Raw genomic sequence first — 57,671 nt, forward strand, 5'->3', positions numbered from 1 at the left:
CTTTACTAAAAAATTTTTATATTGTGTGCTATACTTCTTAACCCTCTTCACCTTCTTTTTTAATTTGCTGTTCACTTAATTCAAGATGGCTTTGAAGTTTATTGCTAAGTTCTCTTAAACTCTTTGTGTCTGGATTATAATAATATACTCGTTCACCATTCGGACCATTTGGTAAATATAGATCATCTCCGGTTAATTGTATTTTCTCAATTGAAGCATTTAAACCATATTTGTAAAACGACAGCATATCAGCCAAAGCTAAGTTTGTCTTAAAATCACCGTCTACAGCATCAATCATTTTTCCTATTTTTGTAACAGACCCTACGCTTTTTAATTTTTTTAAGATTGCTTCAATGACGAGCTGCTGACGCAGTCCTCTCATTGCATCACTATCAATATGCCGCGTTCTTGCAAGAGCGAGTGCTTGTTCACCAGTTAATGTTTGTATTCCTTTTTTCAAATGGATAGCATCAGGCTCATCTTTACTATTTTGTTCAGAAAACTCAATCGGAACATCTATTTCAATGCCACCCAAATCATCAACAATTTTTATAAACGAATTGAAATTGAATTTCACAAAATAATCAACCGGTACATGTAATAATTTTTCTACTGCTTCAACAGAAGCTTGTGGTCCTCCATCCTTTCCATTCTTTACAAAACCTCTTCCATATGCATGAGTTATTTTATCCTTTTTCTTTTCAATTGGAACATATGTATATGTATCACGTGGTATACTAATTAATTTGACTGTTTTATCATCTTTATTAAAAGTCGCTAGTAATAATGCATCTGTATGAAACGAACCATTGTATTCTTTTTGACGCTCCTTATTTTCATCAATACCCATAATTAAGAGAGAAACATTATTGGTTATTGGCTTTACAACTTCCTCACGTAAGTCAGATTTCTCACCACGCGCTAGGCTGAGAGATGCTTTTTGCACTGCATTTGAAGCTTTATTGTATAGGTACGCACCGTATCCAACGCCACTAGCTAACAAGATCCCTAAAAATATGCCTATCACTCTTCTTTTTTTAGATTTTTTCTTATTCTTTTTTTCACGTGAAAGTACACTCTTCTCCACATTATTTCCCCCGATTCTTATTATTCTATACAAATTAAAAACTGACAAAATGACAAATTCCTTATTTACTCAATACATTTTTCAACTTTTCGTATGAAGATACATCTTTTTGATATACGTTTTCATTTATTCTTTTATTTATTTGTATCTTTTCTGTAGTAATAGAATACTGAATCATCCCTTTATCGAAACTAAGAAAATTTAGCATGATTCCCGTATTTTTTTCAACAATCATTTCAAATTCCCCCTGTAAATCTTCTGATGTACTAACAGGCATCTCTATATTTATAACGCCCTCTATTTTGTAACAATCTAATCCAAGATACTTTATTTCTTTGAAATTCCAATCTTTATATCTAATTAACAAATCTGCAAACTCAGATTGAATACTGTATGTAGCGAATCCGACATATTCACCGTCATATCGTTTCTTCTCTCCTACTTTATTAAAGACCCTTTCGGTAGGAGTTAATTTTAGTAATTCTTTGTTTTTTGGTTCAGGCTTCCAATCCACTTCTTTATAAGTAGCATCTTTATCATTAAATTCCTGTCTTTTTCCATTGTTATATAAAATCGTCATTTTCTTTGATTGCCGATCCTCTTTAGAAGAAATTCCCCTCTTATTCTCTGTATCAATTGCATATTTGTAAGTAGTAATAAGATGAGATGAACTCGTATATTCTTCAAATTGGCCTGTTACATTTTTAAAATAATCAATTGAATCTAGCATTTTTTGATGAATCTTTTCTTTTTCAGGATAATTCACGTTAGATTTTGTTTCTTCTTCATTTTCATAATCTGAAAATGCTTTTTTCGTTACATATTCAAATACCCCACCTTTTTGTGCGAAACTTTGCACAGAAAATTCAAGCATAGAAACGAGTGATAATACCATTATTGCCGCACTAACAGCCATAATTTGAACTCTATAAGATTTATTTTGAACAGGAATATTATGTAACGTATCACTAATTTTCTGATTCAAATGCTCTGGTAACAATGTCTTTTCTTTTTCTATTCGCTTTTTCAGCTTTTCATCAAACAGTTTGTCTCTATCCATCGTATTAGCACCCCCTATTCCATTTTTAATTGCTCCTGTAGTTGTTCCCTCGCTCTCGACAATCTTGATTTAACTGTACCTTTTGGGATTTCTAATAATGTTGCAATATTTTCTTGATTCATATCCTCGTAATAATACAACACTGTTACAGCTCTTAATTCTTCATTTAAGGACTGAATTGCATTATGCAAGTCTAGATCTTCGTAATCGTCAAACGATATCATCTGATAATCACTCTCTTCCATTACGATTACTTTTTTATGCGACCGAATTATTTCATTACAATGATTAATTAAAATTCGTATTAACCATGTTTGAAAAAACTCCTCATTTTTAAGTTTTTTTATATTTTCATACGCTTTCAAAATTGTTGTTTGCATCGCATCTTCTATATCAACTTCATCATGTAGCATTGCTTTTGCAATACGATAAAGCTTAACTTTATGTGTATGTATTAAGGAAACAAATGCTTCATGATTACCTTTTTTAGCTAAAGAAACATCCGTCTCTTCTTTCACCATAGTTTTATATAACGGTAGTACTTTCACTGTTTGTCCTCCTGTTTTATTTCTCTCAATAAAACTTTACACTTATTAGACGGTTTAGTGCGATAAAAGGTTCATTTTTTTCTTAATTTTCTAGAAATAAAAAAGATAGTTAATTCCTTTATGAACTAACTATCTTTTCAACCATATTCATCTACAGCGGCAAGTCTCTCTTCTTGAACAACACAATCGCTACTGCAAAGATACAAATAGCACCGCAAGTTAACCCAATACTCACCGGCCATATGTTATATGTTCCTGCCACAATTTCTTCTGGACGGAACAGTGAGAATAATGATATATTTCTCATCCATTCTAGCTTATCACTTAATTTCCCCACCATATTTAATACATAAAATAAAATGGTTAGACTTGCTGAATAGCTAAGAGCTTTTCTTTCATCATTACATAGACAAGAAAATAAAAATGAATAGGCACTGACTACCAAAAATACAAGTCCCCCTACTAAATTCATCTTGAAAAATAATTCTTGATTTAGATTATTGTCTTTTAAGAACCACTCTGCTCCTAATACACCAGCTCCGTACGTAGCAAGTGTAATAATCAGTAATCCAAGAATAAGAACTACTGCTTGTGTTATTGCAATCTTCACTCTAGATACAGGTGTTGCTAGTAAATACGCCATCGCTCCTTTATCTACATAATGAGCTATTAAGTGCGTCGCAACTGTTACACTAAAAACCGTCAAAATGATAATAAACAACATGCCATAGTATTCACCCGCTAAGAACTCACTTACATTTTGAATCGGAGTTTCCATACCAACTATTTTTTTCACACTCTCTGGCATAGCACCTATCAGTTCATTTAACCCTTTTGCTGATACGAGTGATGGGAATATCCAAATTAACAACCATAAATAAAGAGCCGCACCAATCGAATAACTCCATATACTTTTTGAATTTTCTTTAAAGCTAGCTAAAAACAGCTGTTTATTCATGGTTTGCACCCTCTTTCGCATCATAATAATGCATAAATAAATGTTCCAAATCCATAGCTCTCGTTTGAAGTGCTTTTACATTATACTGTGCAAGTATTTGTAATACTTCCTGATAATTCCCCTGCACAATAACGGATGCTGTATTCCCCTTCACTGCTTCAAATTGCAAATTTTTCTTTTGTAAAGACCGCATTTCCTCTTGAGAGGACACTGTTACATCCATTACCTGTCTTCTCATCCCCTGTAAATCATGAATATTTTCCACTGTTACAAGACGTCCTTCTTTAATAATCGCTACTCGGTCACATGTCCGCTCGATTTCTGTGAAAATATGTGACGACATAAGGATTGTCTTTCCTTTTTGTTTTTCTTCTAGTATTAAATCAATAAAAGTTTGTTGCATAAGTGGGTCTAATCCTGATGTTGGTTCATCTAGAATTAACACCTCTGGATCATGCATAAATGCAGCAACAATGCCTACCTTTTGTTTCATCCCTTTAGACATTTTTCGAATCGGTGTTTTCACATCAAATTGTAATTTTTCAATAAGCTCATCACGTCGTTTTGTTTCTTTCAATCCTCGCATACCTTGCATTAGTTTTAAAAATTCTAATCCATTCATTCCTTCTGTAAAAGAAATTTCTCCTGGCAAATAACCAACTTCTCTTTGGATTTTCGCAGCCTCATTCCAGCAATCTAATCCAAAAATTTCTGCATGACCAGCTGTTGGTTTGATAAATCCCATTAAATTACGAATCGTCGTTGATTTCCCTGCACCATTCGGTCCTAGGTAACCGAAAACTTCACCTTCTTTTACTTGAAAAGTAATATCAAATAACCCTTTTCCATTTGAAAATTGCTTTGTGATATTTTGGACTGAAATCATTATCCCACCTCATTTTTTGAAATATTTAACTATTTATATTTCAAAATCATTGTACTCCTCTCCAATTATATTAGCAATAATTTTTTGAAATTTTTATAAGCCTATATTTCAAAATTATTGTCTTCATCTTTATTTTCTTGTATATTTTAGGTGAGGTGATTGTATTGAACGGGTTTGAAAAAGTGAAAGAAAAGAAAAAACGCGCCATTAAAGACGCGGCATTGTTATTATTTTCAGAACGTGGATTTAACGAGGTAAAAATAGAGGATATTGCAAAAAAAGCGAAAGTATCCCAAGTGACGATTTATAACCATTTTGGGAGTAAAGACGCTCTTTTTAGAGAACTTATTCAAGAATTTGCGACTACTGAATTCCAATACTATAAAGAGCTAGCATCCGAAAACAGGCCTTTCCATGAAATACTGCATAAAATGATTGTTAGAAAAATGGAAAGCGGCGGATTATTTCATCCTGACATGTTGTTGCAAGTGATCCAAAGAGATTCAGAGCTTCGCGAATTTATATATCGTTATCAAAATGAAACCGTCCTGCCTTGGTTTTTAGAGATATTAGAACATGCACAACGTAACAATGAAATTAATCCCAATCTTTCAAAAGAAATGATGTTACTATACATTCAAATGTTCAGTAAATTAGGTGATGACTACGGGCCTCAATTATTGGAAGGAGATCGCGAAAAACATATTCAAGATATTGTTACGATGTTTTTTTATGGGCTTTCTAATCCTGAAAATAATATTTAGAAAAATTAGGCATACAATTCAAAGACTCGGTTCACATCATACTATAAATAAAAAAGACACGATTTCGTGTCTTTTTTATTTATAGTAAAATCACCTTGCCTGTTGTACTACTTTCAATTGCATATTCGATTAATCGAATCACTTGTAAACCGTCTTCAGCTGTTACAGGAGGTTGCACACCATTTACTATACTATCTCGAATTCCTTTATAATACATTTCATAGCATCCCACTTCTGTTGGAATGCGTTTTTCTTCCTCTTCTGTTTCTAAAACAGTAAAATTACTTTCACTATCTTCTCCATATCCATTGTCACCTGGCTTCATACCAGCTTTTAATTGGTCTTCTTGTGAATCCATACCATATTTTACAATCGAACCTTTATCCCCATGAACATTGAAATGAGGTCCCGCATGTTTCACATAACTACTACTGTGTAAAATGACACGCATGCTTCCATAATGAAGTGCAATATGGAAGTAATCATCCGTTTCTGCTCCAGGCCGTTGTCTCACTACATCTGCACTAATGGCATCTGGTTTTCCAAACAAATGTAATGCTTGGTCAATTAAATGCGATCCTAAATCATATAAAATCCCTGAACCTGGTAAATTCTTTTCACGCCAGCGATCACGTACATGAGGACGGAAACGATCAAAATGTGCTTCATATGTATACACATTCCCAATTTGTTTTTCCTCAATCAATTTCTTTATTGTTAAGAAATCATTATCAAAGCGGCGATTATGATACACACTAACAACTACATCATGCTCTTTCGCCAATCTAATAAGCTCTTCTGCTTCTTCAACTGAAACAACAAACGGTTTTTCTACAACGACATGTTTACCATGCACAATAGCTTCTTTTACAAATGGAAAATGCGTTGTATTTGGTGACGTAATGACAACAAGGTCAATGTCATCTCTTGTCACTAATTCATCAATATTACTAACAACCTGCACATTCGGTAACGCTTGTTTCACTATATCTTCTTTTGAAGATACAATCGCACGAATATCATATTCATCAATCGTTTGTAATAAAGGGATGTGAAATGTAGTACTAGAAAATCCAAATCCAACAATCCCTACTCCTATTTTTTTCATATATTCCTCCATATTTGAGAACGATTTCATAGTTATTATATCAAGTTTTATTTTATTTACATAACCATTTGCTCATTCTTAGATTGATACAAATGAAGGAAAACTTTAATCAGTAGGGTTTTATTCATAACCCGCTGATTATTAGCTCTTACCGATCCGGATTTTATAAGCAGTTGAGTCCCACCTAATTCCTTTGCTTTTACTGAGTTTTGAAGTGGTGATCTTACTGCCCACGCATAGCGGGAGAAAAATATAGAAGATAAGGAAAATTGTCCTCATTGCCATCAAGCTAAGAAAACTATTGTCCGCCCTAAGCACTAACTCTTTACATTTATCTCATCTTATTTACTTTATTCTTCTATAAGATTTTATAAACACAAAATTTTCTCAATATACAAAACAAAAACATAATTTATAATAACTCTTGAGCTAATCATTTTACAATTACTCATATTCTATTTTCTAAAAGCCTTTATTACATGATTTTCATCTCTTAAACAAGGAAGGTTGAAGTTATGAGCAATACAAAAAAACTAGAATACATATTGTTTAGTAGCTGGTGTGTTTCTTTTATTGCAACCATCGGGAGTTTATATCTATCTGAAATAATGAAATATGAGCCCTGTACATTATGCTGGTACCAACGTATTCTCATGTATCCACTAGTTCTTTTACTAGGGACGGCTATTATACGGAAAGATTATAGGATTGGGATTTACAGTTTGGTTCTCGCTATCATTGGTGCATGTATAGCTGCTTATCACTATTCCCTTCAAAAAATCCCATTTTTATCTGAAAACGGAACATCATGTGGGAGAATACCTTGCACAGGTGATTATTTAAATTGGTTCGGATTTATTACAATCCCATTTCTCGCTCTAATAGCCTTTCTTATCATTATTATTTGTGGCTTTATTCTTATTAAAGTAAGCAAGGAGAGAAACAGTATATGAAAAAAATGCTTTTTTTCATGATTACTATTTTATCAATATTTACACTTATTTTTATTCTAACCAATAAAGGAACAAAAAGTGAAAAAACCACAAGTACTGAAAAGGTAGATTATTATAAAAATCAAATTACCCCCGAACAATTGCAACAAGATCTATCAAATCACAAAACAAAAGTAGTTTATTTTTACAAAACGACCTGTCCGCATTGCCAAAAGATTTCACCAATTGTAGTTCCTATGGCAAAAAATATGAATATCGATATGCAAGTTTTGAATCTAGAAGAGTATAAACAAGGTTGGACTATGTTTCAGATAAAAGGAACACCTACAATTATTTCTTACAAAGATGGAAAGGAAATGAATCGTATATTAGGAGAACAACCTTTACAAACGTTTCAAACATGGTTTGAAAACAACAAATAAGAATTTTTGTTTTACCAAAAACACTATTTTTTCAAACTAGTAACTAGAGTATTGATAAAGAAACAAACATTAGCTTTATTTTTAAACATACATTCTATTCATTTATAGGGAGAAAGGGGCTCTCCCTCATGCTTATCAATCTTAAATAAAAGATGATACTTGATAGGTATGCGGGGGATTCCCCATCTGCAATAAAATATAATTTATTAGGAGGTAACACGTATGTTTAAAAAAGTTGCATTATCAATTGCTTCAGTAGCAGTAGCTGGTTCAGTTTTATTTGCAAGTCAATCGGTAACGGAAGCTGCTTTTTATCCGGTACAAAAAACAGGTTCTGGGCTAGATCTTCGTACGACTCCGACAATAAATGGTACAAGAACTGAATCAAACATTCCAGATGGCACTAATCTTTGGTTGTTTTGCTATGTGAATGGCGAATCTTATATGGGAAGTAAGGTTTGGGATTTTGTAGATGATAATGGCTATGGTGGCGAGTTAGATCAAGGCTTTGCTCCTGACTATTTCATTAAAACTGGTTCTTCTAAACCAGTTGTTGGATACTGCGCTTTTTAATTGGAAATAAAAGAAAACAGCCTCATCAGGCTGTTTTCTTTTTACATAGTAATATCAGTAGTGGTTACTCCACTCACCTCATTTTTTGTTTGCTGCTCTCGTATCACATCAGTAATTACTTTTACGGATTTAACATCATTTGGAGCTTGAGGTAAGAAACAAATTAGTGTTAACTTCATTTTCTCCTTCGCATTTAAGCTTCGACTTTTTGGGTCCGCATTCATTTTATATACATCTACTTCCTCACCATTACTTAAAACAAGTGTTTTAAAAGGACCTTGTTCCAAATCAAGCACTTGATCTGAAGTATTTTCTAAAGTGGTTGTAAATTGTATTGCATTCATTTGCTCTGTACTTAGTCCTCGTTCTTTTAAGTTGTATTTCCCAATTTCACTTACTTCTGTACTCTGGATCACCTTAATTCTTTCTACTTGAATATGAAGAGGCCCTGCTTCTATCATTGTATTAGGCTCACTTAATTGCTTTAGAGTCACTGTTCCAAGTGGATGCTTTGCCTCTTGTCCTACGTGTGTTAATGGCTCTGTATAAGGCTTAGTTTTTACATTAGTTTCAGCTATTGGCGCTTTTTTAGTATCAGGTTCTACCTCTTTTTCAGAATTTGTTTGATTGGAACAAGCCGATATAAATATACATGTAGATACAGTCATTAAAAAGGAATATACTTTTTTCATTTATGGACTCCTTTATTACAGAATATAGTTCATACATTTGTTACTGTTCCATAGTTCTTAAGTTATTGTAAATTAATAGTTTGAATTTTTAAATATTCAATTCAAGAATTTATGTAATTCTATATTGAGAAAATTTATGTAAAGATACTTATTTTGTACAACAGGAATTTTATAAAGTAAAACTTCCATGAGTGGCAGGTTTCTTCCCCCTACTTATGGTTAGTTGAACCAATTGGGCATTCATCTCCCACTTCTTTGCTTTTCACTGAAATTTGACTTGAGAGTGATACTGTCGTTAATACGGGATAAATCCTAAAATGTATTAGAATTAAAGCTTCCAATATTTCAAAAAAACCATGCTCTATATAATATAGAACATGGTTTTCACTAATAAAATGAGTATATTTAATTGGAATATTTACTATCGCTTATTCATTCTATCCGTTTCTTCGTCCACGTCTCAACCACTTCACCAGTCTCACTAACATCTAACACTAAACTACCGTTGCTATACCGGTCTTTATTACGAAATACTTTTGGATCTATTTCTTCTACAATCTGTTTTTCTGTTTTCATATAAACAAGTTCATCATCACGAACAATTTCAATACCAACAATACGGTACGGATTACGTTTTAACTCTTTAAAGATAACAAGACCTCGCTTTGCCCTTGTTGATTTTTCAATTTCAGATGCTTTTAATCGTTTTACTGCACCGCGCTGCGTTATGAGAATAAGTTGATCTTTTTCACCATCTAACGGTTTACCAGAAGCAACGTAGTCATCTTCCTTTAAATTAATCGCTTTTACACCAGCCGCCCTTACACCAACTGGACTTACTTCTTCTTCACCAAAAATAAGTGCATATGCACCATGTGTTGCAAGAACAATATCACTTGTTCCATCTGTTGTGAATATATCTACAACTTCATCATCTTTTTTCAAGTTCACAGCAACAAACGCTCTTGAATAGCGCTGAACCTTGTACTGATTTAGTTCCGTTTTTTTGATCATACCATTTCGCGTTACAAATACGATAAATCGCTTCTCTTCCTCGAAATTCGGTACAACAGTCGCCCAAATTAATGTTTCATCCCTATCGAGCGAAACAATATTCGCAACGTGCTGACCTAAATCTTTCCAACGAATATCTGGCATTTCGTACACTGGAAGATAAATATAGTTTCCTTTATTCGTGAATAAAAGAACCGTTTCTGTTGTGTTTGTATCGAAACGCTCAAGTAAGATGTCGCCCTCTTTCATACCGAAGTCTTTTCCGTTCGATGCGTTATGTGAGCGCCAACCCGTTCGCTTCACATACCCTTCTTTCGTTACAGTAACGATGACATCTTCTTGTGGAATCATAACTTCCACATCGATTTTTATTTCTTCAATTTCCTCTTCAATAACGGCACGGCGATTATCACTATACGTTTTCTTTACTCTCTTCAAATCTGTTTTTATTACTTGAAGAAGCCTTTTCTCACTTTGTAAAATCGCTTGTAATTCTGTAATTTTCTTTTCTAGTTCTTCCGCTTCTTTTTCTAGTGCTGTAATATCTGTATTTGTTAAACGATACAATTGCAGTGATACAATTGCTTCCGCTTGTACTTCTGTAAATCCAAATTTTGCACTTAAATTATCTTTTGCATTACGTTTATCTTTAGATGCTCGAATTGTTTCAATTACCTCATCTAAAATCGATAATGCTTTCATTAAGCCTGCCACTATATGCTGGCGGTTTTCTGCTTTTCTAAGTTCATATTCTGAACGACGTGTAACAACCTCTTTTTGATGCCCAATATACGCATCTAGAATTTTCGGTAATGTCATAAGCGTCGGACGACGGTTATTAATAGCTACCATATTAAAGTTATATGGCACCTGTAAATCCGTATTTTTATATAAATAATTTAAAATACCTTCTGCATTTGCTTCTTTTTTCAATTCTACAACAATACGAAGACCCGTACGATCCGTCTCATCACGTACTTCAGCAATTCCATCTAGTTTTTTATCTAGACGTAATTCATCCATTTTCTTTACTAGATTTGCCTTATTTACTTCATATGGAATTTCTGTAATAACAATTTGTTGTTTACCACCACGGATGGTTTCAACTTCTGCTTTTCCGCGAATGATGATTTTTCCTTTTCCTGTTTCATACGCTTTTTTAATTCCATCAATCCCTTGAATAATACCACCTGTTGGAAAGTCAGGTCCTTTAATTACTGTTAATAAGTCATCAACGGAACTATTTGGCTTGTCAATACGCATCATTGTAGCATCGATTACTTCACCAAGATGATGCGGCGGAATCTCGGTTGCGTAACCAGCAGAAATTCCTGTTGAGCCATTTACTAATAGGTTTGGGAACATCGCTGGCAGTACGACTGGCTCTTCACTTGTATCATCAAAGTTCGCTACAAATTCTACTGTTTCTTTATCAATATCACGAAGCAATTCAGAGGCAATCGGCGATAACCGCGCTTCTGTATAACGCATCGCTGCCGCTGGGTCACCATCCACACTACCATTATTCCCATGCATTTCAACTAAGACGTTACGTACTTTCCAATCTTGACTTAGACGAACCATCGCCTCATATACAGAGGAATCACCATGTGGATGGTAATTACCAATAACATTACCAACTGTTTTGGCCGATTTACGAAACGCCTTATCATGTACGTTTCCTTCTACATACATGGAATATAAAATACGACGTTGTACCGGCTTTAAACCGTCACGCGCATCTGGTAGCGCGCGGTCTTGAATAATATATTTACTGTAACGTGCAAAACGATCACCTAACACGTCTTCAAGCGGGAGGTCATGAAACTTCTCTGCTTGCATGTTATTCCACCTCCGTCTCCATAATCATTTCATTTTCCAAAATATTTCCTTCTTCTTGCATACCAAATTGTACATTGCGTTCAATCCATTTACGACGTGGTTCTACTTTATCACCCATTAATGTGGTCACGCGTCGTTCCGCTCTTGCCGCATCATCAATTTTCACGCGAATTAATGTCCGCGTTTCTGGATTCATTGTCGTTTCCCATAACTGATCCGCGTTCATTTCACCTAGACCTTTATAGCGCTGCAACATATATCCCTTACCAACTTTTTTCGTCACACCATCTAACTCTTCATCCGACCATGCATATTCAATTACTTCACTTTTTCCTTTTCCTTTACTTACTTTATATAAAGGTGGAAGAGCAATAAATACTTTACCTGCCTCAATTAACGGCTTCATATAACGGTAGAAGAATGTAAGTAATAACACTTGAATATGGGCACCGTCTGTATCGGCATCAGTCATAATTACAACTTTATCATAGTTAATATCCTCGACAGAAAATTCGTTTCCAACACCACCGCCAATTGCATAAATGATGGTATTAATCTCTTCATTCTTGAAAATATCAGCAAGCTTTGCTTTTTCCGTGTTAATTACTTTACCTCGTAGTGGTAGAACTGCTTGGAAACGGCGATCACGTCCTTGCTTTGCAGAACCACCGGCAGAGTCACCCTCTACTAAATATAGTTCGTTCTTCTGCGGATTTCGTGATTGCGCAGGTGTTAACTTCCCGCTCAATGTTCCTTCTGAACGCTTTTTCTTCTTACCAGTCCTTGCTTCTTCTCTTGCTTTTCGTGCTGCTTCACGGGCTTGTGCTGCTTTAATTGCTTTTTTCACAAGAAGTGTTGCTACGTCTGGATTTTCTTCTAAAAAGTATGCTAAGTGTTCGGACACAATCGCATCTATAGATGAACGGGCTTCACTTGTTCCAAGCTTCCCCTTTGTTTGACCTTCAAATTGTAGTAAATCCTCCGGTACACGTACAGAAACAATTGCCGCTAACCCTTCGCGAATATCTGTACCTTCTAAATTTTTATCTTTCTCTTTTAACATTGAGACTTTACGAGCGTATTCATTAAAAACACGTGTCATCGCTGTTTTAAATCCCGCTTCATGTGTCCCGCCATCTTTCGTACGTACATTGTTTACGAATGAAAGAATATTTTCTGAATAGCCATCGTTAAATTGAAATGCAAGTTCTGCTTCAATCCCATTTTGTTCACCAGCGAAGTATACAACCGGATGGATTGAGTCCTTTTCTTCGTTTAAATAAGCAACAAAAGCTTCAATTCCTGTTTCATAATGAAAAACATCTTCTAAATCATTTCGTTCATCTTTTAAAGTGATTTTCATGCCTTTTAACAGAAATGCAGATTCACGCAATCTCTCACATAACGTTTCGTAGTTATAATTTGTTGTACTGAAAATAGATGGATCTGGTTTAAAATGCATCGTTGTTCCAGATTGTTTCGTTTTTCCGATTTTCTCTAGTGTTGTTGCAGGAACACCACCATTTTCAAAACGTTGTTCGTATATATTCCCATCACGTTTAATAGTTACAACGAGCCATTCTGATAAAGCATTTACAACCGATGCACCAACACCGTGTAAACCACCACTCGTTTTATAACCTCCTTGTCCAAACTTACCACCTGCATGAAGTACAGTTAAAATAACTTCAGGTGTAGGTTTTCCAAGCTTATGCATTCCCGTAGGCATTCCACGCCCTTTATCAATAACACTAATACTATTATCTTTATGTATTATGACAGAAATTTCGTCACCAAATCCCGCTAATGCTTCATCAACGGAGTTATCTACTATTTCGTATACTAAATGATGCAATCCACGGCTATCTGTACTCCCGATATACATACCCGGGCGTTTTCGCACGGCTTCAAGACCTTCAAGCACTTGAATGGCATCTTCGTTATATTGAAATTGATGCTTTGCCAAACTCCTTGCCCCTTTCCTAATCAAATCAGAACATATGTTTCTATTATAGAATAACGCCTTAACCATACTTTTGGCAAGTTATGTTATGTCTTTTATATACCATTTTCAATAGAAAAATCCTTGTTTTTTCACAAGGATTCCTCTAGGCTACTATTTCAGAAAAATAATCGTTTGTCAACGAGAAATGGATATGTATTCCAAATTACATACTCCACCATTTGATAATTAACCAAATGACAATTATCCAAAATGGGATAACCAGTAGCAATCCCCAAAAACAGCCTTTAAAAAATCTCATGATGAACACCTCGTTCATCTGCCCAGTTTTCAAATGTTATCCTGAGCTGAATTGACCTTTCATTTTCAATATCTAGACTACTTCGTCATCGCATGTTCTACTTTAATACAACGATCCATAATAACAGTATAGCCCTTTTCCTTTAAAAACCTATATGTATCTTCATCTTGTACTCCTAATTGTGCCCAAAAAACATCCGCGTCAATCTCGACAAATTCTTTTGCAACATCCATTAAAAATTCAGAACGGCGGAATACATTTACAATATCAACATGTTCCTTAATATCTTTTAATGACGGAACAGCTTTTTCTCCTAGTACTTCATCTACGGACGGGTTTACTGGAATAATACGATACCCTGCATCCTGCATTGCTTTTGAAACCATGTATGATGTACGTTCTGGTTTATCGGATAATCCAACAACCGCAATTGTTTTACTATTTTTCAATATTTCACCAATTCCCGTACGAGTTGGGTTTTCAATTACCATACTAAATCCCTCCTATTCTTTTAGTATAGCCGATAAAGAAAGCCTCTTTCAATACGAAAGAGACTTCTTTATTAATTGGTAGCAGCAGAGTTATCCGCAAGAGTAACTGTTTTCGTCATTTTTTCACCATTTCGGTAGAATGTAACTTCAACTTTATCGCCAACTTTTTTCTTCTCATATAAATACTTACGGAATTGAAGCGTATTTTCAACCTTTTGTCCATCTAGTGCTACAACAATATCATATTGCTGTAGTCCCGCTTTTTCAGCTGGTGAAACTGAATAAACTTTACTTAAGAGAACACCACTTGTTACATCTTTTGGCAACTTTAATTGACCTAGTGCATATGGTTGTATCTCTTCTAGTGATGCAACTGTAACTCCCATTGCTGGACGTTTTACTGTACCATCTTTTTCAAGAGAGTCAATCACTGGTTTTGCTATATTGATTGGAATTGCAAAACCAATTCCCTCTACTTCTTGCTGTGCAATCTTACTAGAGTTGATTCCGATGACTTCACCATTTTGATTAAATAGAGCGCCTCCGCTGTTCCCAGGGTTAATTGCTGCGTCCGTTTGAATAACTTGCGCTTCCCAATCCACACGTTTGTCACCATTAATATCAACTGGAATTTCACGCTCTTTACTACTAATAATCCCTTCTGTCACACTACCATCAAAACCTAGTGGATTCCCAATTGCAATTGCTGATTCACCAGCGCGAATTTTACTTGAATCGCCTAGCGTTGCCACTTTATTAACATTAGATCCATCAATCTCTACAACAGCTAAGTCTAACCAAGGGTCTTTACCAACTAGTTTTGCCTCCACTGTTTTACCATTACTTAGTTTTACTGCAAGCTTGTTTGCTCCCTCTACTACGTGATTATTCGTTACAATCAAAGCCTTATTCCCTGCTTTTTTGTAAATTACACCCGATCCTGATCCAGCTTTCGTTTCTTCTTGCTCTGCTGGCTGCATTGCAAATGGATCAATATTTTGTTGCATGTTAATTACACCTACAACAACCTCTTTAGCTCCTTCAATCATACCCGGTAAATCTGTTTCATTTTTTGCTTTATTTACAACAGGAACCACAGTTCCCTCTACTTTTGAATTAGAAGTTAAAACCGTTCCGTTCCCATTTGTCCATGGCATATATGGTGCTACGAAACTAATGGATACAGCTCCGATAACTGCTCCAACTAAACCTGTAAAAAAGTATCCTTTTTTACTACCTGATTTTTTGCTTTCTCTCGTTTCACTATGCTCTTCATTCATATTTGATCCGTCATAATATCCCATAATTGATATCCCCTCTCTGCTGAATTCATAGTTTCAGTATAGTCACATTTTGTGTCCTTCTTGTGAACTCATCGTGAAATCCAATTAAAATAATACCCTTATTCAATATTGTAGACAAAAAAACTATAATTTGTACATTTTCACTTACAAAAAAAGGTGTAAATGTGCTATATTCCCAACCTATATATTTTTTCAACATATAAGTTGCTATTACGAAGAGCCAAAAGGAAACTTCCCTCAAAAAGAATGCTTTTCTACCGTTTTTCCATTTATATTTATAAATATCTCTAAGTTGAATTACATAATATTTAAGAGTTATTCCTCAAACTTATATCCCACTCGAATGACAGTCCCGATATGTTTTGCTTTGTCACCTAACTTATTACGTAATTTTTTTATATGTGTATCTACAGTACGATCATCACCATAATAATCATATCCCCAAAGTTGATCTAATAAATGCTGGCGTGATAATACGATTCCTTTGTTCTCCATTAAATACACAAGAAGTTCGAATTCTTTATGCGTTAATATAATTTCTTCTCCATTTACCGATACCGTACGTGAAAGACGATTCACATCGATTCCAGCCATAGAGAGTGTATTCTCTTCGGCAATCCCTACTGCCCCATCAGCACGCTTTAATAAAGTTTTCGCCCTAGCTACTAGTACTTTGGGGCTAAAAGGCTTTGTTACATATTCATCAGCCCCAAGTTCAAAACCTAACAATGTGTCATCTTCGTCAGAACGTGCTGTAAGCATAATAATTGGGACCGCCGACTCTTTTCGAATACGACGACACACAGACCAGCCATCTATCTCTGGCAACATGATATCTAGCATAATTAAATCAATTGTATGTTCCGCAAATAATTCTAACGCTTGTTTTCCGTCTTCAGCTTCTATTACTTCAAAACCTTCATTGCGAAAATAATCACTAACAATTTCTCGTAATCTTCTTTCATCTTCAACAAGCAATACCGTTTTGTTCATCTAACCTATCCCGCCTTTTCACTCTTTCAATCGAATAATACGTTGATTGGAGCTTCCGCGAAATGGAAGTGTCAAGTCTCTCTTTTCAATTTCAAACCTTCCATCGACAAGAACATCCCCATAATGTAACAACTCTATCATATCATTATTTTGAGAACTCTGTATCTCTTCTAATGTATAACCTGTGTAAATCCATAAGTTTTTTTTCAAAGCCTTCACCGCTTTTGCTACCTTCTTCACTTCAGCAGCTTGAAAAAATGGATCTCCACCTGAAAATGTTACATCAGTAAGCACATTTTTGGCAATCTCTTTTACAATTTCTTCTACGGTCATTTCAGTACCATTACAAATATTCCATGACTTAGGATTATGACATCCTAAACAACGATGCGGACAGCCCGCAAAAAATATGACTGTCCGCAATCCTTCTCCATCTACTACACTATCATGAATAATATTCATTACTCTCATTTATGTTTCACCCGATCTGCTTCTTCACTGCGCTTTGCACTATTCCATTTGGACATATCTCCTACAAGATATCCTGTTATACGGCGAATTCTTTCTATTTCATTCTCATCCTCGGTTCCACAACTTGGACATTCATTTTTGATGACACCATGATAGCCACAGCATTTACAACGATCCACAGGGTGATTTATGGATCCATATCCGACCCCATACTCTGCCATCGCCTGTACGATTTGTTTCAATGCCTTTTGGTTATGAACCGCTGCTCCATCTAATTCAATATACGTGATATGTCCACCATTACAAAGTGTGTGAAACGGTCCTTCTAAACGTATTTTATCAATTGCTTGAATGTTATAATAAACCGGAATATGGAATGAATTTGTATAATAATTATGATTTGTCACACCACTAATGGTTCCAAATTCCTCTCGATCTTTTTTAACAAACTTTCCTGATAACCCTTCTGCAGGTGTTGCAATTAAGGAGAAATTCAACTGATGTTCTTTCGTGGCTTGATCCATCTTCTGTCTCATTAATACCACAATTTCATTTCCAAGATTCCATGATTCTGTATCTTCCCCATGATGTTTTCCTGTTAAAGCAACTAAACATTCTGCAAGACCGATAAAACCAATACTTAACGTTCCTTGTTTTAAAATTTCAGCAACAGAATCTTCAGGGTGTAGCTTTTCTCCGCCTCTCCATATTCCTTGTGAATATAAAAAGTGAAAATCTCTTGCCTTCTTCGTACATTGATAAGCAAACCGTTCGAGTAGTTGATGAATACCAAGATCTATATAATAATTTAAAGCTTCAAAAAACGCTTCTTGTGAACCGCTAATTAATGCTAATTTCACCAAATTAATAGATGTAAAAGATAAATTCCCTCTACCAATCGCAGTCTCTTCTCCATGAATATTAGACATAACACGAGTTCGACACCCCATATAACATACTTCACTTTCTGGACGACCATCATAATGCACTGCATTAAATGGTGCATCTAAAAATGAAAAGTTCGGGAATAAGCGTTCTGCTGTCGTTTCTAATGCCAATTCAAATAAATCATAGTTCGGATCATTCTCTTCAAAATTGACACCTTTTTTTAGTTTAAAAATTTGAATAGGGAAAATAGGTGTTTCACCTTTTCCTAAGCCAGCTTTTGTCGCCCGTAATAATTGTCTAACTAACAACCGCCCTTCTTTTGATATATCTGTTCCATAGTTAATTGAAATAAACGGAACTTGCCCACCGCCCCGGCTATGCATGCTATTTGAATTATGAATAAAAGCTTCACACGCTTGATACGTATCATTCTCTGTTTCTTTCCACGCAAACTCTTCTACTTGCTCTTTTGTTAACGGATACGCCCCTAATCTTTTCTTATTTCTTTCAAATGTTTTTCTCACATATGGTGCTAAATCCATATCAAACATGGCAAAGGATTGACCACCATGCTGCATGTTTTGATTGGCTTGAAGAATAATCGAAGAAAGTGCCAACGCACTTTTAATATCTTGTGGTTGCCTCATATGTCCATGCCCTGTATGAAATCCGTTTTCAAGCAGTTGTGCTAAAGGAATTTGCGAACACGTTGTCGTACCTGTCGCATAAAAATCCATATCATGTGGATATAATATATTTTGATTGATTGCTTTTTTTACTTGTTCAGAAAGCAAATGTTCCACTGCATAATATTTTGCACTCTCAGATGCAAATGTTCCCATCATTCCCATAGGGGATCGTCCATCAACATTTGCATTTTCTTGCATTAAATCCTGTTCATTCCCGTGGACAATTGTTTCAAACATCTTCACTAATTCTTCTCCACGCTCACTTTGTTTCATCATTTCTAAAACCTCCAACTACATCTTGTTCATTCACTAACAAAATGATACAACATATAGTCTTGATCAATCTGTGAGAAATGTAACATTCCTGTGAAAGTTTTTTTAAGAAACTTTGAATTTTTCATTTACAAAAAAGAAATGTGCTCTTTACAAATGTATGGTACAATATACGGGAAAAACTCTTTTTACCCTTTATCAACACATTTGAATAAAGGAGACTGAACTTATGCTTATATATCTTTTATTTATCGTTGCGTATTTACTTGGCTCGATTCCATTTGCACTTGTTGTTGGAAAAATTGGTTACGGAATCGATATTCGCGAGCATGGTAGCGGTAATTTAGGAGGAACGAATACATTTCGGACACTAGGGAAAAAAGCAGGCTTTATCGTTACAATTGCTGATATTTTAAAGGGAACGTTAGCGACAGCTCTGCCGTTAATTTTCGCCTTAGATATCCATCCCCTTTGGTTTGGATTGGCTGCAGTTCTTGGACATGTATACCCAATCTTTGCAAAATTCCGCGGAGGAAAAGCAGTTGCAACTTCTGCTGGCGTACTCTTATGTTATGCGCCAGTCATCTTTGCGATATTAGCCGTTATCTTTTTCACCCTTCTATTTACAACGAGATACGTATCACTTTCTTCTATGGTAACAGCTATTGTTGCTGTTATCGCATCAATTGTTACTGGGGATAAAATCTTTATTGTTGCAATGTGTTTATTAGCTGGTATGGTTATTTATAGACACCGTGCAAATATTGGACGAATTATAAATAAAACTGAACCGAAAGCAAATTTAACAAAGAAACAAAAGTAAGGTTGCAACCCACATAACGCAAAAAGAAAACGCAAAGCATATTAATAGCGTCTTTTTGCGTTATTTTTTATACTAGAGAAAAAGCAACATAACTTGGAGGAACTATACATGAACCTTTCTGTAACAAATGAAGCAGTAAATTGGTATAAAGATGAATTAAACTTACAATCTGGCGATACAATTCGCTTTTTCGTACAATATGGTGGTTGTAGTACTGTTCAAAAAGGGCTTTCTTTAGGAATCCGTAAAGATGACCCTGCGCATCCTGCTGTTCAAATTCAAGAAGAGGGTATTACTTTCTTTGTTGAAGGTGATGATGAATGGTTCTTTGATGGACACGACCTAGCCGTTACCTTTAATGCTGGGGATGACTTTCCACAATTTAATTATGAAAAATAAAAAAGCGCGTGGCGAAATCCACGCGCTTTTTTATTTTTTCTTAATCTCTTCATACTTCGCATACCACTCAGGATATAATTTCTTAAAGGATACGGGACGAAAACCATCTTTTTTCGCACAAATATTTGTTGTTGTAGCGGTAATACAAAGGTCTCCATCACCATTATAAATTTCATATCCATATGTAACACGAAGTGGACTAACTGAATCAATCCATGTTTTCACAATTGCTCTTTCTCCATAACGCATTGCTTTCCGATATGAAATTTGTAAATCTAACACTGGAGAAATAACTCCTTCTTTCTCCATTTCAATATATGAAAACCCTAATTCCTGTATCAATTTTGTACGCCCTAATTCTAGCCATACTAAATAGTTTGAATGGTAAACCACACCCATTTGATCTGTTTCCGCATAGCGGATTTCAATTTCGTGTTCTGCTACAAACATATCATAATCTCCTTCTCACTTCTGTTTCCTCGCATACATTTAATCATAATACAGTGAAATCAAAAATAAAATAGAAACGGTGGATCTTTTACTGAAAGGAGCGAGTATATGATTCAAATTGTAACCGTTCGTAGCGGTGATAGCGTATATAGCTTAGCGTCAAAATTTGGTACTACGCCCGAAGAAATTGTAAAAGACAACGGACTTAATCCAGCTGAAACACTTGTTGTCGGTCAGGCACTAATTGTAAATACGAAAGGAAATAATTATTACGTACAACCTGGAGACAGCCTTTATCGAATTTCTCAAACATATAACGTTCCTCTCGCCAGCCTAGCAAAAGTTAATAATCTATCATTAAAATCCATTCTCCATGTTGGTCAACAATTATATGTCCCAAAGGGCTCCAAACGAGAGATAGAATCTATCGCCTATTTGCAACCTTCCACAATACCTATTAAAGAAAGCTTAGTAAGTGCTACACGGGCTATTAATCCTTTTTTAACATATTTAGCTTATTTCAGCTTTGAAGCACAAAGAGATGGTACTTTAAAAGAACCAACTGAAACCGCTAAAATTGCTGAGCTCGCTAAGCAAGGACAAACAATCCCAATGCTCGTTATTACTAATATCGAAAATGGAAACTTTAGCACCGCATTAGCATCTATTCTTTTAAGAAGCGCTACCATTCAAAATAAGTTTATTACTAACATTCTACAAACAGCTGAGAAATACGGTATGCGTGATATTCATTTCGACTTCGAAAATGTCGCTCCAGAAGATCGCGAAGCATACAACCGCTTTTTACGAAATGTAAAAACAAGATTACCTGAGGGATATACATTAAGTACGACACTTGTACCAAAAACGAGTTCAAAACAAAAAGGAAAGTTTTTTGAAGCACATGATTATAAAGCACAAGGGGAAATTGTTGACTTTGTTGTGATTATGACTTATGACTGGGGATGGCAAGGCGGACCACCAATGGCAGTTTCTCCTATTGGCCCTGTAAGACAGGTAATCCAATATGCAAAATCCCAAATGCCCCCGCGAAAAATTATGATGGGACAGAATTTATATGGTTTCGACTGGAAGCTTCCCTTTAAAGCAGGAAACCCTCCTGCAAAAGCTGTTAGTTCTGTTGCAGCTGTTGCACTTGCTCGTAAATATAATGTTCCAATTCGTTATGATTTCACAGCACAAGCACCGCACTTTAATTATTTTGATGAAAACGGCGTGCAGCACGAAGTATGGTTTGAAGATGCTAGGTCTGTTCAAAGCAAGTTTAATTTAATAAAAGAACAAGGCATTCGCGGAATTAGCTATTGGAAAATCGGACTCCCTTTTCCGCAAAACTGGCGTTTACTTACTGAAAATTTCTCAATTATAAAGAAAGGCTGACAACTGTCAGCCTTTTTACCCATTATTTTCAGATTCATCTTTTATTTCACTTTTCAATGAATCAATACTTTCTAAACGGCGTTGGTTTTTTGCTTCAATTGCAGCACGGTCTTTTTCATTTGAAACTTCTGCAGTTTCTTTTGCCTCATTAAAATTATCAATCGTATTTTGTACCATCTCTTGCAATTTTTCTACATTATCACTTCTGTCATCTGGATTTGCTTTATATTGCTCTGACATGTTGTTTCCCTCCTAATTAAGATATATATACATATTAGCTTTCCAAAAACGAATTAGATTATGTATACACATAAAAAAAGGAGAATGAAAACATTCTCCTTTTCTTTAACCGTTATCCACAATCGGTTGTTTCCCTGTCTGATCTTGCATTTGCTTCCCTTTATTTCCACCAGCTTTTTTTGACTGTGTTCCAATGTGATCTGGTGTAAAATCTTTTGAGTTCTTTTTTGGATTTCCCATAACATTCGCCTCCTTACCACTAGTATCATACTAGCGGTAAGAATTATTCAGCCTGCTTAAAAAGTTGCATTTCATAACGCTTTTCAATCCGTTCTTCAATCCGTTCAATTGCATCACGATCGCTTAACAGTTGCCTTTTATTTTCCTTCACAAGTTCTTCAAACGTTTGCCGACGATTTCTTCTCATGCTGTTCATCCTTTCTCCTTCTCTTTCTTACTAATTAGTATGAGCAAATGAAAAACTCTTTAATCAGATTTGTAAGAAAATTTTATGTTTTGTTAAAGAAAAGTCTATTATGCACAAAAAAATCCATTCGCAGTCCTTGGACAACGAATGGATTTTTCATTTCATTATACTCAAATATTTCTTAATCGCTTCTTCTGCATTCACTTGATTTTCTTTATACTCGTGTAATGCTCGTAACACTGAATCATATTCAGCCAAAATATAGCTCTCTAACTTCGTAAGGTCATCTAAACTTTCAATCATTATTCTCGTCATACCTATTTCACTTTTTAAAGCCGGTTCACATTTTAAGCTAGTAGATATCTCTAGCACGTCTTGTTCTGTTTTTTCTGTTAGTACATATTTTTTTCGCCCTTTTACTTTCATCCTCACAATTGGATAAAAAGCTTTAATATCTAAATAATTTCCGACACTTACATAACGGATCCACTCTACATCGCGATTATGTTTCATAAGCATTTCTTTTATTAATGTGCATACTGCCTCTTCTTCAATCAGCTCTTTTTTCATTTTCTTTTGTCCTTCTTCTTGAATAGCAGCACATTTTCGATATACGGTCGCACATGTAATACAGTCATCAAGTGCATTATGGGAACTCAAACGAATTCCAAGCATTCTTTTTAAAGTTTCCAACTTGTGATTTGGGGCATGCTGCATATATTTTTTCGATAAAAATACCGTATCAATTACTTTATTTTTAGGTTCTGGCAATCTAAGCCTATTTAGATTACTCTTTAAAAAACGCATATCAAACGAAGCATTATGAGCAACAATCGTATCTTTACCTAAAAACGCTAAAAATAATGGCAACACTTCCTGAATCGTTGGAGCATCTGAAACACGATAATTTGTAATCCCTGTTAGACTGGTAATCCGACTTGGAATAAACCTCTCTGGATTTACAAAAGAAACAAATTGATCTACCAGCTCATGATTACGGTATCGAACCGCCGCCACTTGAATTATTCGGTCATTATAAGGATTAAATCCTGTCGTTTCAAAATCAATCACAACATAGTCTGCTGGCAAAGATAAATGTCCCACAACATACTCTCCTTCATGATTATTATCGTTCAAATTTCTTTTATCATATCATGAACAAGCTGTTTGATGAAAAAGAAAAGACAGAAATGGACTTTTGCCATTCCTGTCTTCTTCATATTATTTTAGTTTTGCAATTCGTTTCTCCATTTCTTTTTGTGTCATCGGCCCGATAAATTTATCTTGAATCACACCTTTTGTATCCACAAAATAAGAAGTTGGAATGGTAATTACTTTATATGTTGTTGTAACAGTTATATCCTTATCAAGTAAAACAGGAAAAGTAATTCCTTTCTCTTCTGCAAACCGCTTCACTTTCTCTTCTCCGTTAGCACCTTCAGAAACCGTATAATTTACAGCAAGGATTTCCACACCATCTTTATGCTTCTTATAGAAAGCTTCCATATCCGGCATTTCCTGCTGACAAGGTCCACACCATGTTGCCCAGAAATTTAAAATAACTTTCTTTCCTTTCAAATCCGATAATTTTACTTTTGTCCCACCTAATTTTGACAACTCAAAATTAGGTGCATTCTTTCCTACTTCAATTCCATTCTTTGCAATGACCTCTTTCATCGTTGCTTCACTTTTCACCGGCTCTTCCCTTACTTGTTCTTCATTTTTTCCAAATTGCACATATACTGCGTAACCAGCTAAACAAAGTAAGATGATAATAACCGTAAATTTTCGCCACATATACATCACCCTTATAGTTTCAGTCATTTATCATATCATTTCAAAAATAATAATCGGATTTACACTTTATTTTAGCTTATACGGACAAGCTTGGAAATATTCTCCTGATGAATAAATAGAATATTCTTAATTAAAAACCGAAAACCCTCTCTTTTTATCATATAATGATAATAGTTATAATTTGGAAGAGGGTGTGATTATCTATGAACAAAACCGTTTTACATTGGTTACAATACATTTTCATTCTTCCCATTTTATTTTTCTCATTATTTATCACAAGCTGGACTGCCAGCTATTTAACCATTTCAGAGGACTGGAAAGAACACCTCGTCTTCACTCCAAAAACAGCAGAAGGCTCCAATCAAATTTATAAAATTGATAAACTACTGTATGCCTTTAAGTACAGTCCAGTTTTTACTACAATTTTTGTATTATCAATTATCTATTTAATAGGAATTATGATAACTCGCTATTTATACTATAGAAAATATAAAACAGGATTCATTGGGTTACAACTCATGATTGTTCTTCCTATTTTTCTTTATACATTACTTGTCACTCATTCTATAGGTACCATGATTGCTGTGGAAAAGAATTGGGAGAAATACTTAGTCTTTTCACCGGCATCAATTACAGATGTAAATCAAATTCACTATATTGATAAATTGTTATACACATTGCAAAAATCGCCTACCTCTTGCATAATTTTCATTCTAAGCTTTCTTTATATAATCGGATTAATCGTTTTTAAAATTTTTACTCAAATACGTTTTCACAAACGTATAAACACATGAGGTAATACTCACCCATCTCGTGACTTTTATTTTTGTTATTTTACCATTATTATCTATTGTTTTGGGAATCTTACTCTCTCAGTTGAAATGGTCTTCTGCTGTTATTTCTTTTGTTATTCCACCTATTTTTCGTTATTATATCTGGATGGAATTCGCGTGAAATCCCCCTCAATTTCAATGCTTGGATGCTTTATAGGACCTTCTATTCCGTTCCCTCTTATGTTATAGCGATATTCAGAAAATTAAAAATCACAATAAAGAAGATGTTTGTATTTTTTTCTAAAAATGACTTCATTAAAAAAAGGAGGGTTCTTATGCACTCATTTGAAAAAGCTATTCTCTATGTTTTTAGTTTTATACTCTATCCTATTGGTATTATCGCGTGGATTATCTCCCTATTTAGTAAAGATCCTGAAAAAAGAAAAGCCGGCCGTGTTTGCATTTATACAGCTTTGGTATCTTTTATTTTATTCACCACGCTTGGCATTATTAGCTTTTACTCAATTACTTCAATCTCTAGTTCTTAATAATGATAGGAAAGATGAATGCTACGGGAGAGCATCTAATTAGTAAAGAACTACGCTATATGCGCATATGTTTTGTCATCTTAATTATAATCCTTATATTTTTTGACAGAGGAAAGGTTGTTGAAGTTTCTACAAACCACGATTCTTCTCCAGTTGATACACTAACTAGTAATTTGCAGAAAATGCATTTGCTTATAAGAAGAATGATCCTGCAAGTGGTGATAGACATACCCTTAAAATATTTAATTATAATCCTGAAACAACTAAAATGACATCAATAAAAGAATTTAATACGGTAGATTTTTCTACATACGACTATCAACTCAATAAAGCGAAATAAATTGTGATATATCATGAATGTATTCCACTAATACAGACTCGTACAACCTTACCCAATTAGGAATGTCTGAAATAACCAATGTCTCTAATTCTCCTTGCTTCATCCCTTTTCTTTCATTTTCACATAAAATTAGGAAGCTAACCTCAGTCAGCTTCCTAATTTTGATTGAAAATATTTACTTTTCTCTTTTACTACAACAACTTTATTAGTTTGACACTCTAGACTCTTCAATTTTCTCACGAAGAACCATTTGCAGAATACCACCGTGACGATAGTAGTCGATTTCAACTTCACTATCGAAACGTGCTACTACTTCAAATTGTTTTTCATTTCCTTCTGGGTCAATTGCAACTACTTTTACAAGGTCACGTGGTTTAACTGTTTTGTCGATTTGAATTTCAAATGACTCGTTACCAACAAGACCTAGTGTTTCTGCACTTTCGCCATCTTTAAATTGTAATGGCAATACACCCATTAGTACAAGGTTACTACGGTGAATACGCTCAAAGCTTTCTGCGATAACTGCTTTAATACCTAAAAGGTTAGTACCTTTCGCAGCCCAGTCACGAGAGCTTCCCATACCGTAATCTTTACCAGCAACTACAAGAAGTCCAGTACCGTCTTCTTTGTATTTCATTGCAGCATCATAGATAGATGTTACTTCACCAGTTGGCCAGTAAGTTGTATATCCACCTTCTGTTCCTGGTGCGATTTGGTTTTTAATGCGAATGTTTGCAAATGTACCGCGCATCATAACTTCATGGTTACCACGACGAGAACCATAAGAGTTGAAGTCAACTGGCTGTACGCCATTTTCTAATAAATAGCGACCTGCTGGTGTATGTTTACCAATTGAACCTGCTGGTGAAATATGGTCTGTTGTTACAGAGTCTCCAAATTTACCAACTACACGTAAACCTGAAAGTGTTTCTACTTCACCTGGTTCTTTTGATAAACCTTCAAAGAACGGTGGGTTTTGAATGTATGTTGAGTCATTGTCCCAAGTATATAATGCTTCATTTGAAGTTTGGATTTCATTCCAGCGTTCATTGCTGTTAAATACTTGCGCATATTCTTTTTTGAACAGTTCAGATGTTACGACGCTTTGAACCACTTCTTCAATTTCTTTCGCTGATGGCCAAATATCGTTAAAGTAAATAGGATTACCGTTTACATCTTTACCAATTGCATCATTTTTCAAGTCGATATCAACTGTACCAGCAAGCGCATATGCCACAACAAGTGGTGGTGATGCTAAGTAGTTCGCTTTTACAAGCGGATGAATACGACCTTCAAAGTTACGGTTACCAGATAAAACTGATGTTACTAATAAGTCGTTTGCTGCAATTGCTTCTTCTAATTCTAGTGCTAATGGACCAGAGTTACCAATACAAGTTGTGCAGCCGTAACCAACTGTTTGGAATCCTAATTGATCTAGATATGTTGTTAAACCTGATTTATCTAAGTACTCTGTAACAACTTTAGATCCTGGAGCTAATGATGTTTTTACATAACCAGGTACTTTAAGACCTTTTTCAATTGCTTTTTTCGCAACTAAACCTGCACCAATTAATACATATGGGTTAGATGTGTTTGTACAGCTTGTAATCGCAGCGATTGCAATTGCACCTGTTTTCATCGTTACTTCTTGATCTTTTAATACAACTTTCACTTCTTTATCGAATTCTTGTTCATTGAATCCAAGTCCTTGCGTTCCAACTGGTGCCACAACTGCTTTATGGAACTCATCTTTCATATTTGAAAGAGGGATTAAATCTTGTGGACGTTTTGGTCCTGAAAGATTAGATTCAATTGTATTTAAATCAATTTCAACAAGGTCTGTATAAATTGGATCTTTGCTGTCTGCTGTATAGAATAAACCGTTTGCTTTACAATATTCTTCAACAACGCGAATTTGTTCTTCATCTCTTCCTGTTAAACGTAAGTAATCTAATGAAATCTCGTCAATTGGGAAGAATCCGCAAGTTGCACCATATTCTGGTGCCATGTTTGAAATTGTCGCACGGTCAGCTAAAGGCATGCTCTTTAGTCCGTCACCGAAGAACTCAACAAATTTACCAACTACACCTTTTTTACGTAACACTTGCGTTACTTTTAATGCAACGTCTGTTGCTGTTGTACCGCTTGGAAGTGTACCAGTTAACTTCACACCGATAACTTCTGGTACTGGGAAGTATGAAGGTTGTCCAAGCATCCCTGCTTCTGCTTCAATACCACCAACGCCCCATCCAAGAACGCCGATACCATTAATCATTGTAGTATGAGAGTCTGTTCCAACTAATGAATCCGGGTATGCAACTAATTCGCCTTCAGCATTCTTCACAGCATGAACAACTGGTGCTAAATACTCAAGGTTTACTTGGTGTACAATACCTGTTGCTGGTGGAACTGCACGATAATTATCAAATGATTTTTGTGCCCAGCTTAAAAATTTATAACGTTCTTCATTACGTTTAAACTCTAAGTCCATGTTGAATTCAAGCGCGTCAGCTGTACCCGCTCTATCAACCTGTACAGAGTGATCGATTACAAGGTCTACAGTAATTTCTGGATTAATTTTATCAGGATCTCCACCCATATCTGCCATCGCTTTTCGAAGTGAAGCCAAATCAACGACAGCTGGAACACCTGTGAAGTCTTGTAAAATTACACGAGATGGTTTAAATGGAACATCGATATCTTGAACATCTTTTGTTCCCCATTTCGCTAAATTTGTAACATGCTCTTCTGTAATAACACGTCCATCAACTTGACGAAGTACAGATTCAAGCAAAACTTTAATTGAATATGGTAATTTCGATACGTTGCCAACCCCTGCATTTTCAAGCGCTTTTAATTGATAATAATGATACGTTTTTCCATCTACTTCAAATGTTTCACGAGATTGAAATGGATTATGTTTGACCATTATGTTTCCCCCCTGTTAAACGTGACTGAGTTGTCTGAATATAAAATGTAGACAAACTTTTCAATACCTTACGATAATATCTTATTACAACTTTCTAAATAAGTAAATAATAAGAAACTTATAGTTTATCATAAGTTTTCTTTATCTCTGGAAATTTGAATAGTCTTCGCTCTCCTTATGAATACTATTACCATAAAGTAAAGCTTTCTCTTTGAGCATTACTTTACTGTTCATACATGTATCATTATTTGTTTTTATAGAGAAAATATTATAGGGGTGAAACGAAATGGGTAAACGTAAAGCTAACCATGTAATTCAAGGAATGAATGCTGCATCAGCACAAGGACAAGGGGCTGGCTATAATGAGGAATTCGCCAATGAGCCATTAACACCAGCTCAGCGTCAAAATAATAAAAAACGTAAAAAGAATCAGTAGTAAAAACCCCAAAAGGAGTACCTTTTGGGGTTTTTACTGTTTTTAATGTTTGTAACGTAACAACTCCGAAACTTTCACAAATCGATACCCTTCCTTTTGAAGAGCCGGCAAAATTTTTGCCAATGCAGCTACAGTTTGACCGCGGTCACTCCCACCATCATGCAATAATACTATATCTCCACTCTTCGCATTTGTTACGACATGTTTCACAATAGACTCAGTCCCCGGATTTGCCCAATCTCTCGGATCCTGATGCCATGACCATAACACAATTTGATACCCGGCTTCTTTTGCTGTTGCAAATACCGCATCATTAATATATCCGCCTGGTGGACGGAAAAGCATCGGCTCTTTTACCCATTTTTGCAAATATTTTTTCCCCGCTAAAATATCATCTTTTAATTTTTCATCAGATGCGCTTCTAGCATATAAATGATTCATCGTATGGTTTCCAATTTCATGACCTTCCTTCAGCACCTGCTTAATTAAATACGGATTCCGTTGAATTCGAAAACCAATCATAAAAAAAGTTGCCTCAGCTTTATATTGGTGTAATAACTTTAATACTTGCGGTGTGTATATAGGATCCGGGCCATCATCAAACGTAATTGCAATTATTTTCTCGTTATTTGGTACTTCCCATGTCACATAACCTGTAGGCTCTAATTCTTTTCTCATTAACATTTTTGCTTCTACTTTGTCCACTTGAAATATATGTACTACACAAATTAAACAAATGATTATTATTACAGAAATTTTTCTTTTCAACATATTGACTCCAGAATTGAACAGGTTGTTGAAATCATACAACAACCTGTTCAATCATCTAACTGATCCACATCTCGCATAATATTTTGTAAATTACTTTCAAACTGTTCAAGTTGTGGACGTTGTGTTTCAGATGCTACTTCTAATGCATTTTGGATTTGTTCATATGCCTCTTGTACTTCTTGTCGTAAATGTTTTAAATCCTGACCATAATTCGGGTCATTTCTCACGATATTATTGTATAAATTTTCCGCTTGTACGACTCCTTGCTGCGCGGCTTGAAAAGCTTGCTGTTTATCTTTATGATACGGCATATGCTTTCCCCTTTCTGTTAAAGTTAGTCTCACTTATCTTTACCGTTTTTCATAAAAACATTCTCGTATAAATTTACAAAGTTCTCTCATTCTAAATATAAGAGGGAGGTGACAACATGGAAAAAAACAATAGCAAGTCCATTCGTCAAAATACAAAAAAAGGACAGCCTTCTGGGCAACCTGAGCCTTTAAGTGGATCTCATAAAGTAAAAAATCGAAATCATTCAAGACAAAAAAATCACGCACATCACGATATGTAAAAGTGGGACAATGCATATGCATTGTCCTCCTTGCTTTAGCCACTTTCAATAAACTCATTGACATATTTTCCAGTTTACTTTTCACCTCTAATTTCTTAATGCATATTATAGTATGAATTGAGACTTTACGGAGGGTGTCTTACATGGGCAAGAAAAAGAAAAATTGTCTTTTTCGTGTTGATGGTTTTGAAGAATGGATGGATCAATTTTGCTCTGATTCATACGACAACTTTAGTTTCCCTAATCACATCCACATTGATCTTTGTGAAACAGAGCAAGAGTACATTTTAGAGACTGATATCCCTAATGCTTCAGAACAAAATGTACTTATAAACAAGATGGAGACAGGCCTAACAATTCATATATTCCATAAGAATTCATCTTTACAACGAACAATTTCTTTACCTACCAATATCATTTATAAGAAAATGCTAGCCTGTTTAGAAAATGGGTTTCTTTCCATACACATTTCCAAAACCGAATTTGCAAATAAATATGAGAAAAAAGTACTTTTTTTAAATTAAAACGTTATATAAAAAGCAGGGTAAGAAAAGTTCTCTACCAACTTTTCCTATCCTGCTTTTCTTTTAATACCTATAATTATACCCTAGCTGTTCTAGATAACTCCATGTCAATACCATATGTAAACTGTAACTCTTTGCAAACATCCTTGATTAGGATGTCTACATTATACTTATCATTAAATTCAAGGACCGCAGTTTCTACTTCCTCATACGTATATTTGTATTCACCAGTAATGACACTTTTTAAATCAAAGCATTCATTGATACAAAGCTGAACGAGAAGCTGATCATACATAGCGGACACATCTTCTTTTTTCCATAATAGTTCTTTTACATATAGCCGATCAAACATCACGCTTTCTCGATTACATTCTGTTAAAGTCCGGGTCATTGCATGTAATTCACGATATAGTTCAGAAATATTTGTATTGAGACGAATCAATTTGTCTACGCCATTTTCGTACAGCATTTCATCCACCCCCGTATGTTCCTTTTTCCTATTATAGCAAGAAAATTCTAAAAATAGGTTTTTTCTTCTGAAATATTAGGAAACTTATTTAGATTGTTTTACAATAAATCTAGTGAAATAGAAAGGAGTACGAAAGTGAATAAAAAATTATACTACACCGATGCCTATCAGCAATCATTTACAGCACAAATTATAAAACAGGACTATGATAACGCAGGAAATTTATATGTTACTTTAACAGAGTCAGCCTTTTATCCAACTGGCGGCGGCCAACCACATGACACAGGAACATTAAATGATGCTTCCGTCACCAATGTTGAGGAAGTTGAAGACGAAATTCGTCATTTTATATCAAATGAATTACATACAAAAGAAGTGATAGGTGAAATCAATTGGCAACGTCGTTTTGATCATATGCAACAACATACAGCACAGCACATCCTATCTGCTGCCTTTTGGGATCATTTTGACATTCCTACAATTGGTTTTCATCTCGGAAAAGAAACAATAACAATTGATTTAGACACGCCTGAACTTTCGGTAGAAACAGCTACTAGCGCACTCCAGATCGCAAATCAAATCGTCTTTGAAAACCATCCTATCCATATCAAATGGATGAATTTAGAGGAAGCAAAACAGTTGCCTCTCCGAAAAGAACCAACCATTACAGAAAATATTCGTGTTGTAATGATTGAAAACTACGATTACAACGGGTGTGGCGGTACACATCCAAAATATACAGGTGAAGTGGGACCAATTCATATAATGGGCTGGGAGCGAAATAAAGGTGGCATCCGTTTAACATTTGTTGCAGGATGGCGTGCACTCAAGTTATTGGGACATTATCAACAAATTATTAAAGACGTTTCCAAACAGTTAAACAGTAGTGAAAATGATATTTCAAATAAAGTAACCCAGCTGCTTACCTCTCAGAAAGAAAGTGAAAAAGCACTACAAACTATGAACGAAAAACTACTATTCGTAGAAGCAACTGAATTACTGCAAGAATCCCAAAACATACATGCTGGCACACTCATTTCTAAAGTCTTTAGAAATCGTTCCATGCAGGAAATCGCAAAATTATCAGCTATTATTACTGAACAAAATGAACACTCGATTACATACCTGGTTACTGAAAACGGAGAAAAACTACAATGTGTTCTTGCATGCGGAAAAGAAGTAACAGCAAACATGAATACAATTTTAAAAAATGCTCTCCCTGCTATTGAAGGAAAAGGCGGTGGTAATCAAAAAAGTGCTCGCGGCGGCGGTAAAGCAGTTGTTACAGGAGAAGCATTTTTAGCTCAACTTATTCATTTATCACAAAAAATTGTTTGAAATAAAATATAAAAGATAGCTTGATGCTATCTCTGCTTGGAATGAAATAAAATCAAAACCTGGAAGTAATGTTTATAAACCAAAAAAGTAGAAAACTAGATTTTTTCTAATTTTCTACTTTCTCAAATAATAGAGCAAGCCCTATTCCTCCACCAATACCTAATGTTGCAATTACGTATTGTGCCTTTTCTCTTTGTACTTGGTGGAATAAACGAGTCACAAGCATCGCTCCTGATGCACCGTAAGGATGACCAAGAGCAATTGCTCCACCGTTCACATTTAGCTTTTCATATGGAATATGTAGTTCTTGTGCACACGCTACAATTTTCGCAGCAAAAGCCTCGTTCATTTCAATATAATCAACATCGTCTATTGATAGATTCTGATCTTGTAATAACTTTTGCACAGCAAATATAGGCCCACTCCCTGGCAAATGCGGATTCACACCAATAACAGTACTATGAACAAACCGAAGAATCGGGTTATATCCAAGTTCACGAGCCTTCCTTTCCTCCATTACGAGTACAGCACACGCTCCATCATTCACACCACAAGAATTTCCTGCTGTCACTGTTCCTTCTTGTAAAAAAGCCGGCCTTGTTCTCTTTATCATTCGTTCATAATTCATTCCGTACTTTATCGTTTCATCCTCCGTTACATTTGAAAAAATCGGAAGGATTTCTTTTTGTAAATATCCTTTTTTAAGTGCTAGCAATGTTCTTTGATAACTGAGACGAGCATATTTATCTTGCATGTCCCTTGTAATTTTATAATGTTCTGCTACATACTCTGCTGCCACTCCCATATCTGGGTCTCCAATAAAATCAGGTGAAAAACGAGCTCTATTCGGGAAGGAAGATGTGCTTGTGCTTTCCACCCCTCCAGCAATATAACAATTACCTGCCCTGCCTTGAATAAGGTGACAAGCCATTCGAATTGCTTCTAATCCTGCACCGCACTGGCGATCTATTGTTACACCTGGTATTTTATAAGGAAGCCTAGCTTCAAGTGCTGATAACCGCGCAACATTTCCACCTGGTCCAACAACGTTTCCCAATATTACATCATCAATTTCATGCTCTATTCCTTTACTTAAGTGCGCCAGTAAAGGTGCTGCCAATTGCTGAACCTCATATCCTTTCAACATTCCATTTTTCTTACCAATCGGCGTTCTCTTTCCATCTACAATAACAGCTCTATTCATAAACTTTCTCCTGCTTTTCAATGATCCTTTTTACTACTTCACGAGCAATTTTCCCACTACTTGTATGAGGGATTTCATCAATAAAATACCACTCTCTTGGAATTTTAAATGATGATAATCGTTGTAAGCAAAAACTTTTCAGCTCTTGCTTTGTAGCTTTCCCCTTCACTATCGCAACAGGCTTTTCGCCCCAATATTCATCTTTCATACCAATAATTACAATTTCTTCAACATGTGGGTGAGTAGATACTACACTCTCTATCTCCTCTGGAAAAATATTTATACCTCCAAATAAAATCATGTTTTTTTCTCTACCCACTATATATATAAAACCTTCCTCATCTTGATACCCTATGTCATGTACAGTCATCCAACCATCTTTTGTAACTTGACAAGATAGATTTCCATTCAGTAAATATCCCATAAAAAACTGATTACTTTTCACATAAACTGTTCCAATTTCACCTTGCTTTAATTCTCTACCCTTTTCATTACATATCCGAACTTGCACATTATGACATGGCTTTCCAACTGAAGAGGCTTTTCTTTCACTTTCTACATCTGTTAGTGCTGTAACAAAACTTAATTCAGAAGCACCATAAAATTCATATCTTTTTGCATACGGAAATACGGCTTTTACTTTCTGTTTTGCTTCAGTTTCCCATTTTGCTCCTGAAGAAATTATTTTTATTTCTTGCTCTATAATACTTTCTTCTTTATATAATGCCTCTAGCATCGTTGGAACGGTATACATCACTGAAATCTTCTCTTGTTTTAATATAGATAACACACGATTTGGAATGAACTTTTCTACTAGATACACTGTTTGTCCTAAATATAGTGCACTTATTGCCCCGTATAAAAAAAGAGAGTGCACCAATGTACCCGCAAGCAAAACAATGTCATTATTTTTCATATGGAAATCATGCAAATTGCAATCAAAGCTATGAACCCAGGAATCCTGTGCACGAAGAAATGCCTTTGCCTCGCCAGTTGATCCCGATGTAAACCCCATATAGAAAGGGAGATTTTGTACACTTTCTGAAGAATGATACGTATTTAACTGATTACCCACCAGCGGATTCCATTCATTGATAGAAAGTACAGTTCCATTTATTCGTGGCAATTCATTCATGTTACATTGCTCAGCCGCAATGACAATAGTTGGATTTGCTAACTTCAACCTTGTTTCAAGTTCATCCTGCTTCCACTTTAAATCAAGTGGCACACAAACCCACCCTGCCAATGCAGCACCTGCAAAGATTTGTAAAAATCCAATACGATTCTCTAATAAAATCGCAACCGTTTTATTCATAGTTTTTTCTTTATTGAGCCAATTTGCAACTTGGCAAACAGATTCATGCCATTCTTTATATGTTATTCGTCTATCTTTTTCCTGGATCGCTATTTTATCCGGATGTATACAAGTATGTTTCCTATAAGGCGATGCAATCCCCACTACTATTCATCCTTTCCTTTCAGATAACAAAAAGAAACACGCTAATACGTGTTTCCTAGATTTTATAAAGTCTCTTACGTTCTTTAGCTAGCATTTGAGATTTTAGCATGCTTTACAGCAGGCGTAATAATATGTTTCATTGAACGATGTAATCTAGGTACAAGAAATGCTGCAATCACAGCTTTAATGAAATCACCTGGTAAAAATACGACACTTACTTTAATCGCTTTCCATACAGAAATATCCATGATAAATGATTGAACAGTCACGCCAAATATATAAACCACTAGAATTCCACCAATTATATTAATGAAAAATACTTTTATAACAGATACATGATGTAAGCGTTCTACAAGGTATCCTATCACGAATGCTCCAACAACGTATCCAATTAAATAACCTGCACTCGGACTAACAAATACACCTGGACCACCGCGACCACCAGCTAATAATGGCGCTCCTACTCCAACAACAAACAAGAAAACCATTTGACTTAATGCCCCAAGGCGAGATCCAAGCAATCCTCCTGCAAGCATAACACCAAGAGATTGCAATGTAATAGGAACAGGTGTAACAGAAAGCGCAATTGGTGGTATCAGTCCTAACACACCCATAATTGCACTAAATAAAGCGACAAAAACTAAATTCTTTGTATTCATGTGTTTATTTCCCCTGTTTGTAAACTATAAATTATGATAGGATAACATATCATTGGAGTTATCTTACCTTTTCTCTTGTATTATTGTCAACAATTTTATAATTTCAGTTAACAATTAAAACCACTATAAACAGGATTCATGTATAAGAAGAGGCGACTCCTGCTGATGGGAGTCGCCTCTTCTTATACATTATTTTTCGCTACTTTTATGCAAATTCTCTAGTTCTTTTCGTAATGCTTGTTTTAAAAATTTCCCAACCGATGTTTTAGGAATTTCCTCCATAAACACAATATCATCTGGCAACCACCACTTTGCAAACTGTGGTTGTAAAAATTCATATAATTCTTCTTTCGTTACAGACCTATTTTGCTTTTGTACAACACATGCAATAGGACGTTCCTGCCACTGAGGATGAGGAACCGCGACAACAGCAGCTTCAAATACCGCCTCATGTGCCATTAAAGCATTTTCTAAATCTACAGATGAAATCCACTCACCCCCACTTTTAATCACATCTTTTGTACGGTCAACAATTTTAACACAGCCTTCCTCATCAACTGTAACAACATCCCCTGTATATAACCAACCATCACGGAATCCTTCTACAGTGCGTTCATCGTTATAATAACTTGCAGCAATCCACGGTGCCCGTAAGCACAATTCCCCCATCTCAGTTCCATCCCACTTCACTTCTCCGTTTACTCCAACTACTTTCATCTCAACACCTGGCACAAGATATCCTTGTTTTGATCGAATTTCAAGTTGGTCTTCGTAAGATAAATTTGTCTCATAACTTTTTAACCTTGCAAGTGTCACAAGTGGACTTGTTTCAGTCATTCCATATGCATGGACAAATGGTACATTATACTTTTGCTCAAATGCTGCAATCACACTTTTAGGAGCTGCAGCACCCCCACATAAAATCCGTTTCATACTTGATAAATTGTAACGATTATTTTCTAATTCCTGCAAAACACCAAGCCAAATTGTTGGTACACCGGCAGCCAAAGTTACTTTTTCATTCTGTATCATTTCAAGCAAAATTTTCGGTGTAAACATTGGACCAGGTAACACTTGTTTCGCGCCAAACCACGTTGCCGCAAAAGGCAGCCCCCAAGCATTGACGTGAAACATTGGAACAATTGCCATTGCTGCATCACTTTCAGATAATGCTGCTGTATCCGCGAGTCCTAGCGCCATACAATGCAGTACTGTACTACGATGCGTATATACAACACCTTTTGGGTTACCTGTTGTCGCAGACGTATAACACATACCTGCTGGTGTGTTTTCATCAATATCTTTTAAGAATGAAAAATCAGGATCTCCTTCTACTAGTAGTTGTTCATAGTGATAAACAGGTTCTAATGAAGTTTCTGGAAGTTCTTTTTTATCACTCATAATGATGTATGCTTGTACAGTCGATAATTCACCTTGAATTTTTTCAACAAGTGGTACAAGATCTTCATCAATGAGTAAAATACGATCTTCTGCATGTCTAATAATATAGGAAATATGCCCAGGAGATAAGCGAATATTAATAGTATGCAAGACAGATCCAATGCCCGGAATTGCGAAATACGCTTCTACATGTCGATGATGATTCCAAGCTAAAGTTCCAACTCGTTCCCCTTCTTTTATCCCTAATTTTTTTAACGCACTAGAAAGTCTTCTCGTTCGTTCTCCTAATTGCTTATATGTTAAAGTTGTGATCGTATCATGTGTACGCGAGACAATTTCTTTTTTTGGAAACAGCTTTTCTGCCCTTTCTATCATAGAACTAATTGTTAATGGTACATTCATCATCATATTTGTCCCAACCCCCCATTAAAGCGTTTTCATTTTTAAATATTATACCAAACTTTCACGTTCTAAAGTTTTATTTTTCTGTATTTTCTGAATTATTTCCGAAGAAATACTTCAGCTTCTCTCATAATTGAAAAGAGAGTGGCTACATGAGAAACCTCCTCTCTTTATCTTTTGATAATATGTATCGAACGTAATATCAATCGGTTCTTATAAAGACTTGGATATAGATACTTTTCTTCTATCATAGTGGTTTCTGCTTAAATTTTTGATAATTTCGTACTTTCATTAAAAGTATACTTCCACAATCCGTACAAATATAAGCATCAACTGGAGAAGAAGTAAACATTGTCTCTTTCTTTCTTATTTGTGCATATCCAACAAACTCACCTTCTCCAATATTGGTAGAACCACAATAAGAACATGTATCTACCTTCATCTTTCGCATGAGAGCACCACCTTTGTTCTGTTTCTACTCCCTTCGACAGTAATCTTCCATTTTCCTTCCACAAAAAACTTCCTACTTCTCCTAAATTTTGAAAGAAAAAATAGCATTAGAGTCGTATTCTTACATCGTAATTTCCAGTGCAATGGCTGTCATACCTTATTAATCCAAAAACGAATTCATAGCGCTTTAAAATCACAGTGTAAATTACTTGTTGGTCAAGCACATTTTAGAAGTGTAAATCAAAACAATATGGAACACTGTGGTATGAACATTGCTTATACAAAATCAATTTGGACTCTTGAACTACCCCCACTTAGCAGTCTAACAAACTGTTTGAAGTGGGGGATTCCTACGAACACAAAAATATCCTTCGGCTTTATAAGTAGGCAATCCCCGTAGTCCCTATGGTTAGAAGCCTTAAGGCCTCTTTTCTCAAATTTTGTCCTGCGTTGGCATCTCTATCATTCTTCATCAACTGATGTGATAGGAGAATATATTTTAATCCATTTATAAATACCTCTGATACGCCATACTCGCCGCTTAATTGTTTGAAAGGTTGTCCCGAACGATATAATTCAACAACCATTTTTTTAAACTCTTCATTAAATTTCTTGTTTGTCATACGGACACTTCTCCTTGAAACCCATTGTAAGGACTTAACTAAGTTGTGTCCATATGACTATATTAACCCTTGGAATATGTAAAATAAATTGTTTAAAGAAACGGAGATTTACTAATATTAATTATTCGCTATCCGAAAATGAAACAACTTTATTATTTTTTTACAAGAACCGAAAACGGTCGTTTAAGGAACTTTATTGAGTTCTAATAAAGCTAACAGAAATCTGGTCAAAAAACTGTTCCAAAACTCATTACCAAAAACAAAGTGCCGTAACAAACATTAAATATCGTTTATGGAACCTTTTTAACGTATGGTAAAACCAAATTTTTCAACTTAGAAATTCCTTAACGTACGAAATCCGCGAAATGTTGGTGCTACCCCATGCCCATCAGGTTAAAATCTCATAATACCCCCATAACGAAAGTTTGACCTTTTTACAGCTATTTATGAGAGTTCAGCTCATTTTTTTCGTTTTGGGGAACAATTCATTTCTTAAGTTGATGGACATCCGGCTGTACCCCCATATTATCATTATGATCTTAATACCATTACTATTTGGGTCCGTCCTGGGCCCCAAACCCTTATTGTAGAAAGAAAACCACCGGTATTAGACCGGTGGTTCTGACTTAGAAAGCAAAGCAAGTACAACCAATACCCCATTTAGTTCCATCTTTTCCTATTACGGTATGAGTGTGTTGATGGAGAGGGTTACTGCAACTATGTAACTTGTGATCATGGGCATCGTGAGAAAGTATATTGTGGGCTAGGTTAGCACCACCATAACCATAAACTCCCGTCGGTGCCCAATCAGGTGATGCTGGCGGCAATTCAGGTGATAAATTTTTAAATTCATCATTCCCATAAACAACCTGACCACCCATAATGGTGAGTAATGATTCAAGGTCTTTGATTTCTTCTTCTGGTACAGTAAAGTAGTCAGCAGACAATACAGCAATATCAGCAAACTGACCTACTGCAAGGGTTCCCTTTTTACCTTCATCACCAGAGAACCATGCACTTCCTTTGGAATATAATTCCAGAGCTACTTTTCTGTCAAGTTTATTCTTTTCATCGTATATCGAAAGACCACCAATGGTTTTTCCGGCAACCATCCAATAAAGAGCAACCCAAGGGTTATAGCTGGAAACCCTGGTTGCATCACTACCGGCGCCAACAGGTATACCCAGGTCTAGCATACGATAAATCGGGGGAGTACGTTTTGCAGCTTCTTTTCCGTATAAATCAACAAAGTATTCACCTTGGAAAGCCATGCGGTCTTGGATGGCAATACCGCCATTTAAAGCCTTAACACGTTCCATACTACGATCTGAGATTGTTTCTGCATGGTCAAACCACCAGCGTAGACCATTGAAAGGAATTTCTCTGTTGACTTCCTCAAAAACATTTAAGAAACGTGTTATTGACTCGTCATAAGTTGCATGTAAACGGAATGGCCAACGGTTTTCCACCAATAGAGAAATTACTTTCTTTAAGTCAGCTTCCATCACCGTAGCTAGTTCGGGCCGCGGCATTTGAAATTTTTCAAAATCGGCTGCCGAGAATACTAACATTTCCCCGGCACCATTCATTTTATACTTATCATTTCCTTGACCCGGAGAAACAATTTTTGCCCATGAAGCAAAGTCTTCATATTCATGATTTGGATTTTGCGTAAATAGATTATACGCAATACGCAAAGTTAATTGATCCTTCTCGGCTAAATGTTCAACAACTTTGTAATCATCAGGATAATTTTGAAATCCACCACCTGCATCAATGGCACTTGTGATACCTAATCTATTTAATTCGCGCATAAAATGGCGAGTTGAGTTAATCTGGTCGTCAAAATTAAGTACTGGAGCTCTCCCCAAACTTGAATAAAGAATAGAAGCATTAGGATTAGCAATTAAAAGACCCGTTGGATTACCTCGTTTATCCCGGTCAATTAAACAGCCCGGAGGGTCTGGGGTATCTTTTGTGTATCCCAGTGCACGCAGCCCTGCACGATTTACAAGTGCTCTATCGTAAAGATGTAGCACAAAGACAGGTGTGTCTTCAGAAACAGCATTAATCTCTTCCAAAGTTGGCATCCTTCGCTCTTTAAATTGAAATTCAGACCAACCTCCAACTACTCTTACCCACTGAGGAGCAGGTGTACGTCTTGCCTGCTCTCTAAGCATTTCCAGAGCAATAGCAAGTGATGGTACACCTTCCCAACGCAATTCCATATTATAATGTAGACCACCACGAATAACGTGTATATGAGAGTCATTCAAACCCGGAATAGCTCTCTTTCTTTTAAGATCTATTTTTTGGGTTTTTTCTGTGGCACTATCAAGAAGCTCATCTCCACCTACTGCCGTGACTAAGCCATCAGTTATGGCGATAGCTGATACCTCAGGTTGAGATGGGTCAAGGGTAGTGATTTTTCCGTTATATAAGATCATATCCGGCAAATTCATGTTTACACCTCATCTACTTCCTATTATTCTGTAACCATGGATGAAATATTTTACCGAGAATCGGCATGACTACCCATGATAGCAAGGAAACTATACATATAGAAACAAAAAAAGCTGATATAATAGGATTCATATTTTTTATAATAGGTCCTATTACTTTAGGCACCAACATACTAAGAGGCCATACACCAAGAACAGTAACAATAGACATTTTCCATTTTGGCGGTGGAACTGGCGTTTTCGAAGTAACAAACCAATAAGCTAAACTGTTTTCAGTTTTGTAAGTTGGATTAGTTGCTTGAAATTGTTCTGCTTTTTTTAACAAATCTCGACGAATATCTGATTCTTGCCAAGAACGTAGATGCTCATACGTATCAAAGCGAAAAATAACAGTATACTCTCTGGATCCGTTATTGGGGACTATTAAATTTACGCCTAAATGCCCTGGGAATTTAGTAGCGGCAGCTTCGATTTCATGTCTCCATGTTTCAAACTGTTTTTCTTTACCTTCTTGAATTTCCCATGTAACAATCGTTGTTACTGGACCGCTAGCATCCATTGTGTTCCCTGTATGAGTTTCTCCGACAGTCACTCTTTCTTGGTTCATAATTTCCTGCTTGGAAGCGCGCCATGCACCATAGTATATGCGTATTCTACGCCTTGACCATAAGCGCCAGTGTGTTCTTTCACAATTTCCATAACAGCATCATAAGTGTCTTTGCGTGCCCAGTCACGTTGGTATTCAAGTAAAACTTGGATTGCTGTCACTGGAATTGCACCAGCTTGTTCTACACGACGCATAGCAGCGTTATGTGCTGTCAAACTAGTACCACCTGAAGCATCATCAACTGCATAAACCTCATAGCCAGCTTTAATTGCTTCAAGCACAGGAAATGCAAGGCAAACTTCAGTCCAAAGTGCTGCAAATATTAATTTCTTTCTACCTGTTGCTTTAACTGCCTCAACAAATTTTGGATCTTCCCAAGAGTTCATTGAACTACGTTCTATAATTTCATGGTTTGGGAATATGTCAAGAATTTGTGGCCAAAAATAACCAGAAAAGCTGCGTGTTTCAACTGTAGTAAGAATAGTAGGTACGTTAAAAGTTTTTGCTGATTTAGCAAGCAGCATAACGTTATTAATCAATGTTTGTCTGTCAATACTTGCAACTCCAAAAGTCATTTGAGGCTGAAAATCAATCAAAATTAATGCACTATTCTCCGGATTTAACAATTCTAAATTACTCATAATAAAACGCTCCTTTTTTTAATTGTTTCAAATTAAGTTTTTTGAAAGTAATTTATTTTCCGTTAATTAAAACTGTAATCGTAAAAATAAAAGCTTTGCTATACTTTTTAATTTAAAAGAGAGCGCTGATTTAATCAGCGCTAAATTTATACTATCCACTTTTTAAAAAGTGATTTAAAGCTATTTCTTTGGAATACATTTATGCATTTTGTTTACTAAGATCTCGCTGAGCTCCCATATAGCTTCCAATTATATTTTGATAGCCTGGAAGATTACTAGCAAGCAAATTGCCAAAACCTTCGACATCGTTGCGCCAATCGCGTTGTAATTCGCAAGCTACGCTAAACCAGTTCATAAGCTGCACGCCACTATGTGCCATACGAGTATTGGCAGCATCTGCAACTTGTTTACTAAAAGTTCCTGAAGCATCAGTAACAGCAAATACTTCATACCCAGCTTTTATAGCAGAAAGTGCCGGGAAAGCAACGCAAACATCTGTAACTACGCCCGCGATGATAAGTTGCTTTTTTCCAGTTTCTTCGATTGCTTTTACAAAATCATCATTATCCCATGCGTTAATTTGTCCAGGTCGAGCTATTTTTGGTGCGTGAGGAAAGAGATCAACCAATTCTTGCATTAAAGGTCCGTTAGGTCCATGTTCAAAGCTTGTTGTTAAAATAACTGGTAAATCAAAAAACTTAGCAGTTTGAGCGAGAGCTAAAACATTGTTCTTGAATTCATCAACACCATAGTCACGTACTAGTCCAGACATAAGACCAGTTTGATGATCCACTAACAGAACAACAGCATCATCTTTGTTAATACGAGAATAGAGATCAGACATTATGTATTCCTCCTAAAAAATTAAGTAATCGAAGAAAGTTTAAAAAATGGAATAGTATCATAAATTTCTTCGTTTGTTACGATTAGTTTATAAATAAATTGATCGTTAATATTAATTAATCCATAAACTTATGACACATCAATATTTTTCTTAAAAATCAGAAAAATAATATTAGACTAATTTTTAAAAATACTTATTCTCCTTTTATTAATCTAAAATAGTGGTTTTATCTATCCAATTTACAAATTGTTGTAAATAACGCTGAAGATAACGTTTTGTTTGTTCGTCAGTAAGCACTTTCTGATCGGAATCAATCTTTTCATGTACTTGGGAAATCAGCACTTTTTGAAATGGAAGAACATGAGCTTGCATGGCTTCCAGTATTTCTCTGATTTGCATTTGAGCATAAACAGTACCTAATCCCCCAGGAGTTGCACCAATTAAACCAACCGGTTTTCTGCTAAGAACAGCAGATTCCCGAGGTCTTGATGCCCAGTCCAACGCATTCTTTAATACGCCAGGAATTCCAGAATTGTACTCTGGACTTACAATAATGATACCGTCAACGTCCTGGATAGCAGATTTAAAGGATGTCACTGTTTCTGGAACACTTATTTCTAAGTCTTCATTGAACAAAGGTAGATCATTTATCTCGATCCAATGAAATTGATGGGAATCATCCATCCCTGTTAATGATTGAGCAATGATTCGATTATAAGAGTTTTTTCGTAAACTACCACAAATAAGGCCTATGGTTTTAGTCATATATTCCCTCCTTTTATAAGATAAACCAATTATACTATGATATACCAAATTGGTAGAAGTAGTTTTACGCCTAGCCATTGTTCCTCATTTACCAATCTGTTTATGCTTTTTTCAAACTTTGCAACAGAACCTAAAATGCCCCTAATCTATCAGTTAACATTTATTCATTTGTAATCAGTCTTCTAAAAATGATAGCAGTGCTTCATTAAATTCTTTGGCATGTGTTGCATTGAGCCCATGTGGACCACCCTTTATTAAAGCTACCTTAGAATTAGGAATTGCTTCATGTGTTAGCTTCCCACTATATTCAAATGGAACTGTTGCATCTGAATCACCATGAATTACAAGGGTAGGTATATTAAACTTGGCTAAATCTCCTCTGAAGTCCGTTTTGCTGAAAGCAGCGATACAATCTAGTGTTCCTTTAGGCGATGCACCCGCTGCAATACCTCTATTGTAAAGCCGGAATGGTTCACTGACTAAGTCAGTTCTATCTCCAGCAGCAAAAAATCCTCTCGTAAAGTCATCAAGAAATGCTAGGCGATCATTTTTTACTCCATTTTCAAATCCTTGAATTGCTGCATCATCTAATACTCCCTCAGGATGATCTGCTGACTTGTAAAGAAATGGTGGTACAGCTCCTGCAAACACAGCCTTCTCTACTCTATTTGTGCCATAGTTTCCGATATAGCGAGCTACTTCTCCACCCCCCATTGAAAATCCGACCAGTGTCACATTTTGGAGATCCAAATGCTCTAGTAACAGATGTAAATCAGTAGTAAATGTATCATAATCATAACCATTCCATGGCTGAGAAGAGTTCCCGAACCCTCGACGGTCATAAGTTATGACTCTGTATCCAGCCTCAACGAGAGAAGGAACTTGGTATTCCCAAGATCGACTACTTAATGGCCAACCGTGAATTAATACTACTGGCTTCCCTGTACCATGATCCTCATAATATAGTTCAATGGGTGTTTGATTTTCGGTTCCTACAGTAATTTTTGCCATTCTTCTACCTCCAAAAAATATTCTGATTACATGTATTTTTCGTCAATAATCCGGATGAATCTCGTAACCTATTTATAAATAAAGCCAATGATGATACCTGTACCTAAAGCTAATAAAACAGAACCAGTTGGACATTTTTGAGTTTTCTATATTAGAAACGTTTTGCTACTTCACGTGCATTTGCAATTGCTGCCTCTTTAATTTCTTGTGCTTTTTCAGGGTTTGCATTCATTCCTTCAACTGCAAAATATTCTGTATCAGATACACCCATAAATCCTAATACAGCATTTAAGTGTTGACGACCAAAGTCCATTACTGCATATGCTCCTTCAGAGTAAATGCCACCTGTAGCTTGAATGTGAAGTGCTTTTTTACCTTCTAATAATCCAACTGGACCATTTTCAGTATATTTAAATGTTTTACCTGCGATAGATAGGTTATCTAAGTACGCTTTTACTACTGGCGGATAGCTAAAGTTCCACATTGGTGTTACAAATACATAACGATCTGCATTCATAAATGTTTCTAAGTTTGTATTCATTGCTGCAATTTTTTGCTGTTGGCTTTCGCTTAACGCTTCAAAGCCTTCACCTGCTGCGAATTTCCCCCAAGCTGCAAATACTTCTGTATCAATTTCTGGTACAGTTGTGTTAAATAGATCAATTGTTACAACTTCATCTTGTGGATGTTCATTTTTATACGCTTCGATAAATGCTTCCCCTACTGCCATACCGAAAGATGCTTCTGCTGAATTTGGATTTGCTGTAATAAATAGTACTTTTGTCATTTTTATTCCCTCCCTCAGTAAATATCTTTAATTAAAGACTTTCTCTTAAAAAGTAGATTACTTACCTTATGTAAGTATAATACACAACCATTATTTTCCTGTCAATGAAAATAGTTACTTTTTTTAAATAAGTTAGCGAACTCTCCTATCTCGTTTTATTAAATGGGGTATCGCCAACATTACGCGGAAAACATACGCTAAGACAGTTAGCGTGTTTTTTATATTTAGGTTTGTGTACTCAAATATGCAAAAACAAACCATCATAAAAGAGAGTTCGTTTTTGCGTTTTTGGAGGGTATCAATCTGTCGATAAATTGATATTATCATATGCTTGGTGTTGAGATATTGAGAAATAAAAATGTCATTTTATTAAGAGGAAAAGTGGATTTTGCGTTTTGGCATCGCTGGAGGATCAGCGTTATATTCAATGTACAACTTCACTATTCATCTTCTTGCTCCATTTTGTAACGGGGTCTTTTTATTGTAGTAGAAAAAGCACCCTTTCGAGTGCTCATAGGGGTACCGTCAACAGAACTATTTGTAGTCCTGCCGACAAAACACAGATTTTATACGCTAAGACAGTTTCTAAAAGTGAAATCTCATCTTTGCTACTGTAAAAAAACAACTAGCCCCCCACAAGAGGGGCTAGTTAACGTAAAATTCGTTATCAGAAGTAAGGAAACAGCGAAACTTATGGATATTATTAAGATCTTGAAGAGAATTGAAATCTTATGACAAGTAAAGTTTCAGAAACTAATAAAACAAACAAAAGGATTATATGAGGAGCAAATGCAAATGTAAGAATCAAAGCAACCAAAATAGTACATAAAATATTTGCTGTATGACAAATGACAAAAAATCTTGTCTGTTTTTGTTTGATGCTAATAAGAATATAGTTTAAAAAAGCAAGGAAGATAAGTGTATAACCGGCACTCGCGAACCAAAGAGCCTCGATTGTATATGACTTATAATTTATCGGAGTTACAGCAATATGAATGATTCCAATGATAAAAATAGCGACAGTAAATGTTAAAATCCCCTTTCTCATCTAGAAATCTCCCTTCTTCTCTTGGATATATCTATAAATTATATGTGATTAGTTCACATATAATCCGTTATTGGAAGTAACAGCAAATCCCTCTCCACATGGGAGAGGAATTAGTTTTTGAATAATTGTTTGGTAGCACTTAATCCCATAAGAATTCCTCCGCCAATCCCGACTATGATAGCAAGATTGTTCCATTGAGAAGCATAGATTCCACCAAGAAATAAAAGCAATCCAATTAGCAAAAGTTTGATGTCTAATAAACTTCTAATACTCATGACTTCCCCCTCATACACAATGTAACTTAACCAAATTATACTATTCAGGAGAAACTATGTATTGTGCCTTTTTAGCTATATACACTATACATGTAAAGTTTACATAACGCCATATTATCAGTAGCAAAAAAAGGCGTCCCCTTACTCTCATAAGGGATTCGCCTTTTTTCTTTTTATCAATCTATGTAATTTTTTATACATTCCTATTATGGTGTGGGTTTTCGGGTTCTCGTTTGTTACTGGACTAGCCGAAAAACTGCATAAAATTTTGCATGCTCTTAGCGTGTTTTTTTCCGAAATGCTGGCGGTACCCCATCGCTATCAAGTTAAGAAACACATTCTTCCCCAAAACGATAAAAATGAACTTTGGTGCTACAAAAAACACAAAATTTCCATTTAGGGGGTACTTTAAAATCTTAGCTTGATGGCAATGTAGTGGTACCCCATCAATAAAATACATAATTCCCCTTTTAATTAATTGATTTTTCGATTTCCTTACACACCTTCTTCGTTTTATACCACATTGAAGATAGAAAGATAAAGTATAGTATAAATAAAATTGCGACTCCTATATTCATTGTGTTATAGGTTTGCTCACCGAATTTATGTAATATATCTTGTTTAAATGGATTGTCGAAAAGTACAAACATGCAACCAAAGATAACTGTTCCTGCCATTGATACTTGAAGTAGAAATAACTTGTTTTTAAACTGTTTTAACTGTTTTTCTGAATTCATAAATTACACCCCTTATTTCATTAACTTTCCCTTCCTCTTCCCATCTTCTTAATGTAGAAGTGGCCACCCCTAACATTTCCGCCGCCTAACTCATTCTGTTACACCTCACTTTATAAGTGAAGTGTAACAGAATGAGTTAGCTTATTTAAGCATATTTGAATATTTTTAAACAAATTTAATTAAGCTGTTTATTTGGTTCTGGTGCAAAAGCTTCAAGGCAATTGCAAGTAATCTCTAAATCTTGGACATACTGATACTATTACTCTAAAAAGGTGTGTGATTGGTATGAAAAAGAAAAATTTGTTCAAATGGAAGCACTATCAGCCTGATATTATTTTGTTAACTGTACGTTGGTACCTACGGTACAATTTAAGCTTTCGTGATTTGGTAGAAATGATGGAGGAACGGGGTTTATCCATTTCTCATACAACTATTATGCGTTGGGTTCATCAGTATGGTCCTGAATTGGACAAACGAATCCGATGTTACCTCAAACAAATGACTCTTGGAGGGTCGATGAAACATATATCAAAGTAAAAGGTCAATGGATGTACCTGTATCGTGCTGTTGATTCGAAAGGAAAAACAATCGATTTTTCCCTAAGCAAAACAAGAAATCATAAGGCTGCAAAACGCTTTTTCAAGAAAGCTTTGCGGTCTTTTCATGTTTCAAATCCACGTGTTATAACAGTCGATAAGAATCCAGCTTATCCTATAGCAATTGAACAGTTGAAAAAAGAAAAGCATACCTGATAGTATGCAACTTAGACAACAAAAGTACTTGAATAACATAGTAGAACAAGATCATCGCTTTATAAAGAAGCGAATCCGTTCTATGTTAGGGTTCAAATGCTTTGACTCAGCTACATCCATTCTTTCTGGAGTAGAAGCCATGCATATGATGAAAAAAAACAGATTGATTTACGGAATCAGTCTGTCCAAAATCAGAAAGAATTCATCCATCAATTGTTTGGACTTGCAGCATAAGATATGATTCCGTTAGGAATATATGTGCTGTATTCTTTTTTGTTTTATTTTTGCACCAGAACCATAAATACTATACATTAGTTGGAATCACGGTTTTGTAAGTAATTCTCATACTCTTCTAGCCATACTAACATCAAGTTCTGTAATTCAATTGTTTCAATTTTACAAGTGTACTCTTCATCTTCCACATAACGATGTGTAATCATAGTGAAATCTGGTCTAACTTCCAAATCGCAAGAGTTTCCACCGAAATTTGCACAATCAATTTCTTTATTCAAAACTTTATCAAGTTCTTCTATCCACTCTATACCATGAACATCAGATCGTAAAAACTCACCAACTAAAGCGATTTCTTCAGGTAAATTAATAAGTAATATATCAAAAGGTCCTTTACTAAATTCATAGCTATATTTCATAGTTATATTTCCTTCTTCCCCTATTAAAATTATGAACCGAAAGGATAAATATGTAAATAATTAAATAAAGAAAAAATCCCACATTCTAGCTGATTCATGTGCCGACAAGAAATACCTGAGAAGTACAACTCAAAAATTTCCCCTGTGGAGGTCGCTCCACATTGGTTATTAACTTATAATTCAAACTACTATAGAATTTTACTCAACAAATACTATTTTAAGTAGTTCACAACGAGTTAATCTACTTATATAGTCGATCCCGTAGCTCAGCAGGGAGAGCGCCACCTTGACAGATTGATTTACGAGACCCGTCTGTCCAAAATCAGAAAGAATTCATCCATCAATTGTTTGAACTTGCAGCATAAGATACGATTCCGTTAAGAATATAGGCGCTTTATTCTCTTTTATTTTATTTTTGCACCAGAACCGACAATACAGAGTACAAGAATGTGAGTGCAATAATCAAAAGCTTTGCGAGATCTTTCGCAAAGCTTTTATAATGATACATATTATAATAGTATTTTTTGTATTTCTTCTGTGCTTAGACTGGTAAATTTTGCGATATCTTCTAACGGCATTCCATTTTTATGCATACCACGAATTAATTGTGCACGCTCAGCTAATTTACCTTCTTCTTTACCTTCCTCATGAGCATGAGCTATTTTAGCTTGTTCATCTAGAAGTACTTTCTCACGAGCTTCATAAGCTGTTCGGAAAGAAGAATCATGACTCATATTTTCCCATTTATTCATTGCCTTTTGTAAAATTGGATCTTGATTCATCGCAATCTCCTCCAATGTCTGAGTTAAGTGTTCATCTTCATGGGCTGGTAACAATAACATCCAACGGACAAATGTATTTTCCCATGGATTTACTTTTTCTTCACGCCATTGTTTCACTAATTTTGGAATCTCTACAAAATGGATTTCCATATCGTCACTTAATACCTGTTGTGTTTTGACATTCCATAATTGTCCAATGGTGTGAAATGATTCGTCATAAGAAAATAATATGAAATCTAACAAGTTAATAGTGATTGTTTTTCGAAGAGAACGATACGGCATCCCTTCCTGCATTTGGGATGTATAGAGTTTACTCCAATAATATAAAGAGCGTTTTACCATGTCATGTGTATTTCGAAGCTGAATTTCTATATTCACTTGTGTTCCGTTGTTGAGTGTTGCTAATAAGTCTAGTATGGATAACTTATCATCTTCATAAGACTTATGGAGATGTGGGTCTTCCAATTGTAGTGATGAAATAGGTGTATCTAAAGATTCTTCTAAGATAGCGTTTAGAAATCCAATTAAGATTTCTTCATTCCCCTTTGTTCCAAATAACTGTTTAAAAGCAAAATCAATTCGTAAATTTACTAATTTTGTGGACATGGGTTTCCTCTCCCTGTCTTTCTTTTCTTAACTGTATTTTATAAGATAGTCCCTTACATATGCAAATGCTTCTGTATTTCAAGTTTACATCTGTTTATAAATGTATACTTTTATAGACAATGCAAGGGTTTCACTTAACACTAAATACATGAAAGCTAAAAATGTATCTAAAGGTGTACCTTTTGATACCGTACAAGCAAATTAGTAATAAATTTCTCAATATAGATATTGCTACTATTTTTAGTTATACTATTCAAAATTAAAATTTAATGTAATATCATGAAAAGGTGATGGTTATTACCCTATTTGTTTCTCCTTATGCCATAGATAAGATCAGATTCCTGTTCTTATCTTTTTTATTTATGAGGTCTTGTTATACATTCATTAACTTAACAAAATTTTTGTTATGGGTTATTTGTTGTCATTGGCTTGGTGGCGGTGTGGGTTATAAAATTCTTAAGTTGATGGGCATGTATGGTTTACCCCTACTTAGGAATCTCCCACTTCAAACAGTCCGTAAGGACGTTAAGTGGTGAGTAGTTCAATCAACTATCTCTTACAGAAATCAATGAACAAGTGGTTTTCTATGTTATACATGCATAAAGTTTTTTCGGTACCTCATACTAATCATGATTTTTAGAAAAAATCATGATTAAAAGTGAGGTTCAGAAATGGGAAATTCTTTTATTTCAAGCGCCGACGTGCAGCAAAGTGCATGGCAAGCGTTACATGACAGAGGTGTACATATTGAGGACATTGCGAAGTTAACATACTTTTTACAGGAGAAGTATGTGCCGGATTTAACAATAGAAAATTGCATCGAGAATGTAAAGCGTGTAATGGGAAAAAGGGAAGTACAGAATGCTTTATTAACGGGAATTGAACTAGATATTTTGGCTGAAAAAGGAGTATTATCCTCTCCATTGCAACAAATGTTGAAAACAGATGAAAGTTTATATGGAGTAGATGAAATATTAGCATTATCCATCTTAAATTTATACGGAAGCATTAGCTTTACAAACTACGGTTATATCGACAAGTTAAAAGAGGGGATTTTAAGCGAGCTGAATGATAAATCTAAAGGAAAGGTGCATACTTTTTTGGATGATTTAGTTGGTGCGATTGCGTCAGCTGCAGCAAGCCGGTTAGCTCATCGTTATCAAGCAAAGTTAGAAAATGAAGATTCCCGTAAGTAATAACTCATACTAAGAGGCACAGCCACATTGCCATCAACTTAAGAAAACAGATTACCCCCAAAAAGGGGTAGCACCACATCGCTATCAAGCTAACAAAACAAAATACCCCCAAAACGAGAAAATTAACATCTCCGGGTGAAAATGTACAATTTTTTTGTTTTGAGAGCATTATAATATTCTTAAGTTCACATTGTCTTATCATTTAATCTTTAAAAATCTCAGTTATTTCTATAACAACCTTTTGTTTGAAGATAAAATATAAACACAACAAAACCCACAGAAAATAATCTGTGGGTTTTGTTGTGTAAAAAGAAACTTTGGGGAAGCTCGATTTGATCAATTTTATTTTTCTAATTTTATTGCATTAGAAAAATAAAATACACTGTTTATTGAGTGTTTTGCAAATATATTGAGGATAAATTTATCTTATTATCAATATATTTCAAATTACTTTCACAAGCATTACAAAAGACTTTCGTAATCGTTACAAAATTCTTTCATTGCTTTATAGGAGTTCAATCCATATTCCTGAAAAACAAGTGAATTTCCGTTTCTAATTCATGTTAACGATAATTCGTCTATTTCCTCTGTGCTTAAACCGGTGAATTTTAAAAAGGTTTCTATGAGTATACTATGAAAATATTAATTTAATTTTGCTTTAATGTGAGTTTCGCAACTTTAATCCAGCCTTTTGATCTTTAGTGATAGTCTTGAAAGAAATTTATTACAGTTTTGAAAGAGAGTTGAAAGATGTTTAAGATAAGATGGATTTACTGATATTCGTTTTATGTTACAACAAGGGGGAACTACAATATGAAATTACGGAATCAATTGTTATTGATGAATATATTAAGCACCAGTATTATGCTAATTGCTATTTGGTATAGCGAAATGAAAATGTTACTTAGACCGGAACAAACGCAACTATTCATAGGAATTGTAGTCATAGCAATGGCCTTTTCAACGATTATTTACTGGTTAATGACACGTCCTATTATGAAATCGATCCAAAATTTAATTTCATTAACCAAACAATTTAGTGATAGACATTTTGAAACGATGTACATAATAGGGAAAGAACCGGATGAGTTTAAAGAATTAGCCACAGCTTTTCAAGAAATGGCAAAAAAATTAGAAGAAAGCTTTACTAAGTTAGAAAAAGGAGAAAAAGAACGCACTGAGCTGATTGCGAATATTTCACATGACTTACGAACCCCTCTTGCTAGCATACAATTGATGATAGAAGCGTTACAGGATAGTTTAATTGAAGATGCTGATATGAAAAATCAGTATTTAACGACAATTCTAAACGAAATACAACGATTAAGTGGATTAATTAATGATTTATTTGAGCTTTCTAAGTTAGAACTTGGACAAGAAGCATTTCATCCAAGTTTAAAACATGTAGATAGTATTCTATTAAAAGTAATAGATTCACATGCTATCCTATTGAAAGATAAAGAGATTGATTTGCAATTACGTGTTTCAGATACATTACCAAAACTTTGGATTATGCCATGTAAAATAGCACGAGTTATCAATAATTTGTTACATAATGCAATTCGACATTCTCCTACATGTGGCACAATTGAGTTAATTGTAGAAGAAAATAAACAGAAACAGCAAATTATATTCACTTTGCGTGATGAGGGGAATGGGATTTCCTACGATGAACAACTACGTATATTTGAACGCTTTTTCAGAACAGATCCATCAAGAAGCTCACAATCTGGAGGATCTGGACTTGGACTCGCCATTGCAAAATCACTAGTGGAAATGCACAAAGGAGAAATTGGTGTTCGGAATCGTCCAGATGGTAAACAGGGATGTGAATTTTGGTTTACTCTTCCTATTACATCAGAAAAGAAATAAAGTTATGAAAGACTTTTGTAACATTTACGAAAGGGATTTGTTATAACTTTATATTAATATACGAATATATCATTTTAATTCGTATGAAAGAAGTATAAGCAATGTACGTTATATCGTAAAAATAAGGAAAGAAAGGAAGAAATCACATGACTTATAAGAAAAAAGTGATTCCCGCAGCATTAGCATTTGCTGTTTTAGCAAGTCCAGTTTTTTCTTTAAAAGCAGAAGCAAGTACAATATCTGCAACTTCTAGTGCAATTACTTCTGTTGAAAAAGAAAATCCATCATTAAACCTTAAAGAAGGACAAGTATCAGAAGAAAATTCCAATGTAAACCAAGATTTTGATGCAAATTATATCAATAATAATATTATTAAAGCGAATTTTCCATCTGTTACACCACCACACATCAAGGAAGCAAAACCGCTTGAATATCTATATTTAGATTATTCTTATATAAATGGCAATAAAATTATTGGGGATTGGAGAAATAAAGAGCTAAAACATATGGATCCACCACCTAGATTTTATTACGATTTACAATTCATGGGATATAGCCCATCTCAAATTGAAGAATACTTTGGAAGTACTTATGGAGAATCTTTTGTAAAAGGACTTGTTCTGGAAACATTAGAAAGCTTTTTCCAAACTCGATATGCGCAAGATCCAAATGATCCTGATGTACAAAAAATATTACACTCTAAATACTACGAAAAAAGTGATGCTGAAAATGACTTTTTTAATCCAGAATTTTTTGAAGGAGAAGGCGGCTTAAAAAGGGCTATTCTAGAGGAATTTGGAAAGAAAAGTTTAGATGAGCTTGGAATCCAAGTCATTTGGGGTGACAATAATTGGGGCGCTGAAAAGGCTGTAACAATTGGTTATTCAGCAAAGACACCATTTAACCCACTAAAAGATGCTGTATTAACAGAAAAGAAATACTTGAAGAAAGTTCCTGGTGGATCAGCATCCATTCCAGCTAAAAATACAGGATATGAAGTAACATTTGACATCAAAACAGGTCTGACAAATGAACAATCACAATCATTTGCTCACACTGTGGGTGTAAATGCAGGTGTTGGTATTGAAGATATTTTCGAAATTGGAGCAAGTTATGAGTTCCAAAGTACATTTGGTACAAGTATCTCATTAAGTGAAGAACAAACAGTATCTCGTAAGTTTAGTCTTACTAACGAATCAGATCGATCCATTACAGCTGCATTATATCAAGTTACTGCTGAATATTCATTAAAACCAGGTTCAGTAGCTACTGGAATTGTAAACAAAACAGTAAAATCACCTTTCGCACAGTTCTGGCAAGGTGGCCATTATTGGGACACATCTACAAAAGTAAAAGTATCATCTACTTCAACAGGTGCAATTAAAACAGATGATTTAAAATTAGTTCGCTCAGATGTGTTAGAAAAATAAAATTAATCAAATCGAGCTTCCCCCAAGCTTTTTTGAAATAAACAAAACCCACAGAGAACATTGTTCTTTGTGGGTTTTCTATGGAATTAGAATAAAATTTGATTACTAAGAAAGTCCCTTCATAATGCTAAAGTGAATTTACTCATACAAATGATCTGCATATCAAAGATGAATTTATGTGCAGATCATTTGTGTGAGTCTAAATAGTAATTTAGCGTACTCTAGGTTTCAAATTTTAAAGTATTTTAAATCAAATAGTATGGAGCGTGTATTATAATGAAAAAGATTTTATTATCGTTTATAACATTAAGTATATTAATAGGATGTGAAAAAGCTGATTCGTGTGATGAAGCAAGAGCTATCTACTCTGGAAATTGTAATTCTGCTAATACACTGACAAACGACAAAGCTGAATTACAATTAGATTCCAGATAGTTGCCTTAATACTTAATTTTAAACTAATTGTTCAACAGATTATTATACATTTTATAATTACAATAACTTAATTTCTTGTATTTTGATATTGATTGATTTTTTCACGAATAGCTATAGCAATAAATTCTTCAATCGTACTGTTAGTTTCCTCAACTATTTTATTAATAGCTTGATATTCTTTACTGGACATCGTAACTGGTTTTGTCACGCTGCTGCTATCTATGTACACACTATTGTTAACACGTTTTACTAATTTTCCTTCTATTAAATATGGTGTAAGGCTATCAATCCATTCCAATTGCATACCCATAGGTAATTCAATTAAAGACTGACGTACATCAATATACCAAAAGCCCTCTTCTTCTGAAACCTTTAAATTCCTTGGTGAGACATACTGTAGTATTAAGTCAATCAGTTGAAACGAACTGTTACGCAATTGATCAGACTTAGGTATACGGAACTTAACAAACCTCTGATGATGGCTACGTGGTCTATCAGATAATTCGTATGCTGGTACATATCCTAATTTTCTTGCTTCTTTTAAGGTGAATTCACTTCCGAATTCATCTATTAGCATAATATCTCCACGCTTTGGAATAGAAATGACTCTTGCTATCGTACTCCCCTGTATGTACCTCTGGAAAAGCACTGTATTATGCTTTTGAGAGTATGTATACAGTGTATTTGCTTGATTAAATCGTTGTACAAGTTGACGTAACTCTTCTTCTTTAATGAATTTAGTTTCACGGTTACGATGTTCCTGTACAGTGGCAGTTAACTCCCCATCTTCCAACCACTTTTCTAATTGATAGGTGCTTACATGGTTCTGTTGCAAAGTTTTCTACATGGAGCTACACTCTAGAAAACAGGATCTAGGAGAATCAGGCATGAGGTATTTTAAAGGAAAACAATTCAAGAAAGAGATTATTTTAGTAGATGTCGGCTACTACTGTCGTTTTTCTTTAAGTTATCGCGATGTCTCTGAAATCCTGAAAGAACGTGGCATTTCAGTTCACCCAACAACCATCATGCGATGGGTTCATGAATATGGCAATCT

General features: G+C 35.1%; 59 protein-coding genes and 6 pseudogenes (1 of these 65 running past the window's edge). 21 read left to right on the forward strand and 44 right to left on the reverse strand.

The window, feature by feature from the left end; genetic code table 11:
• Positions 1–37: 37 nt before the first annotated feature.
• The 5 genes from QRY57_RS17580 to QRY57_RS17600 form a co-directional block, all read right to left on the reverse strand.
• Positions 38–1,087: an LCP family protein gene (locus QRY57_RS17580; protein ID WP_208018558.1), complete on the reverse strand. Its 1,050-nt coding sequence runs from the start codon at positions 1,085–1,087 to the stop codon at positions 38–40.
• A 61-nt stretch (positions 1,088–1,148) separates the two neighbouring features.
• On the reverse strand, positions 1,149–2,147 hold the full coding sequence (locus QRY57_RS17585; RefSeq protein WP_286015736.1) for an anti-sigma factor: 999 nt from the start codon (positions 2,145–2,147) through the stop codon (positions 1,149–1,151).
• Between the two features lie 14 nt (positions 2,148–2,161).
• A complete protein-coding gene (locus QRY57_RS17590; RefSeq protein ID WP_208018560.1) occupies positions 2,162–2,695 on the reverse strand; it encodes a sigma-70 family RNA polymerase sigma factor in 534 nt (177 codons plus the stop codon).
• Between the two features lie 151 nt (positions 2,696–2,846).
• The gene (locus QRY57_RS17595) at positions 2,847–3,653 is read right to left on the reverse strand and encodes an ABC transporter permease subunit (protein WP_286015737.1); all 807 of its coding nucleotides are present in this window, start codon (positions 3,651–3,653) and stop codon (positions 2,847–2,849) included.
• Positions 3,646–4,539 (reverse strand): ABC transporter ATP-binding protein, encoded by an 894-nt coding sequence (locus QRY57_RS17600; protein WP_286015738.1) that lies wholly within the window; start codon positions 4,537–4,539, stop codon positions 3,646–3,648. Before QRY57_RS17600 ends, QRY57_RS17595 begins: the two co-directional genes overlap by 8 nt.
• A 137-nt stretch (positions 4,540–4,676) precedes the next feature.
• On the opposite strand from QRY57_RS17600, the gene QRY57_RS17605 reads away from it, so the two are divergent.
• A complete protein-coding gene (locus tag QRY57_RS17605) occupies positions 4,677–5,303 on the forward strand; it encodes a TetR/AcrR family transcriptional regulator (RefSeq protein WP_081811004.1) in 627 nt (208 codons plus the stop codon).
• A 79-nt stretch (positions 5,304–5,382) separates the two neighbouring features.
• On the opposite strand, the gene QRY57_RS17610 is transcribed toward QRY57_RS17605, so the two are convergent.
• Positions 5,383–6,411: an oxidoreductase gene (locus QRY57_RS17610; RefSeq protein ID WP_286015739.1), complete on the reverse strand. Its 1,029-nt coding sequence runs from the start codon at positions 6,409–6,411 to the stop codon at positions 5,383–5,385.
• A gap of 515 nt (positions 6,412–6,926) precedes the next feature.
• Here QRY57_RS17610 and QRY57_RS17615 point away from each other — a divergent pair.
• The 3 genes from QRY57_RS17615 to QRY57_RS17625 all read left to right on the forward strand — a co-directional run bounded on the left by QRY57_RS17615 (position 6,927) and on the right by QRY57_RS17625 (position 8,359).
• Complete coding sequence (locus QRY57_RS17615; protein ID WP_098303131.1) at positions 6,927–7,364, forward strand: disulfide oxidoreductase; 438 nt, start codon at positions 6,927–6,929, stop codon at positions 7,362–7,364.
• Positions 7,361–7,786 (forward strand): thioredoxin family protein, encoded by a 426-nt coding sequence (locus tag QRY57_RS17620; protein WP_090691774.1) that lies wholly within the window; start codon positions 7,361–7,363, stop codon positions 7,784–7,786. The genes QRY57_RS17615 and QRY57_RS17620 overlap by 4 nt, the downstream gene beginning before the upstream one ends.
• A gap of 222 nt (positions 7,787–8,008) precedes the next feature.
• Positions 8,009–8,359 (forward strand): hypothetical protein, encoded by a 351-nt coding sequence (locus tag QRY57_RS17625; RefSeq protein WP_026591622.1) that lies wholly within the window; start codon positions 8,009–8,011, stop codon positions 8,357–8,359.
• A gap of 41 nt (positions 8,360–8,400) precedes the next feature.
• Here QRY57_RS17625 and QRY57_RS17630 read toward each other — a convergent pair whose 3' ends face one another.
• The 8 genes from QRY57_RS17630 to QRY57_RS17665 all read right to left on the reverse strand — a co-directional run bounded on the left by QRY57_RS17630 (position 8,401) and on the right by QRY57_RS17665 (position 19,283).
• Positions 8,401–9,051 (reverse strand): hypothetical protein, encoded by a 651-nt coding sequence (locus tag QRY57_RS17630; RefSeq protein ID WP_090691768.1) that lies wholly within the window; start codon positions 9,049–9,051, stop codon positions 8,401–8,403.
• A gap of 432 nt (positions 9,052–9,483) precedes the next feature.
• Complete coding sequence (gene parC / locus QRY57_RS17635; RefSeq protein WP_286015740.1) at positions 9,484–11,907, reverse strand: DNA topoisomerase IV subunit A; 2,424 nt, start codon at positions 11,905–11,907, stop codon at positions 9,484–9,486.
• 1 nt (position 11,908) lies between these two features.
• The gene (parE, locus tag QRY57_RS17640; RefSeq protein ID WP_026591625.1) at positions 11,909–13,873 is read right to left on the reverse strand and encodes a DNA topoisomerase IV subunit B; all 1,965 of its coding nucleotides are present in this window, start codon (positions 13,871–13,873) and stop codon (positions 11,909–11,911) included.
• A 375-nt stretch (positions 13,874–14,248) separates the two neighbouring features.
• The gene (locus tag QRY57_RS17645; protein WP_286015741.1) at positions 14,249–14,662 is read right to left on the reverse strand and encodes a CoA-binding protein; all 414 of its coding nucleotides are present in this window, start codon (positions 14,660–14,662) and stop codon (positions 14,249–14,251) included.
• Between the two features lie 71 nt (positions 14,663–14,733).
• Positions 14,734–15,966, reverse strand: coding sequence for a S1C family serine protease (locus tag QRY57_RS17650; RefSeq protein WP_026591627.1), 1,233 nt, complete (start codon positions 15,964–15,966; stop codon positions 14,734–14,736).
• A 315-nt stretch (positions 15,967–16,281) separates the two neighbouring features.
• A complete protein-coding gene (locus QRY57_RS17655; protein ID WP_026591628.1) occupies positions 16,282–16,959 on the reverse strand; it encodes a response regulator transcription factor in 678 nt (225 codons plus the stop codon).
• An 18-nt stretch (positions 16,960–16,977) separates the two neighbouring features.
• Positions 16,978–17,430, reverse strand: a complete 453-nt coding sequence (gene nrdG / locus QRY57_RS17660) for an anaerobic ribonucleoside-triphosphate reductase activating protein (protein WP_026591629.1) — start codon at positions 17,428–17,430, stop codon at positions 16,978–16,980.
• Positions 17,427–19,283, reverse strand: coding sequence for an anaerobic ribonucleoside triphosphate reductase (locus tag QRY57_RS17665; protein WP_286015742.1), 1,857 nt, complete (start codon positions 19,281–19,283; stop codon positions 17,427–17,429). Before QRY57_RS17665 ends, nrdG begins: the two co-directional genes overlap by 4 nt.
• Before the next feature lie 226 nt (positions 19,284–19,509).
• Here QRY57_RS17665 and plsY point away from each other — a divergent pair, with 226 nt between their 5' ends.
• On the forward strand, positions 19,510–20,103 hold the full coding sequence (plsY, locus tag QRY57_RS17670; protein WP_286015743.1) for a glycerol-3-phosphate 1-O-acyltransferase PlsY: 594 nt from the start codon (positions 19,510–19,512) through the stop codon (positions 20,101–20,103).
• 108 nt (positions 20,104–20,211) lie between these two features.
• On the forward strand, positions 20,212–20,502 hold the full coding sequence (locus QRY57_RS17675; protein ID WP_026591632.1) for a HesB/YadR/YfhF family protein: 291 nt from the start codon (positions 20,212–20,214) through the stop codon (positions 20,500–20,502).
• Positions 20,503–20,532: 30 nt separating this feature from the next.
• Here the strand turns inward: QRY57_RS17675 and QRY57_RS17680 are convergent, their stop codons facing one another.
• Entirely contained in the window at positions 20,533–20,952 is a 420-nt protein-coding gene (locus QRY57_RS17680) for an acyl-CoA thioesterase (RefSeq protein ID WP_026591633.1), read from the reverse strand.
• Positions 20,953–21,060: 108 nt separating this feature from the next.
• Between QRY57_RS17680 and QRY57_RS17685 the strand changes: the two genes are divergently transcribed.
• Positions 21,061–22,353, forward strand: coding sequence for a glycoside hydrolase family 18 protein (locus QRY57_RS17685; RefSeq protein WP_026591634.1), 1,293 nt, complete (start codon positions 21,061–21,063; stop codon positions 22,351–22,353).
• 15 nt (positions 22,354–22,368) lie between these two features.
• Here QRY57_RS17685 and tlp read toward each other — a convergent pair whose 3' ends face one another.
• From tlp to QRY57_RS17710, 5 genes are all read right to left on the reverse strand, one after another.
• Positions 22,369–22,593: a small acid-soluble spore protein Tlp gene (tlp, locus tag QRY57_RS17690; protein ID WP_026591635.1), complete on the reverse strand. Its 225-nt coding sequence runs from the start codon at positions 22,591–22,593 to the stop codon at positions 22,369–22,371.
• Positions 22,594–22,698: 105 nt separating this feature from the next.
• Positions 22,699–22,833 (reverse strand): acid-soluble spore protein SspN, encoded by a 135-nt coding sequence (sspN, locus tag QRY57_RS17695; protein ID WP_003199081.1) that lies wholly within the window; start codon positions 22,831–22,833, stop codon positions 22,699–22,701.
• Positions 22,834–22,876: 43 nt separating this feature from the next.
• Positions 22,877–23,020 (reverse strand): FbpB family small basic protein, encoded by a 144-nt coding sequence (locus QRY57_RS17700; protein WP_081811010.1) that lies wholly within the window; start codon positions 23,018–23,020, stop codon positions 22,877–22,879.
• A gap of 156 nt (positions 23,021–23,176) precedes the next feature.
• Entirely contained in the window at positions 23,177–24,124 is a 948-nt protein-coding gene (locus QRY57_RS17705) for a 3'-5' exonuclease (RefSeq protein WP_286015744.1), read from the reverse strand.
• Between the two features lie 117 nt (positions 24,125–24,241).
• Positions 24,242–24,817 carry a redoxin domain-containing protein gene (locus QRY57_RS17710; RefSeq protein ID WP_286015745.1) on the reverse strand — a complete coding sequence of 192 codons (576 nt, stop codon included), beginning with the start codon at positions 24,815–24,817 and terminating at the stop codon, positions 24,242–24,244.
• A gap of 203 nt (positions 24,818–25,020) precedes the next feature.
• Here QRY57_RS17710 and QRY57_RS17715 point away from each other — a divergent pair, with 203 nt between their 5' ends.
• The 3 genes and pseudogenes from QRY57_RS17715 to QRY57_RS17725 all read left to right on the forward strand — a co-directional run bounded on the left by QRY57_RS17715 (position 25,021) and on the right by QRY57_RS17725 (position 26,478).
• Entirely contained in the window at positions 25,021–25,611 is a 591-nt protein-coding gene (locus tag QRY57_RS17715) for a DUF4306 domain-containing protein (protein ID WP_286015746.1), read from the forward strand.
• A 314-nt stretch (positions 25,612–25,925) separates the two neighbouring features.
• Positions 25,926–26,138, forward strand: a complete 213-nt coding sequence (locus QRY57_RS17720; RefSeq protein ID WP_286015747.1) for a hypothetical protein — start codon at positions 25,926–25,928, stop codon at positions 26,136–26,138.
• Between the two features lie 14 nt (positions 26,139–26,152).
• Positions 26,153–26,478, forward strand: a pseudogene (locus tag QRY57_RS17725) (YmzC family protein).
• Between the two features lie 205 nt (positions 26,479–26,683).
• Here QRY57_RS17725 and acnA read toward each other — a convergent pair.
• Positions 26,684–29,407 (reverse strand): aconitate hydratase AcnA, encoded by a 2,724-nt coding sequence (gene acnA / locus QRY57_RS17730; RefSeq protein ID WP_286015748.1) that lies wholly within the window; start codon positions 29,405–29,407, stop codon positions 26,684–26,686.
• A gap of 286 nt (positions 29,408–29,693) precedes the next feature.
• Here acnA and sspO point away from each other — a divergent pair, with 286 nt between their 5' ends.
• Entirely contained in the window at positions 29,694–29,843 is a 150-nt protein-coding gene (gene sspO / locus QRY57_RS17735) for a small acid-soluble spore protein SspO (protein ID WP_026591642.1), read from the forward strand.
• Between the two features lie 42 nt (positions 29,844–29,885).
• Here the strand turns inward: sspO and QRY57_RS17740 are convergent, their stop codons facing one another.
• Both QRY57_RS17740 and QRY57_RS17745 read right to left on the reverse strand, forming a co-directional pair.
• On the reverse strand, positions 29,886–30,614 hold the full coding sequence (locus QRY57_RS17740) for a polysaccharide deacetylase family protein (RefSeq protein WP_026591643.1): 729 nt from the start codon (positions 30,612–30,614) through the stop codon (positions 29,886–29,888).
• Positions 30,615–30,661: 47 nt separating this feature from the next.
• A complete protein-coding gene (locus QRY57_RS17745) occupies positions 30,662–30,925 on the reverse strand; it encodes a hypothetical protein (RefSeq protein ID WP_026591644.1) in 264 nt (87 codons plus the stop codon).
• A gap of 116 nt (positions 30,926–31,041) precedes the next feature.
• Between QRY57_RS17745 and QRY57_RS17750 the strand changes: the two genes are divergently transcribed.
• Together QRY57_RS17750 and QRY57_RS17755 are read left to right on the forward strand one after the other, a co-directional pair.
• Positions 31,042–31,185 (forward strand): small acid-soluble spore protein P, encoded by a 144-nt coding sequence (locus tag QRY57_RS17750; RefSeq protein WP_000414451.1) that lies wholly within the window; start codon positions 31,042–31,044, stop codon positions 31,183–31,185.
• 143 nt (positions 31,186–31,328) lie between these two features.
• Entirely contained in the window at positions 31,329–31,709 is a 381-nt protein-coding gene (locus QRY57_RS17755; protein ID WP_026591645.1) for an Hsp20 family protein, read from the forward strand.
• Positions 31,710–31,785: 76 nt separating this feature from the next.
• Here QRY57_RS17755 and QRY57_RS17760 read toward each other — a convergent pair whose 3' ends face one another.
• Positions 31,786–32,178, reverse strand: coding sequence for a hypothetical protein (locus QRY57_RS17760; RefSeq protein ID WP_026591646.1), 393 nt, complete (start codon positions 32,176–32,178; stop codon positions 31,786–31,788).
• Positions 32,179–32,313: 135 nt separating this feature from the next.
• Between QRY57_RS17760 and QRY57_RS17765 the strand changes: the two genes are divergently transcribed.
• Positions 32,314–33,516, forward strand: coding sequence for an alanyl-tRNA editing protein (locus tag QRY57_RS17765; RefSeq protein ID WP_208018580.1), 1,203 nt, complete (start codon positions 32,314–32,316; stop codon positions 33,514–33,516).
• 106 nt (positions 33,517–33,622) lie between these two features.
• Here the strand turns inward: QRY57_RS17765 and QRY57_RS17770 are convergent, their stop codons facing one another.
• From QRY57_RS17770 to QRY57_RS17790, 5 genes are all read right to left on the reverse strand, one after another.
• Positions 33,623–34,720 (reverse strand): acetyl-CoA C-acyltransferase, encoded by a 1,098-nt coding sequence (locus QRY57_RS17770; protein WP_286015749.1) that lies wholly within the window; start codon positions 34,718–34,720, stop codon positions 33,623–33,625.
• Positions 34,713–36,179 (reverse strand): acyl-CoA synthetase, encoded by a 1,467-nt coding sequence (locus QRY57_RS17775; protein ID WP_286015750.1) that lies wholly within the window; start codon positions 36,177–36,179, stop codon positions 34,713–34,715. Before QRY57_RS17775 ends, QRY57_RS17770 begins: the two co-directional genes overlap by 8 nt.
• Positions 36,180–36,262: 83 nt before the next feature.
• The gene (locus tag QRY57_RS17780; RefSeq protein ID WP_286015751.1) at positions 36,263–36,838 is read right to left on the reverse strand and encodes a biotin transporter BioY; all 576 of its coding nucleotides are present in this window, start codon (positions 36,836–36,838) and stop codon (positions 36,263–36,265) included.
• A gap of 189 nt (positions 36,839–37,027) precedes the next feature.
• Positions 37,028–38,647: a long-chain fatty acid--CoA ligase gene (locus QRY57_RS17785; RefSeq protein ID WP_286015752.1), complete on the reverse strand. Its 1,620-nt coding sequence runs from the start codon at positions 38,645–38,647 to the stop codon at positions 37,028–37,030.
• 241 nt (positions 38,648–38,888) lie between these two features.
• A complete protein-coding gene (locus tag QRY57_RS17790; RefSeq protein ID WP_286015753.1) occupies positions 38,889–39,092 on the reverse strand; it encodes a hypothetical protein in 204 nt (67 codons plus the stop codon).
• Between the two features lie 132 nt (positions 39,093–39,224).
• Between QRY57_RS17790 and QRY57_RS17795 the strand changes: the two are divergent.
• Positions 39,225–39,389, forward strand: a pseudogene (locus QRY57_RS17795) (acetyltransferase); the annotation flags it as partial.
• Positions 39,390–39,556: 167 nt separating this feature from the next.
• Here the strand turns inward: QRY57_RS17795 and QRY57_RS17800 are convergent.
• The 12 genes and pseudogenes from QRY57_RS17800 to QRY57_RS27205 all read right to left on the reverse strand — a co-directional run.
• A pseudogene (locus QRY57_RS17800) lies at positions 39,557–39,714 on the reverse strand (IS3-like element ISBce13 family transposase); the annotation flags it as partial.
• A gap of 626 nt (positions 39,715–40,340) precedes the next feature.
• Positions 40,341–42,176 carry an amidohydrolase gene (locus QRY57_RS17805; RefSeq protein ID WP_286015754.1) on the reverse strand — a complete coding sequence of 612 codons (1,836 nt, stop codon included), beginning with the start codon at positions 42,174–42,176 and terminating at the stop codon, positions 40,341–40,343.
• A gap of 13 nt (positions 42,177–42,189) precedes the next feature.
• The gene (locus QRY57_RS17810) at positions 42,190–42,783 is read right to left on the reverse strand and encodes an antibiotic biosynthesis monooxygenase (RefSeq protein WP_286015755.1); all 594 of its coding nucleotides are present in this window, start codon (positions 42,781–42,783) and stop codon (positions 42,190–42,192) included.
• Positions 42,780–43,424, reverse strand: a complete 645-nt coding sequence (locus QRY57_RS17815; protein ID WP_018767758.1) for a hydrolase — start codon at positions 43,422–43,424, stop codon at positions 42,780–42,782. The genes QRY57_RS17810 and QRY57_RS17815 overlap by 4 nt, the downstream gene beginning before the upstream one ends.
• A 199-nt stretch (positions 43,425–43,623) precedes the next feature.
• Positions 43,624–44,268: an isochorismate family cysteine hydrolase YcaC gene (gene ycaC, locus QRY57_RS17820; protein WP_035414825.1), complete on the reverse strand. Its 645-nt coding sequence runs from the start codon at positions 44,266–44,268 to the stop codon at positions 43,624–43,626.
• A 207-nt stretch (positions 44,269–44,475) separates the two neighbouring features.
• Positions 44,476–45,033, reverse strand: coding sequence for an NADPH-dependent FMN reductase (locus QRY57_RS17825; protein ID WP_098303539.1), 558 nt, complete (start codon positions 45,031–45,033; stop codon positions 44,476–44,478).
• Positions 45,034–45,207: 174 nt separating this feature from the next.
• Positions 45,208–46,044, reverse strand: a complete 837-nt coding sequence (locus QRY57_RS17830; protein ID WP_286015756.1) for an alpha/beta fold hydrolase — start codon at positions 46,042–46,044, stop codon at positions 45,208–45,210.
• A gap of 151 nt (positions 46,045–46,195) precedes the next feature.
• Entirely contained in the window at positions 46,196–46,831 is a 636-nt protein-coding gene (locus QRY57_RS17835) for an FMN-dependent NADH-azoreductase (RefSeq protein ID WP_286015757.1), read from the reverse strand.
• A 703-nt stretch (positions 46,832–47,534) separates the two neighbouring features.
• A complete protein-coding gene (locus tag QRY57_RS17840) occupies positions 47,535–47,879 on the reverse strand; it encodes a hypothetical protein (protein ID WP_286015758.1) in 345 nt (114 codons plus the stop codon).
• A gap of 110 nt (positions 47,880–47,989) precedes the next feature.
• Positions 47,990–48,154 carry a hypothetical protein gene (locus QRY57_RS17845; protein ID WP_286015759.1) on the reverse strand — a complete coding sequence of 55 codons (165 nt, stop codon included), beginning with the start codon at positions 48,152–48,154 and terminating at the stop codon, positions 47,990–47,992.
• 470 nt (positions 48,155–48,624) lie between these two features.
• Positions 48,625–48,891, reverse strand: coding sequence for a hypothetical protein (locus QRY57_RS17850; protein ID WP_286015760.1), 267 nt, complete (start codon positions 48,889–48,891; stop codon positions 48,625–48,627).
• Positions 48,860–48,967 (reverse strand): MerR family transcriptional regulator, encoded by a 108-nt coding sequence (locus QRY57_RS27205; RefSeq protein WP_432804055.1) that lies wholly within the window; start codon positions 48,965–48,967, stop codon positions 48,860–48,862. Before QRY57_RS27205 ends, QRY57_RS17850 begins: the two co-directional genes overlap by 32 nt.
• A 209-nt stretch (positions 48,968–49,176) precedes the next feature.
• On the opposite strand from QRY57_RS27205, the pseudogene QRY57_RS17855 reads away from it, so the two are divergent.
• Positions 49,177–49,877: pseudogene (locus tag QRY57_RS17855) on the forward strand (IS6 family transposase).
• 77 nt (positions 49,878–49,954) lie between these two features.
• Here the strand turns inward: QRY57_RS17855 and QRY57_RS17860 are convergent.
• Positions 49,955–50,293 carry a hypothetical protein gene (locus QRY57_RS17860; protein WP_286015761.1) on the reverse strand — a complete coding sequence of 113 codons (339 nt, stop codon included), beginning with the start codon at positions 50,291–50,293 and terminating at the stop codon, positions 49,955–49,957.
• A gap of 290 nt (positions 50,294–50,583) precedes the next feature.
• On the opposite strand from QRY57_RS17860, the pseudogene QRY57_RS17865 reads away from it, so the two are divergent.
• Positions 50,584–50,658 (forward strand): annotated as a pseudogene (locus tag QRY57_RS17865) (IS6 family transposase); the annotation flags it as partial.
• Between the two features lie 144 nt (positions 50,659–50,802).
• Here the strand turns inward: QRY57_RS17865 and QRY57_RS17870 are convergent.
• Positions 50,803–51,681 carry an Rpn family recombination-promoting nuclease/putative transposase gene (locus QRY57_RS17870; RefSeq protein WP_286015762.1) on the reverse strand — a complete coding sequence of 293 codons (879 nt, stop codon included), beginning with the start codon at positions 51,679–51,681 and terminating at the stop codon, positions 50,803–50,805.
• A gap of 671 nt (positions 51,682–52,352) precedes the next feature.
• On the opposite strand from QRY57_RS17870, the gene QRY57_RS17875 reads away from it, so the two are divergent.
• The 3 genes from QRY57_RS17875 (at position 52,353) to QRY57_RS17885 (ending at position 56,179) form a co-directional block, all read left to right on the forward strand.
• On the forward strand, positions 52,353–52,877 hold the full coding sequence (locus tag QRY57_RS17875) for a phosphatidylglycerophosphatase A family protein (protein ID WP_286015763.1): 525 nt from the start codon (positions 52,353–52,355) through the stop codon (positions 52,875–52,877).
• An 813-nt stretch (positions 52,878–53,690) separates the two neighbouring features.
• Complete coding sequence (locus QRY57_RS17880; RefSeq protein WP_286015764.1) at positions 53,691–54,749, forward strand: sensor histidine kinase; 1,059 nt, start codon at positions 53,691–53,693, stop codon at positions 54,747–54,749.
• Between the two features lie 146 nt (positions 54,750–54,895).
• Positions 54,896–56,179: a hypothetical protein gene (locus QRY57_RS17885; protein WP_286015765.1), complete on the forward strand. Its 1,284-nt coding sequence runs from the start codon at positions 54,896–54,898 to the stop codon at positions 56,177–56,179.
• A 502-nt stretch (positions 56,180–56,681) separates the two neighbouring features.
• Here the strand turns inward: QRY57_RS17885 and QRY57_RS17890 are convergent.
• A pseudogene (locus QRY57_RS17890) lies at positions 56,682–57,434 on the reverse strand (DNA-binding protein); the annotation flags it as partial.
• A 67-nt stretch (positions 57,435–57,501) separates the two neighbouring features.
• Between QRY57_RS17890 and QRY57_RS17895 the strand changes: the two are divergent.
• Positions 57,502–57,671, forward strand: the 5' portion of a protein-coding gene (locus QRY57_RS17895) for an IS6 family transposase (protein WP_286015767.1). It continues 517 nt past the right edge of the window; only the first 170 of its 687 coding nucleotides appear in the window; its start codon is at positions 57,502–57,504; its stop codon lies beyond the right edge, outside the window.

The sequence above is a fragment of the Bacillus arachidis genome (genome assembly GCF_030285945.1).
GTDB classification, from domain to species: domain Bacteria; phylum Bacillota; class Bacilli; order Bacillales; family Bacillaceae_G; genus Bacillus_A; species Bacillus_A arachidis.

Coding starts and splice junctions, on each gene's coding strand:
- QRY57_RS17600 (WP_286015738.1), bottom strand. CDS start 4,539: ATGATTTCAGTCCAAAATATCACAAAGCAATTTTCAAATGGAAAAGGG.
- QRY57_RS17700 (WP_081811010.1), bottom strand. CDS start 23,020: ATGAGAAGAAATCGTCGGCAAACGTTTGAAGAACTTGTGAAGGAAAAT.
- QRY57_RS17720 (WP_286015747.1), top strand. CDS start 25,926: ATGCACTCATTTGAAAAAGCTATTCTCTATGTTTTTAGTTTTATACTC.
- QRY57_RS17805 (WP_286015754.1), bottom strand. CDS start 42,176: ATGAATTTGCCGGATATGATCTTATATAACGGAAAAATCACTACCCTT.
- QRY57_RS17595 (WP_286015737.1), bottom strand. CDS start 3,653: ATGAATAAACAGCTGTTTTTAGCTAGCTTTAAAGAAAATTCAAAAAGT.
- QRY57_RS17665 (WP_286015742.1), bottom strand. CDS start 19,283: ATGATGAAACAAAGTGAGCGTGGAGAAGAATTAGTGAAGATGTTTGAA.
- QRY57_RS17845 (WP_286015759.1), bottom strand. CDS start 48,154: ATGAGTATTAGAAGTTTATTAGACATCAAACTTTTGCTAATTGGATTG.
- tlp (WP_026591635.1), bottom strand. CDS start 22,593: ATGTCAGAGCAATATAAAGCAAATCCAGATGACAGAAGTGATAATGTA.
- QRY57_RS17615 (WP_098303131.1), top strand. CDS start 6,927: ATGAGCAATACAAAAAAACTAGAATACATATTGTTTAGTAGCTGGTGT.
- parC (WP_286015740.1), bottom strand. CDS start 11,907: ATGCAAGCAGAGAAGTTTCATGACCTCCCGCTTGAAGACGTGTTAGGT.
- QRY57_RS17710 (WP_286015745.1), bottom strand. CDS start 24,817: ATGTGGCGAAAATTTACGGTTATTATCATCTTACTTTGTTTAGCTGGT.
- QRY57_RS17630 (WP_090691768.1), bottom strand. CDS start 9,051: ATGAAAAAAGTATATTCCTTTTTAATGACTGTATCTACATGTATATTT.
- QRY57_RS17885 (WP_286015765.1), top strand. CDS start 54,896: ATGACTTATAAGAAAAAAGTGATTCCCGCAGCATTAGCATTTGCTGTT.
- QRY57_RS17835 (WP_286015757.1), bottom strand. CDS start 46,831: ATGACAAAAGTACTATTTATTACAGCAAATCCAAATTCAGCAGAAGCA.
- QRY57_RS17785 (WP_286015752.1), bottom strand. CDS start 38,647: ATGATGATGAATGTACCATTAACAATTAGTTCTATGATAGAAAGGGCA.
- QRY57_RS17675 (WP_026591632.1), top strand. CDS start 20,212: ATGAACCTTTCTGTAACAAATGAAGCAGTAAATTGGTATAAAGATGAA.
- QRY57_RS17740 (WP_026591643.1), bottom strand. CDS start 30,614: ATGTTGAAAAGAAAAATTTCTGTAATAATAATCATTTGTTTAATTTGT.
- QRY57_RS17880 (WP_286015764.1), top strand. CDS start 53,691: ATGAAATTACGGAATCAATTGTTATTGATGAATATATTAAGCACCAGT.
- QRY57_RS17830 (WP_286015756.1), bottom strand. CDS start 46,044: ATGGCAAAAATTACTGTAGGAACCGAAAATCAAACACCCATTGAACTA.
- nrdG (WP_026591629.1), bottom strand. CDS start 17,430: ATGAGAGTAATGAATATTATTCATGATAGTGTAGTAGATGGAGAAGGA.
- QRY57_RS17745 (WP_026591644.1), bottom strand. CDS start 30,925: ATGCCGTATCATAAAGATAAACAGCAAGCTTTTCAAGCCGCGCAGCAA.
- QRY57_RS17585 (WP_286015736.1), bottom strand. CDS start 2,147: ATGGATAGAGACAAACTGTTTGATGAAAAGCTGAAAAAGCGAATAGAA.
- QRY57_RS17770 (WP_286015749.1), bottom strand. CDS start 34,720: ATGAATAGAGCTGTTATTGTAGATGGAAAGAGAACGCCGATTGGTAAG.
- QRY57_RS17755 (WP_026591645.1), top strand. CDS start 31,329: ATGGGCAAGAAAAAGAAAAATTGTCTTTTTCGTGTTGATGGTTTTGAA.
- QRY57_RS17715 (WP_286015746.1), top strand. CDS start 25,021: ATGAACAAAACCGTTTTACATTGGTTACAATACATTTTCATTCTTCCC.
- QRY57_RS17825 (WP_098303539.1), bottom strand. CDS start 45,033: ATGACTAAAACCATAGGCCTTATTTGTGGTAGTTTACGAAAAAACTCT.
- sspO (WP_026591642.1), top strand. CDS start 29,694: ATGGGTAAACGTAAAGCTAACCATGTAATTCAAGGAATGAATGCTGCA.
- QRY57_RS17685 (WP_026591634.1), top strand. CDS start 21,061: ATGATTCAAATTGTAACCGTTCGTAGCGGTGATAGCGTATATAGCTTA.
- sspN (WP_003199081.1), bottom strand. CDS start 22,833: ATGGGAAATCCAAAAAAGAACTCAAAAGATTTTACACCAGATCACATT.
- QRY57_RS17790 (WP_286015753.1), bottom strand. CDS start 39,092: ATGCGAAAGATGAAGGTAGATACATGTTCTTATTGTGGTTCTACCAAT.
- QRY57_RS17875 (WP_286015763.1), top strand. CDS start 52,353: ATGGGAAATTCTTTTATTTCAAGCGCCGACGTGCAGCAAAGTGCATGG.
- QRY57_RS17840 (WP_286015758.1), bottom strand. CDS start 47,879: ATGAGAAAGGGGATTTTAACATTTACTGTCGCTATTTTTATCATTGGA.
- QRY57_RS17610 (WP_286015739.1), bottom strand. CDS start 6,411: ATGAAAAAAATAGGAGTAGGGATTGTTGGATTTGGATTTTCTAGTACT.
- QRY57_RS17650 (WP_026591627.1), bottom strand. CDS start 15,966: ATGGGATATTATGACGGATCAAATATGAATGAAGAGCATAGTGAAACG.
- QRY57_RS17645 (WP_286015741.1), bottom strand. CDS start 14,662: ATGGTAATTGAAAACCCAACTCGTACGGGAATTGGTGAAATATTGAAA.
- QRY57_RS17860 (WP_286015761.1), bottom strand. CDS start 50,293: ATGAAATATAGCTATGAATTTAGTAAAGGACCTTTTGATATATTACTT.
- QRY57_RS17625 (WP_026591622.1), top strand. CDS start 8,009: ATGTTTAAAAAAGTTGCATTATCAATTGCTTCAGTAGCAGTAGCTGGT.
- QRY57_RS17750 (WP_000414451.1), top strand. CDS start 31,042: ATGGAAAAAAACAATAGCAAGTCCATTCGTCAAAATACAAAAAAAGGA.
- QRY57_RS17810 (WP_286015755.1), bottom strand. CDS start 42,783: ATGAACCAAGAAAGAGTGACTGTCGGAGAAACTCATACAGGGAACACA.
- QRY57_RS17850 (WP_286015760.1), bottom strand. CDS start 48,891: ATGAATTCAGAAAAACAGTTAAAACAGTTTAAAAACAAGTTATTTCTA.
- QRY57_RS17815 (WP_018767758.1), bottom strand. CDS start 43,424: ATGAGTAATTTAGAATTGTTAAATCCGGAGAATAGTGCATTAATTTTG.
- QRY57_RS17655 (WP_026591628.1), bottom strand. CDS start 16,959: ATGAACAAAACGGTATTGCTTGTTGAAGATGAAAGAAGATTACGAGAA.
- plsY (WP_286015743.1), top strand. CDS start 19,510: ATGCTTATATATCTTTTATTTATCGTTGCGTATTTACTTGGCTCGATT.
- QRY57_RS17760 (WP_026591646.1), bottom strand. CDS start 32,178: ATGCTGTACGAAAATGGCGTAGACAAATTGATTCGTCTCAATACAAAT.
- QRY57_RS17620 (WP_090691774.1), top strand. CDS start 7,361: ATGAAAAAAATGCTTTTTTTCATGATTACTATTTTATCAATATTTACA.
- QRY57_RS17780 (WP_286015751.1), bottom strand. CDS start 36,838: ATGAATACAAAGAATTTAGTTTTTGTCGCTTTATTTAGTGCAATTATG.
- acnA (WP_286015748.1), bottom strand. CDS start 29,407: ATGGTCAAACATAATCCATTTCAATCTCGTGAAACATTTGAAGTAGAT.
- ycaC (WP_035414825.1), bottom strand. CDS start 44,268: ATGTCTGATCTCTATTCTCGTATTAACAAAGATGATGCTGTTGTTCTG.
- QRY57_RS27205 (WP_432804055.1), bottom strand. CDS start 48,967: ATGTTAGGGGTGGCCACTTCTACATTAAGAAGATGGGAAGAGGAAGGG.
- QRY57_RS17870 (WP_286015762.1), bottom strand. CDS start 51,681: ATGTCCACAAAATTAGTAAATTTACGAATTGATTTTGCTTTTAAACAG.
- QRY57_RS17680 (WP_026591633.1), bottom strand. CDS start 20,952: ATGTTTGTAGCAGAACACGAAATTGAAATCCGCTATGCGGAAACAGAT.